Source organism: Nocardia salmonicida NBRC 13393 (assembly GCF_001613085.1).
In the GTDB taxonomy this organism is placed as follows: Bacteria; Actinomycetota; Actinomycetes; order Mycobacteriales; family Mycobacteriaceae; genus Nocardia; species Nocardia salmonicida.
This window is the reverse complement of the sequence record NZ_BDBR01000045.1, coordinates 1-57,363: the sequence shown is the minus strand read 5'-3', so window position 1 is coordinate 57,363 and position 57,363 is coordinate 1. Positions and strand designations below refer to the sequence as shown.

The 57,363-nt window shown below is 67.6% G+C and carries 52 protein-coding genes and 1 pseudogene (1 of these 53 only partly in view); 25 read left to right on the top strand and 28 right to left on the bottom strand.

The genetic code is table 11. From position 1 onward, the window contains the following. The 4 genes from NS1_RS31890 to NS1_RS31875 form a co-directional block, all read left to right on the top strand. Positions 1–385, top strand: the end of a protein-coding gene (locus NS1_RS31890; protein WP_062990518.1) for a hypothetical protein. Its footprint begins 554 nt before the window's first position; 385 of the gene's 939 nt are visible here — the last part of the coding sequence; its start codon lies beyond the left edge, outside the window; the stop codon is at positions 383–385. 271 nt (positions 386–656) lie between these two features. After that, positions 657–2,009: a WS/DGAT/MGAT family O-acyltransferase gene (locus tag NS1_RS31885; RefSeq protein WP_062990516.1), complete on the top strand. Its 1,353-nt coding sequence runs from the start codon at positions 657–659 to the stop codon at positions 2,007–2,009. 44 nt (positions 2,010–2,053) lie between these two features. Beyond that, positions 2,054–3,172: an NAD(P)H-dependent flavin oxidoreductase gene (locus tag NS1_RS31880; protein ID WP_056823967.1), complete on the top strand. Its 1,119-nt coding sequence runs from the start codon at positions 2,054–2,056 to the stop codon at positions 3,170–3,172. 262 nt (positions 3,173–3,434) lie between these two features. Next, entirely contained in the window at positions 3,435–4,871 is a 1,437-nt protein-coding gene (locus NS1_RS31875; protein WP_062990514.1) for a threonine/serine exporter family protein, read from the top strand. Positions 4,872–4,880: 9 nt separating this feature from the next. On the opposite strand, the gene NS1_RS31870 is transcribed toward NS1_RS31875, so the two are convergent. Then, positions 4,881–5,654, bottom strand: a complete 774-nt coding sequence (locus NS1_RS31870) for a GntR family transcriptional regulator (RefSeq protein WP_056823973.1) — start codon at positions 5,652–5,654, stop codon at positions 4,881–4,883. Positions 5,655–5,952: 298 nt separating this feature from the next. Between NS1_RS31870 and NS1_RS40460 the strand changes: the two genes are divergently transcribed. Next, positions 5,953–6,501, top strand: a complete 549-nt coding sequence (locus NS1_RS40460) for a hypothetical protein (RefSeq protein WP_157125501.1) — start codon at positions 5,953–5,955, stop codon at positions 6,499–6,501. Here the strand turns inward: NS1_RS40460 and NS1_RS31855 are convergent. Further along, positions 6,498–8,870, bottom strand: a complete 2,373-nt coding sequence (locus tag NS1_RS31855) for a lysylphosphatidylglycerol synthase transmembrane domain-containing protein (RefSeq protein WP_062990559.1) — start codon at positions 8,868–8,870, stop codon at positions 6,498–6,500. The two genes, NS1_RS40460 and NS1_RS31855, sit on opposite strands and share 4 nt — an antisense overlap. A 162-nt stretch (positions 8,871–9,032) precedes the next feature. On the opposite strand from NS1_RS31855, the gene NS1_RS39535 reads away from it, so the two are divergent. Both NS1_RS39535 and NS1_RS41970 read left to right on the top strand, forming a co-directional pair. After that, entirely contained in the window at positions 9,033–9,467 is a 435-nt protein-coding gene (locus tag NS1_RS39535) for an SDR family oxidoreductase (protein WP_218019992.1), read from the top strand. Further along, the gene (locus NS1_RS41970) at positions 9,464–9,598 is read left to right on the top strand and encodes a hypothetical protein (protein WP_255284765.1); all 135 of its coding nucleotides are present in this window, start codon (positions 9,464–9,466) and stop codon (positions 9,596–9,598) included. The genes NS1_RS39535 and NS1_RS41970 overlap by 4 nt, the downstream gene beginning before the upstream one ends. 36 nt (positions 9,599–9,634) lie before the next feature. Here the strand turns inward: NS1_RS41970 and NS1_RS31840 are convergent, their stop codons facing one another. From NS1_RS31840 to NS1_RS31825, 4 genes are all read right to left on the bottom strand, one after another. After that, a complete protein-coding gene (locus tag NS1_RS31840; RefSeq protein WP_062990504.1) occupies positions 9,635–10,576 on the bottom strand; it encodes an MBL fold metallo-hydrolase in 942 nt (313 codons plus the stop codon). Between the two features lie 91 nt (positions 10,577–10,667). Next, the gene (locus NS1_RS31835; RefSeq protein ID WP_062990501.1) at positions 10,668–11,054 is read right to left on the bottom strand and encodes an RNA-binding S4 domain-containing protein; all 387 of its coding nucleotides are present in this window, start codon (positions 11,052–11,054) and stop codon (positions 10,668–10,670) included. A gap of 3 nt (positions 11,055–11,057) precedes the next feature. Next, positions 11,058–11,624 carry a C40 family peptidase gene (locus NS1_RS31830; protein WP_062990499.1) on the bottom strand — a complete coding sequence of 189 codons (567 nt, stop codon included), beginning with the start codon at positions 11,622–11,624 and terminating at the stop codon, positions 11,058–11,060. A 330-nt stretch (positions 11,625–11,954) separates the two neighbouring features. Next, positions 11,955–12,206, bottom strand: coding sequence for a hypothetical protein (locus NS1_RS31825; protein ID WP_062990497.1), 252 nt, complete (start codon positions 12,204–12,206; stop codon positions 11,955–11,957). A gap of 109 nt (positions 12,207–12,315) precedes the next feature. Between NS1_RS31825 and NS1_RS31820 the strand changes: the two genes are divergently transcribed. The 3 genes from NS1_RS31820 (at position 12,316) to NS1_RS31810 (ending at position 15,195) form a co-directional block, all read left to right on the top strand. Next, entirely contained in the window at positions 12,316–13,497 is a 1,182-nt protein-coding gene (locus NS1_RS31820) for an ATP-binding protein (protein ID WP_062990495.1), read from the top strand. 265 nt (positions 13,498–13,762) lie between these two features. Further along, positions 13,763–14,713, top strand: a complete 951-nt coding sequence (locus NS1_RS31815; protein ID WP_062990493.1) for an alpha/beta fold hydrolase — start codon at positions 13,763–13,765, stop codon at positions 14,711–14,713. 191 nt (positions 14,714–14,904) lie between these two features. Next, complete coding sequence (locus NS1_RS31810) at positions 14,905–15,195, top strand: Rv0250c family protein (protein WP_056824003.1); 291 nt, start codon at positions 14,905–14,907, stop codon at positions 15,193–15,195. A 68-nt stretch (positions 15,196–15,263) separates the two neighbouring features. Here NS1_RS31810 and NS1_RS31805 read toward each other — a convergent pair whose 3' ends face one another. Next, entirely contained in the window at positions 15,264–16,442 is a 1,179-nt protein-coding gene (locus tag NS1_RS31805; RefSeq protein ID WP_084465844.1) for a thiolase family protein, read from the bottom strand. A gap of 248 nt (positions 16,443–16,690) precedes the next feature. On the opposite strand from NS1_RS31805, the gene sdhC reads away from it, so the two are divergent. From sdhC to NS1_RS31790, 3 genes are read left to right on the top strand one after another with little or no spacing between them, the layout of a single operon-like run. After that, positions 16,691–17,530, top strand: a complete 840-nt coding sequence (sdhC, locus tag NS1_RS31800) for a succinate dehydrogenase subunit SdhC (protein WP_200950551.1) — start codon at positions 16,691–16,693, stop codon at positions 17,528–17,530. A gap of 30 nt (positions 17,531–17,560) precedes the next feature. Beyond that, a complete protein-coding gene (locus NS1_RS31795) occupies positions 17,561–19,483 on the top strand; it encodes a fumarate reductase/succinate dehydrogenase flavoprotein subunit (RefSeq protein ID WP_062990491.1) in 1,923 nt (640 codons plus the stop codon). Between the two features lie 2 nt (positions 19,484–19,485). Further along, positions 19,486–20,232 carry a succinate dehydrogenase/fumarate reductase iron-sulfur subunit gene (locus NS1_RS31790; RefSeq protein WP_056824009.1) on the top strand — a complete coding sequence of 249 codons (747 nt, stop codon included), beginning with the start codon at positions 19,486–19,488 and terminating at the stop codon, positions 20,230–20,232. Between the two features lie 45 nt (positions 20,233–20,277). Here NS1_RS31790 and NS1_RS31785 read toward each other — a convergent pair whose 3' ends face one another. The 4 genes from NS1_RS31785 to NS1_RS31770 all read right to left on the bottom strand — a co-directional run bounded on the left by NS1_RS31785 (position 20,278) and on the right by NS1_RS31770 (position 21,862). After that, positions 20,278–20,415 (bottom strand): hypothetical protein, encoded by a 138-nt coding sequence (locus tag NS1_RS31785; protein ID WP_240505140.1) that lies wholly within the window; start codon positions 20,413–20,415, stop codon positions 20,278–20,280. Positions 20,416–20,553: 138 nt separating this feature from the next. Beyond that, complete coding sequence (locus NS1_RS31780; protein ID WP_056824014.1) at positions 20,554–20,763, bottom strand: DUF397 domain-containing protein; 210 nt, start codon at positions 20,761–20,763, stop codon at positions 20,554–20,556. Next, the gene (locus tag NS1_RS31775; RefSeq protein ID WP_056824017.1) at positions 20,760–20,960 is read right to left on the bottom strand and encodes a DUF397 domain-containing protein; all 201 of its coding nucleotides are present in this window, start codon (positions 20,958–20,960) and stop codon (positions 20,760–20,762) included. The genes NS1_RS31780 and NS1_RS31775 overlap by 4 nt, the downstream gene beginning before the upstream one ends. Further along, complete coding sequence (locus NS1_RS31770; protein ID WP_062990489.1) at positions 20,957–21,862, bottom strand: helix-turn-helix domain-containing protein; 906 nt, start codon at positions 21,860–21,862, stop codon at positions 20,957–20,959. Before NS1_RS31770 ends, NS1_RS31775 begins: the two co-directional genes overlap by 4 nt. A 182-nt stretch (positions 21,863–22,044) precedes the next feature. On the opposite strand from NS1_RS31770, the gene NS1_RS39530 reads away from it, so the two are divergent. Further along, complete coding sequence (locus NS1_RS39530; protein ID WP_056824023.1) at positions 22,045–22,251, top strand: hypothetical protein; 207 nt, start codon at positions 22,045–22,047, stop codon at positions 22,249–22,251. A 60-nt stretch (positions 22,252–22,311) separates the two neighbouring features. Here the strand turns inward: NS1_RS39530 and NS1_RS31765 are convergent, their stop codons facing one another. Then, on the bottom strand, positions 22,312–23,259 hold the full coding sequence (locus NS1_RS31765; RefSeq protein ID WP_062990487.1) for a DNA-3-methyladenine glycosylase family protein: 948 nt from the start codon (positions 23,257–23,259) through the stop codon (positions 22,312–22,314). Between the two features lie 27 nt (positions 23,260–23,286). After that, positions 23,287–26,079 carry an FAD-binding and (Fe-S)-binding domain-containing protein gene (locus NS1_RS31760; protein WP_062990555.1) on the bottom strand — a complete coding sequence of 931 codons (2,793 nt, stop codon included), beginning with the start codon at positions 26,077–26,079 and terminating at the stop codon, positions 23,287–23,289. Positions 26,080–26,318: 239 nt separating this feature from the next. On the opposite strand from NS1_RS31760, the gene NS1_RS31755 reads away from it, so the two are divergent. After that, the gene (locus NS1_RS31755; RefSeq protein WP_056824029.1) at positions 26,319–28,202 is read left to right on the top strand and encodes an ABC transporter ATP-binding protein; all 1,884 of its coding nucleotides are present in this window, start codon (positions 26,319–26,321) and stop codon (positions 28,200–28,202) included. Between the two features lie 21 nt (positions 28,203–28,223). On the opposite strand, the gene NS1_RS31750 is transcribed toward NS1_RS31755, so the two are convergent. After that, positions 28,224–29,219 (bottom strand): acrylyl-CoA reductase family protein, encoded by a 996-nt coding sequence (locus tag NS1_RS31750; RefSeq protein ID WP_062990485.1) that lies wholly within the window; start codon positions 29,217–29,219, stop codon positions 28,224–28,226. Between the two features lie 51 nt (positions 29,220–29,270). Then, positions 29,271–30,338, bottom strand: coding sequence for a DNA polymerase IV (locus tag NS1_RS31745; RefSeq protein ID WP_062990553.1), 1,068 nt, complete (start codon positions 30,336–30,338; stop codon positions 29,271–29,273). Positions 30,339–30,442: 104 nt separating this feature from the next. Between NS1_RS31745 and NS1_RS31740 the strand changes: the two are divergent. Beyond that, a pseudogene (locus NS1_RS31740) lies at positions 30,443–30,850 on the top strand (PaaI family thioesterase); the annotation flags it as partial. 243 nt (positions 30,851–31,093) lie between these two features. On the opposite strand, the gene lon reads toward NS1_RS31740, so the two are convergent. Next, the gene (lon, locus tag NS1_RS31735; protein WP_062990482.1) at positions 31,094–33,535 is read right to left on the bottom strand and encodes an endopeptidase La; all 2,442 of its coding nucleotides are present in this window, start codon (positions 33,533–33,535) and stop codon (positions 31,094–31,096) included. Positions 33,536–33,731: 196 nt separating this feature from the next. On the opposite strand from lon, the gene NS1_RS31730 reads away from it, so the two are divergent. Genes NS1_RS31730 through NS1_RS31720 form a run of 3 tightly spaced genes read left to right on the top strand, consistent with a single transcriptional unit; the run spans position 33,732 to position 35,823 of the window. Next, the gene (locus NS1_RS31730; RefSeq protein WP_056824069.1) at positions 33,732–34,229 is read left to right on the top strand and encodes a pyridoxamine 5'-phosphate oxidase family protein; all 498 of its coding nucleotides are present in this window, start codon (positions 33,732–33,734) and stop codon (positions 34,227–34,229) included. Between the two features lie 50 nt (positions 34,230–34,279). After that, a complete protein-coding gene (locus NS1_RS31725) occupies positions 34,280–34,687 on the top strand; it encodes a YciI family protein (protein WP_056824071.1) in 408 nt (135 codons plus the stop codon). After that, positions 34,684–35,823, top strand: a complete 1,140-nt coding sequence (locus NS1_RS31720; protein ID WP_056824074.1) for an RNA polymerase sigma factor — start codon at positions 34,684–34,686, stop codon at positions 35,821–35,823. The genes NS1_RS31725 and NS1_RS31720 overlap by 4 nt, the downstream gene beginning before the upstream one ends. Positions 35,824–35,836: 13 nt before the next feature. Here NS1_RS31720 and NS1_RS31715 read toward each other — a convergent pair whose 3' ends face one another. After that, positions 35,837–36,604 (bottom strand): hypothetical protein, encoded by a 768-nt coding sequence (locus tag NS1_RS31715; RefSeq protein ID WP_062990481.1) that lies wholly within the window; start codon positions 36,602–36,604, stop codon positions 35,837–35,839. After that, on the bottom strand, positions 36,601–37,890 hold the full coding sequence (locus tag NS1_RS31710; protein ID WP_157125500.1) for a hypothetical protein: 1,290 nt from the start codon (positions 37,888–37,890) through the stop codon (positions 36,601–36,603). Before NS1_RS31710 ends, NS1_RS31715 begins: the two co-directional genes overlap by 4 nt. A 169-nt stretch (positions 37,891–38,059) precedes the next feature. On the opposite strand from NS1_RS31710, the gene NS1_RS31705 reads away from it, so the two are divergent. The 3 genes from NS1_RS31705 to NS1_RS31695 are packed head-to-tail and all read left to right on the top strand — an operon-like array spanning position 38,060 to position 40,622. Then, positions 38,060–38,350 carry a DUF6285 domain-containing protein gene (locus NS1_RS31705; protein ID WP_062990552.1) on the top strand — a complete coding sequence of 97 codons (291 nt, stop codon included), beginning with the start codon at positions 38,060–38,062 and terminating at the stop codon, positions 38,348–38,350. Next, on the top strand, positions 38,347–39,351 hold the full coding sequence (locus tag NS1_RS31700) for a phosphotransferase (RefSeq protein ID WP_062990477.1): 1,005 nt from the start codon (positions 38,347–38,349) through the stop codon (positions 39,349–39,351). The genes NS1_RS31705 and NS1_RS31700 overlap by 4 nt, the downstream gene beginning before the upstream one ends. Before the next feature lie 8 nt (positions 39,352–39,359). Then, positions 39,360–40,622, top strand: coding sequence for an acyl-CoA dehydrogenase family protein (locus NS1_RS31695; RefSeq protein WP_062990475.1), 1,263 nt, complete (start codon positions 39,360–39,362; stop codon positions 40,620–40,622). A gap of 70 nt (positions 40,623–40,692) precedes the next feature. On the opposite strand, the gene pgfA is transcribed toward NS1_RS31695, so the two are convergent. The 3 genes from pgfA to NS1_RS31685 are packed head-to-tail and all read right to left on the bottom strand — an operon-like array spanning position 40,693 to position 42,746. Beyond that, positions 40,693–41,769, bottom strand: a complete 1,077-nt coding sequence (gene pgfA, locus NS1_RS31690; protein ID WP_062990473.1) for a cell envelope lipid trafficking protein PgfA — start codon at positions 41,767–41,769, stop codon at positions 40,693–40,695. Continuing rightward, complete coding sequence (locus NS1_RS39525) at positions 41,766–41,936, bottom strand: DUF2613 domain-containing protein (protein WP_082844323.1); 171 nt, start codon at positions 41,934–41,936, stop codon at positions 41,766–41,768. Before NS1_RS39525 ends, pgfA begins: the two co-directional genes overlap by 4 nt. A gap of 30 nt (positions 41,937–41,966) precedes the next feature. Then, positions 41,967–42,746, bottom strand: coding sequence for an Rv1157c family protein (locus tag NS1_RS31685; RefSeq protein ID WP_056824092.1), 780 nt, complete (start codon positions 42,744–42,746; stop codon positions 41,967–41,969). An 83-nt stretch (positions 42,747–42,829) separates the two neighbouring features. Here NS1_RS31685 and NS1_RS31680 point away from each other — a divergent pair, with 83 nt between their 5' ends. Further along, positions 42,830–43,447, top strand: coding sequence for a TetR/AcrR family transcriptional regulator (locus NS1_RS31680; RefSeq protein WP_062990471.1), 618 nt, complete (start codon positions 42,830–42,832; stop codon positions 43,445–43,447). 317 nt (positions 43,448–43,764) lie between these two features. Here NS1_RS31680 and NS1_RS31675 read toward each other — a convergent pair whose 3' ends face one another. The 7 genes from NS1_RS31675 to NS1_RS31650 form a co-directional block, all read right to left on the bottom strand. Further along, positions 43,765–45,537, bottom strand: a complete 1,773-nt coding sequence (locus NS1_RS31675; RefSeq protein WP_062990469.1) for a serine/threonine-protein kinase — start codon at positions 45,535–45,537, stop codon at positions 43,765–43,767. Between the two features lie 19 nt (positions 45,538–45,556). Next, complete coding sequence (locus NS1_RS31670) at positions 45,557–48,391, bottom strand: tetratricopeptide repeat protein (RefSeq protein WP_062990467.1); 2,835 nt, start codon at positions 48,389–48,391, stop codon at positions 45,557–45,559. Further along, positions 48,391–50,187, bottom strand: coding sequence for an HSP90 family protein (locus tag NS1_RS31665; protein WP_062990465.1), 1,797 nt, complete (start codon positions 50,185–50,187; stop codon positions 48,391–48,393). The genes NS1_RS31670 and NS1_RS31665 overlap by 1 nt, the downstream gene beginning before the upstream one ends. A gap of 244 nt (positions 50,188–50,431) precedes the next feature. Beyond that, on the bottom strand, positions 50,432–50,674 hold the full coding sequence (locus NS1_RS41965) for a helix-turn-helix domain-containing protein (protein WP_255284767.1): 243 nt from the start codon (positions 50,672–50,674) through the stop codon (positions 50,432–50,434). 665 nt (positions 50,675–51,339) lie between these two features. Next, a complete protein-coding gene (locus tag NS1_RS41960; protein ID WP_062990463.1) occupies positions 51,340–52,755 on the bottom strand; it encodes an ATP-binding protein in 1,416 nt (471 codons plus the stop codon). Positions 52,756–53,082: 327 nt separating this feature from the next. After that, positions 53,083–53,979 (bottom strand): hypothetical protein, encoded by an 897-nt coding sequence (locus tag NS1_RS31655; protein WP_062990461.1) that lies wholly within the window; start codon positions 53,977–53,979, stop codon positions 53,083–53,085. A gap of 10 nt (positions 53,980–53,989) precedes the next feature. Continuing rightward, positions 53,990–54,859 carry a 3-hydroxyacyl-CoA dehydrogenase family protein gene (locus NS1_RS31650; RefSeq protein WP_062990459.1) on the bottom strand — a complete coding sequence of 290 codons (870 nt, stop codon included), beginning with the start codon at positions 54,857–54,859 and terminating at the stop codon, positions 53,990–53,992. Positions 54,860–55,057: 198 nt separating this feature from the next. Here NS1_RS31650 and NS1_RS31645 point away from each other — a divergent pair, with 198 nt between their 5' ends. Both NS1_RS31645 and NS1_RS31640 read left to right on the top strand, forming a co-directional pair. Continuing rightward, a complete protein-coding gene (locus NS1_RS31645; protein ID WP_056824112.1) occupies positions 55,058–56,413 on the top strand; it encodes a DUF445 domain-containing protein in 1,356 nt (451 codons plus the stop codon). Between the two features lie 106 nt (positions 56,414–56,519). Then, positions 56,520–57,311, top strand: a complete 792-nt coding sequence (locus NS1_RS31640) for a TIGR03084 family metal-binding protein (protein WP_062990457.1) — start codon at positions 56,520–56,522, stop codon at positions 57,309–57,311. The last annotated feature ends 52 nt before the right edge of the window (positions 57,312–57,363 follow it).

Genomic DNA, 57,363 nt, shown 5'->3' with positions numbered 1-57,363 from the left:
GCGGGCGCTGGTCGAGACGACACGCATCGAACTCGGCATCGAGATCGCGTCGAAAGGCACGGGGGTAGAGCCTGTTCCGGCGCCTCAACCCGCGACCACCGAAACCCGTTCGGAAGAAGTCGCCTTCGAGGAAGTCACCGAGGAACGGCCCACCGAACCGGAGCGAACAGCCGAGCCGGAGCAGCCCCTCGAGCCGGAGCAGGTCGTCGAGCCACAGCAGTCGGTCGAGCCACAGCAGTCGGTCGAGCCACAGCAGTCGGTCGAGCCACAGCAGTCAGTCGAGCCACAGCAGTCAGTCGAGCCAGAGCGCGCGAACGAGGCGGCGCGGCAAGATGATTCGCGCGACGCCGTCGACCCGCGGGAAGCACAGACCGTCAAGGTCTGACCTCGACGAACGTAAGCCGGGCCCGGCCGGATTCTCCGCGCCGGGCGGCTCGAACAGCTCGTTTTCGAACAGCTCGAGCATCCAGTAGCGTTCCGCCGAATGAACATCCGGCGAACAGCATAGAGTTCGTGATGGTCTGAGCGTTCAGCTGACGCGACACCATAGGGCCGGGTAGCGTGGATACATGGCACGCAGGGGTGCCATACCCGACAGCGTGGTCGATCGTCTGAAGACTTTTCACCGAACCACTCTCGTCAGGGGGCGATCTCTCATGGATTTCATCGCGCCGTTGGATGCGCTGTTCCTGCTCGCGGAATCTCGTGAGCACCCGATGCACGTCGGATCACTGCAGTTGTTCGAACCGCCGGAAGACGCCGGTCCCGAATATCTGCGCGAGTTCCGCGACACCTTGTTGGCCGACAAGAACGTTCGGCCCACTTTCAGTAAGCGGCCCGCCACCTGGCTGGGCGCACCACAGATGGCATGGACCCAGGACAACCACGTCGACCTGGACTATCACGTGCAGCGCAGCGCCCTGCCCGGACCGGGCAAGATCGACCAGCTGCTCGACCACGCGTCGACCTTGCACAGCGGCCTGCTCGACCGGCACCGGCCGATGTGGGAGGTGCACTTCGTCGAGGGCCTGGCCGACGGACGTTTCGCGCTCTATTGGAAGGTGCATCACGCACTGGTGGACGGGGTTTCGGCCCAGCGCCTCATGCGCCGCACGCTGAGCACCGATCCGTTCGCGACCGAGCTCATGCGGCCGTGGAACCTGCCGCGCAAGGTCGGCCCGGCCCGCCCCGGCAAGTCGCGGCTCGGCGGGCTGATCGACACCGTCACCTCGGCGCGCTCGTCGACCACCGCGTTGATGAAGGCGACCCGCACCGGCCTGCTGCAGCAGCAGCTCACCCTGCCGTTCGAGGCGCCGCGCACGCTGTTCAACGTGCCGATCGGCGGCGCCCGCAAGTGCGCGGTGCGCAGCTGGTCGATGGATCGGGTCAAGCAGGTGAAGAAGGCCACCGGCGCAACGCTCAACGATGTGGTGCTGACGATGTCGGCGGGTGCGTTGCGGGCCTACCTGCTGGAGCGCGACGCTCTTCCGGACAAGCCGATGATCGCACTGGTACCGATGTCGTTGCGCGAGGAAGACGATGTCGACAGCCAAGGCGTGAAGGTCGCGGCGCTGCTGTGCAACCTGGGTACCGATATCGCCGATCCGCTGGAACGACTTCGGGTGGTGAGCGAATCGACGCGTCGCAACAAAGAGGTGTACCGCTCGCTCACGCCGATGCAGACGCTGGCGATGGCCGGAGTGATGTTGAGTCCGCTGGCGGCGATGCTGTTGCCCGGGTTCGCCTCGGTGGCGACGCCGCCGTTCAACATCGTCATCTCGAATGTGCCCGGTTCGAACGAGTCGCTGTACTGGAACGGCTCGCGCCTGGACGCCACGTATCCGCTGTCGATCCCGCTCGACGGGCAGGCCGTGAACATCACCCTCACCTCCAGCGGCAACAACCTCGATTTCGGCCTGGTCGGCTGCCGCCGCACACTGCCCGACCTGCATCGACTGCTCGATCACCTCGAGGATTCCCTGGTCGCGCTGGAGGATGCCGCGCTCTAGAAATTAACCATTTTCGACTAAAATAGAACGTGTTACAGTTCGGTATGCGTACCGAATTCTGCGAACAGCTCGGCATCGAGTTCCCCATCTTCGCCTTCACCCACTGCCGCGACGTCGTAGCGGCGGTGAGCAACGCGGGCGGGTTGGGGGTACTCGGCGCGGTCGGCTTCACCGCTGAACAGCTCGAGGTGGAGCTGGCCTGGCTCGACGAACACGTCACCGGCATCTACGGCGTCGACCTGGTGATCCCGTCGAAATACGAGGGCAAGGGCGTCGACGGGCTCTCCCCCGAGCAGCTGGAAAAGCAGCTGGCGCAGATGGTTCCGCAGGGCCATCGCGACTTCGCCCAGCAGATCCTCACCGACCACAACGTGCCCGCGCTGCCCGACGGTGAGCACCACAACGAGTTGCTCGGCTGGACCGCGACCACCGCCGGTCCGCAGGTCGACGTCATCCTGAACCACCCCAAGGCCAAGCTCGTGGCCAACGCCCTCGGCACCCCGCCCGACGACGTCGTCAAGCGCATCCAGGATTCCGGCCGGGTGATCGGCGCGCTGTGCGGCTCGGTCAAGCACGCGATGAACCACAAGGCAGCCGGCCTCGACTTCGTCGTGTGTCAGGGCACCGAAGGCGGCGGACACTGCGGCGAGGTGTCCTCGCTGGTGCTGTGGCCGCAGGTGATCGATGCGATCGGCGATGTGCCGGTGCTGGCCGCCGGTGGCATCGGCAACGGCGCGCAGGTCGCCGCGGCCCTCGCGATGGGCGCGGCGGGCGCGTGGACCGGGTCGCTGTGGCTCACCGTCGAAGAGGCCAATGTGCCGCCCGCCCAGATGGACACCTACCTCGAGGCAACCAGCCACGACACCATCCGCTCGCGTTCCTGGACCGGCAAGCCTTGCCGCATGCTGCGCAACGACTGGACCGACGCCTGGGAATCCACCGAGACCCCCGACCCGCTGCCCATGCCGCTGCAGATGATGGTCGCCCTCGACGGCGTGAAACGCGGACACCGCTACCCCGAGGCCGCCAAGGACGTGAACTTCAACCCGGTCGGGCAGGTCGTCGGCATGATGAACAAGGTCGAACGCAGCGCCGACGTGGTCAACCGCCTCGTGGAGGAGTACGTCACCGCCTACGACCGCCTCACCCGACTCAACGGCTGAGCTCTTCCGCCTCCCCGCGAACTTCAGCCAAACTCAGGTGCGGGGAAAGCCGACGCCGCGGCAAGCTTCGGAGCCGAGCCGGTCAGCCCGTACCCGATGAGTTATCCATGTGCTTGCGAGATCTCGGGAACCGGCGCGACTCCATCGGTTGCTGGAACCGCTCACTGTCCGGGCCAGCACTACACTCGGCGTATCTCACCTGCGGGGCGGTGTTCAGCACACCGCCCCGCGGCATTGCCCTACGGTTGCGGACGGCGGTGACATGGCTTCGGAGGAGTACACGAGCAAGACCTGGAAAGTGGCCAGGACCCGAGTCACCCACGCCATCGCCAAGATCCGCGAGGAATACGCGAAGGCCACGCCACGGCCCACCGAGCACGAACCCGTCGACCCGCCGGTACCCGCCGATCTGCTGAATCTGCTGTGCCGCATCGGCGTGGCTCTGGTCGGCGCGGGTGAGACCTCCGCACGGGTGCAGGTCATCCTCGACAAGTTGTCGCGACGCTACGGCACCGACAACATCCATTTCATGGTGTTGCCCACCGCGGTCTTCGTCCGGGTACGCACCGACGAAAGCTCCGCGATCGACATGCTCGACGCCCGCGTCGGCACCCTGCCGCTCGACCAGATCGACGGCCTCTACCGGCTCATCGACCGGATCGAGCAGGACGCGCCGCCGCCGAGCCAGGCGTCGACGGATCTCGACAAGATCCTCACCCAGAAGCCCGGCAGTCCGCCGTGGCTGATCCTGCTCGGGCAGGTGGTACTGACCGTCGGCATCGGCATGATGCTCAACCCGGGCGCGCGGGCGCTGGTCGGCTATGTGGTGCTCGGCCTCGTCGTCGGCGCGCTGACCCAGCTCGCCGACAAGGTGCGGCTGCTGTCGATGGCGTTGCCGGTGGTCGCTTCGGCGGTGGCCGCGGCGCTCGCGTACGGCTTTCCCGGTGCGCTCGCCGGTGGGCAACCGCAGCAGTTGCTGATTCCCGCGGTCGCGACGCTGCTACCCGGCGCGATGCTCACCAACGGCACGATCGAGTTGGCGACCGGATCGATGGTGGCCGGTGCCAGCCGGGTCGTCTACGGCATCAACATGCTGTTCCTGCTGGCGCTGGGTTCCTACGTGGGGATCAGTGTGCTCGGACCGCTGTCGGGTCCGCCGGTGAGCACTGCCCAATTGGGTTGGTGGGCACCGCTGCTCGGGGTGCTGCTGATCGGCTACGGGCATTCGTGGCGGTCGAGCGCGCCGCAGAACACGGTGGGCTGGCTGCTGCTTGTCCTCTATGTCACCTACGCGGCCCAGGTCCTCGGCAAGCACGTGTCCGGTCCGCTGACGGGCACATTCCTCGGCGGGCTCGTCGCCGTGAACGCCGCGTATCTGATCCAGAGCCGCAAGCACGCGCCACCGACCCAGGTGGCGTTCCTGCCCGCGTTCTGGATGCTGGTGCCCGGCGGGATCAGTTACACCGGGATCTCCGACCTGGTCACGCATTCCCTATCGGGGGTGTCGAGCGGCGGGCTGGAGGTGCTGGTGTCGGCGCTGCTCTCGGTGATGTCGATCGCGCTCGGCGTGATGGTCGGCTCGGGTCTTGCCACCGCGCACACGCCGCGTGTCAGCACCCTCATCGACACGGTGGTGCCACACCATCTGCCCTGGATACACACCGCGGGCACGTCGAAGAAACCCGACTCAGACAGCTAGCCGTTCGGTTCAAACGGCCGAGCTCAGTGGCACCGTGTGGATCGGCGTCTCGCCGACGAGCTGGCCGAAGCGGGCGATCACCTTCTCGTGGTACAGCGCGAACAGGTCCTCGAACAGCGCGAGTTGCGCCTCGCTCGGCGGGGAGTCGGCGTCCCATACCGCGAGCAGCGCGCGCCAGACGAGTACGTGCAGATCGGGGGCGACCGCGAAATAGGCGGCGATCGCCTCCGGCACTTCCACGACCATATCGGCGATCGAATTCAGCACCGCGCGTTGCATACTCATCTCGAGCACGCCGAGGAGCTTGCGCACCAACGCGATCTCGGCGGCGATGATGCGCGCGTGGTCGGGCACGGCGTGGCGCGCCATCGCCTCCAACTCGTCGACGGCGGCGGCGAGCTCGGCCGGATCGAGCACCTTCTCCCCCGCGGTGTAGGCGAGCAACGCCTCGCCGACGATCCCGCGCTCCACCTCGACGATGTCGGTGAACATCTCGGCGGCGACCGCGGGCGCGGTGATCGAGAACCGGAACAGGTGCCGGTAGACGTCCATGCCGCCCTCCACCCGCACATCGCGGATGGTGAATCCCTTCCCGCGCCTGGCCTCGACGAATCCGTAGGACTCGAGCCTGCCGAGGATGAGCTGGGCGGTGGCGCGGTTCATCCCGAACTCGTCGGCGACCTGACGCACCGACGGCATCAGCTGGCCGGGGCGGTACTCGCCGGTGGCTACCCGGCGCGCCAACTCATCGGCAACGTCGGCGACCACCGTCCGGGATCCCATCGAAACACCTTTCGGTCATCATCCGGCTACGTCCCAGACAGTTTAGGCGCTGGAACCCGACCCCGCACCCACCCGCCTGCGCTGTGGGGGCGGTTCACGTCACCCAGCTGTTCATTGCCTGGAACCGACCGAACAGCTTGTTCGGCAAGCGGTGGGCAACCCGGCCGATACCGAGGCAGGCGATGCCTGAACCGCAGATCGTTCGCCAGGCAACGCACGCCGCTGGATCAGACAGCACTGTGCGACACCGTGATTGAATACGCAGGCAACAGGGCAGCTAAACATCTTGGGAGGAATTGTGAGAACAACTCGGCTCGCCGCGAGCGCGGTTGCCGCACTCGCCGTGATCGCAGGCTTGTCCGGCTGCAGCAAGAACGAGGAGGATCACTCAGCGCACGCGTCGAGCACCACCGCGACGCCGACGACCTCCGCCGCGGCCACCACCGCGACGAAGCTGACCGGTAGCTCGGCCGCCCCGCTGCCACCGCCGAGTCCGACCCATCCACCGCAACCCGCCCCGAGCCCGGTCCGCACGGTCGACCCGGCCATGCCCCCGGTAACGACCACCAGCAGCGTCCCGCCCGTTCCGCCGCCCGTCATCGACGACGTGAACTGCGGACCGGTCACCGACGCGGGCGGCGCCACCCGCACCGTGATCGCGATCGGCACCGCCGACGGCCGTCCCGGTTGCACCGAGGCGATCAACGTGGCCACCACCTACGTCACCACGATCGCCCCGTCCGATTCGGTCGTCGTCGAAGGCTGGCAGTGCAATTCCCAGCCCGATACCCAGGTCCCGCAGGTGTGTTCGAAGGACGGCCTCGTGATCGCGTTGCGCGCGAACTAGATCATGTCCTTCTTGTCGAGCCAACCCATCACCGGCCAGCCCAGACCGACCGGGATCCAGCAGGTCAGTACGCGGTAGAGCAGTACGGCGGGGACCGCGATCTCGGCCGGGACGCCGAAGGCCGCGAGACCACCGATCAGCGCCGCCTCGACCGCGCCGACGCCACCGGGGGTCGGCGCGGCCGAGGCCAGCGTGCCGCCGATCATGGTGACGATGGTGACGGCCACGAAATCCGTGCCACCACCGAAGGCTTCGACGCTCGTCCACAGCGCCAGCGCCTGCCCGAGGGTGATCATGCCGCAGCCGCCGACGATGACCACGAATCGCTTCGGGTCCTTCGCGAGGTCGACGAGTTCGCCGAACACTTCCTTGACCTGCGGGCGCACCGAATGATTCACCCAGCGACGCAGCGTCGGCACGAACATGAACGCGCCGATCAGCCCCACACCCACGCCCGCCGCCAGATACAGCACCGTCGCGTCGGGCACGATGTGGGCCAGGTTGCTCGATGTTCCGGCCACCACGCTGAACACCACGAGCAGCACCAGGTGGGTGAGCACCTGCATCGACTGCTGCATCGCCACCGCGGCCGTAGCCCGCAGCGTGGACATGCCCGCCTTCTGCAGGAACCGCACGCTCAGCGCCAACCCGCCGACACCGGCGGGGGTGGTCGTCGCCACGAAGGTGTTGGCCAGCTGCTCCACGAGCAGGTAGCGCATCTTGATCAGGCCGTCCGCACAGGCACCGAGCGCGGCGGCGGCGCCGACGTAGGTCAACCCCGACACGGCCAGACCCGCGAGCGCCCACCACCAGTTGAGCGTGCGCAGCTGACTGAAGAACGTCGGCACCTGGCTGAAGAACGGATACGCCACGTAGACCAGAGCGACCAGCAGGACGAGCTGGATGAGCTGGTTACGGGAGAAACGGGTGATCTGCTCGGACTGGATGCGGTCGTGACCGGTTTGCCTGCGCACCTCCTCACGGGCGGTGGACATCACTTTGGTCCACTGCGGTACCGACTTTCGGATGCCGATCGACATGGCCGATTTCGTCAGGCGCCGGGCCGCGACGGCGACCTTGTCCTCGCCGAGTGCCTCGATCGCCGCCGAGACCGCCTCGTGTTTGCCGTAGAGCGAGGTGGTGGTCACCAGCAACTGGGCGATGTCGGTCTGACGTTGCGACTCGGCCGAACCGAATTCGGCGGCGGCGAAACCGCCGAACAGGGTGTCGCCCTGGCTGACTCGCACGAAGTCGGGTTGCAGATCGCCGAGGCTGATCTGGTTGTCGTGCAGGCGAAGCAGCGAACGCCACACCCCGGGCAGCACCTGCGCCGACAAGGTCGCGATCGGCGTACCGCGAGGCATGGTGTGCGCGTACAGCATCCAGCCGCGACTCAGGCCCGCCACCACGACCTGATGGCTGTCGGCCATCCCGAGGTCACCGATCGCGATGCCGAGCAGCGCCCGATGTTCCACCGCACGGTGCATCGATCCGTGCAGCGGCGCGGTCTCGCTGGAGCGGAAGGTGATCCAGCGCCACACCTGCCGGATCGCGCCGAAGCTGCGCTGGTTCATGCCGTACAGCTCGACGACGATCTCGTCTTCGGGCCCGTCGACCTCGGTGGCGAGCAGCAACGGTCCGCGCCCGGCCGGCCGGTCCACCCGGAAGGCTTTCACGGTGTGCCCCCGCCCGGCGAGCACCCGGACCGCGGCGTCGAGGGGCACCTCGAGCGCGGGCGTGCCGACCAGCCAGACGATCACCGCGCCGACCAGCCAGCCGACCGCCAAGCCGAGCATCGCCCGCGCGGGCACCACCGAGCTCACCACCAGGTGGATCGGCGCGAACATCAACAGCAGAAACCACATCCAGCGCCGGGGCCGCACCGGCAGCCACGGGCTCGACACGGTGAGCATGGCCGCGAGCATCGCGATCCAGCGTGGATCGTCGAGGAACTGGGAAAGGAAGGTGTCGAAGCGGTCAGGGATCGGCATGTGCCATTTCGGCGTGGAGATGCCCGCGCCGGTGATCGACAGGGCGAGCACCGCGAACAGGCCCGCCGCCCCGTACCCGGCCAGCAGCTTCCACTGCCTGCGCAACACGAGTTCGATGAAGATGGCGAACGGCAGTGCCAGGATGAGCATTCCGTAGATCAGGTAGACCATGGTCGCCTGGTCCTGGCTGAGGAAGTCCACGATCTTGGCGACCGAGCGTTCCAGCGCCAGCCACTCCGGCCGGGTGATCAGCGAGCCCGCGACCACCACGGCTACACCTATCCCCGCCAGCACCACCCGGACGATGTCACTGGTACGCCGGATCAGCGGTTGCAGGAGTTTCCCCGTGACCGGGATCTCCCGACCGTCGACTCGCATGAGCCGCACGATACACACCGACACGCCGCGGACCCGCCGGGACATCACCCAACCAGCACGGTCGTTCCCGCGTGCCGTGAAGCCGATCACAGGCCGTCACAATCACTGGCGTTACCCCGTCCAGGAAGTAGGAAAACCTCCACTCAGCCGGAAGGAACGATCATGCAGGTTCTGCTCGCAGGTGCCACCGGCGCCATCGGCCGTCCCCTGATCCGCGCGCTGACCGCGAACGGGCACAAAGTTTCCGCGCTCGTCCGCACTCCGAACGCGAACCCGCTCGTGCGCGAGCTCGGCGCCGCCCCGATCACCGCCGATGTGCTCGACCGCGAGGCACTCCTGCGCGCTGTCGACGGTCTGCGCGCCGACGCCGTGATCCATCAGGCCACCGCCTTGCGCGATGCGAAGATGCAACTGGCGTCAACACCTGGGTCCATGTCGAGGACGCGGCCGCCGCGACCGTCGCCGCACTCGAACGCGGTGCACCCGGCCGCGCCTACAACATCGCCGACGACAATCCGATCACCTGGCAGGAGTTCTTCGCGGAGGTCGCCCGCAGCCACCGGACTCCGCGCCCGATCCGCTTGCCCGCGTGGATGATCCGACTGGCCGTGCCCTATATCGGCGCGCTCATGTCGGATACCTCGATGCGGATCTCGAGCCGGCTGGCCAACGACGAATTGGGTTGGAGTCCTCGGTATTCCAGCGTTTCCGCCGGTCTCGCCGCCTGACGGATCGATCCACCGCTTCCGGATGCGTTACGCGGGTCAGTGCGGCGCTCTCGCCATGACAGCGGCGCGGTCGTGGCCGGGGATCACTTCGATATCGGCCGGGAGGGCATGCAGTCGATGAATGGTTTCGAAGGCCCGGTCGCGGTTGGCGTCGAGTAGTTCGCCCAGGAGCGGAGCCTTCTCCCGGATGAGGTCGATCTGCAGGGTGCTCCAGACCGCGTCGCCCGCGAGCAGGACGCGGGAGCCGTCGTCCACGGCGAGCAGGATGCCGACACTGCCGGGGGTATGGCCTGCCAGGTCGACGATCAGGACGGAGCCGTCGCCGAACAGGTCGTGACTACGGGCGAAGGTCAGAACCGGCGGCCCGTCGAGTTCGTAGAGGTCGAAGGCGCGCCCGCGCAGCGGCCCTCGGGCGACGCCGAGCGGCACCTGCGCACCGGCCATGGCCCACCGGTACTCGATATCGGGCACGCGGATCGGGACCAGGCCGGGCAGTTCGTACAGCCCCGCGACGTGGTCCCAGTGCAGATGTGTCGGCAGCACGAAGTCGATGTCGTTGCCGGTGAGGTCGTGGGCGGCCAGTACCTCGCTCAGCCCGTGCACCGGGCTGTCGGGGGCGACCAGCAGCGGCACCGGAAAGGGCAACTCGGGAAGCACTCGCTGGTGCACGCCCGCGCAGATCGCCGGGTCGACCAGGAAGGTGGCCTCCGGGTGGCGGATCAGGAACGTCGACATGGTCAGCTGCGTGGACCGCAGGGTCCGCACACCCTCGACGACGATCGCCGTCGGCGCGGACAGCTCCGCCTGCACGAGCGCGGTCAGACCTACGGTGTTGTGCGCGGGAGGGACGGGAACGCACTCCAGCCCGTCGAGAAATGCGGTGTCGGCGCCGCGCGGCCAGAGCAGCCGTGGACCCGTGGTGACGACAGCGACCCAGCAAGCGAGAACAGTCGATAACATCGTCGTGCGCTCACCCATATGTGCCACCGTAGGCGATCGCCCACACCCCGACCACCGGGCCAGGTCGAGCCGCTGTTGTCAGCGGCCGACGCCCGATGACATTCGGCGTCTAGTCGGTGCGGCCCATCAACCGATCTGTTTCGCGTCGTTCACGTTTCGTGGGCCGACCCGCACCACGCTCGCGCTGCGGCAGGGTGGCGAGGACCTCTTTCGGAGGCGGCGGCGGGCTGCGATCGATCAGGCACTGGGCGGCGACGGGCGGACCGACGCGCTTGTGGATGATCCGCTCGACGACGACGATGCGCTCGAGGCCGGCATGACGGACTCTGATCTCGTCACCCGGGCGGACGGTCAGCGCCGGTTTCGCCGTTACCCCATTAACGCGCACATGCCCGGCGCGGCAAGCTTCTGCCGCGGCCGAGCGTGTTTTGAACAGGCGCACTGCCCAGGTCCACGCGTCGACGCGGGCCTGGGTCTCGGAGTGCTGGGGGGTCACCCCTTAGACGATACGGCGAGCCGTGACGACGTCGTCTGCGCTGAGGTGGGTGTAGGACACCGGGGTGCCCGACTGCACGGCGTTGAGGAGCTGACCGTTGCCCGCATAGATACCGACGTGGCCGCCACCGTTGGTGATGACGATGTCACCGGCCTGCAGGTTGTCGAACGAGACGGGAGCGCCGACGTGCGACTGCTCGAAGCTGGTGCGCGGCAGTTCGACACCGGCCTGGCGGTATGCCCACTGCACGAGGCCGGAGCAGTCGAAGCTCTGCGGGCCCGCGGCACCCCAGTTGTACTGGGCGCCCAGCTTGCCGCGAGCGGCGTCGAGGGCGACGTTGCCTGCGGTCTGCTGCTGCGGCTGGGAGAACGGGTTGTCGAAGTTCACGCTGGGGAGCTGCGGTGCGGCCTGGCCCTGAGGGGCGACCATCGCCTGCAGCTGCTTCTCGACCTGCTGCGCCGGCTGCTCGAGCTCTGGCGGCAGATCGAAGTTACCCAGACCGGGGATGTTGATCGTGGCGGCCTGCGAAATCGCGGGCATCGCACCGGTTGTAGCGGCCACCGCGCCCATGACGAGGGCACCCTTGACGGAATTCGGCAGTCGAGAATCCCGCTGCAAGCTGTGTTTACCCACCGAGACGAGTCTCCGATCTTGCTACTCTCCCGCCGCTTCGTCGCGAATCGCTTGGCGATCATGACTATTCGGCGGTGACCCAGTGGCGCCGCTCCTCTGACGAACCGACAGACTCCACTAAGTCACGAGAAGATTACGGCCTGTGATGAGCGCTGTCCAGCGAAGCACGCAAGTTGTTTTCTTCCGACCGGAAAAGCCCAGAACAAGGGCTACGGCACCGGCGTGTCGGCGCGAGTAACGATTTCATCGTCACCGCCGCGCGGCGCGTTACCGATCGCGTAGCGCGCGCTCGAGTTCGTCGATGCGCGTCCTGGCGTCGGCCAGGTCGACCTCCAGCCTGCCCAACATGATCATCAGCGGCCCGATCGCCAGGTCGGCCACCACCTGCGGATCCGGGTCGTCGTAGCCCGCGCCGATCGTTGCCAGCAGGCCGCGCCGGATCGTGTCGGCCAGGTGCGCGCCCTGCGGCAGCGGCCAGCTCGCCACGATCTCCGCGGTGGTCTGAGGTTCGGAGGACATCGGGCTCCATTCCGGTTTCGACGGCAGTTCTCGGTTTCGCTAGCAGTATCTAGGACACAGCCGAGAGTTACCGAGATTCTCCCGTGCCCACGCGCTACGGTTATCCGGCATGGACCCCGTGCGCAATCCGTATGCACCCGGCGCCGGCCAGCGTCCACCCGAATTGGCCGGGCGCGACAAACAACTCGCGGCGTTCGACATCGTGCTCGAGCGCATCGCCCGCGGCCGACCGGAACGCAGCGTGATGCTCACGGGTCTGCGCGGTGTCGGGAAGACCGTGCTGCTCAATCAACTTCGCTCCGCCGCCATCTCGCGCGGCTGGGGTACCGGCAAGATCGAGGCACGGCCCGACCAGGATCTGCGCAGGCCACTGTCCTCGGCCTTGCATATGGCGGTGCGCGCGATCGCGATGTCGCACCGCAATCCCGAGCGCGTCGACGATTTCCTCGGCATCCTCAAGGCCTTCGCGTTGCGCGCCACCGCGGACAAGGGCATGCGCGAACGCTGGCAGCCCGGTATCGATGTGCCCGCCGTGACCGGTCGCGCCGACTCGGGCGATATCGAGATCGATCTGATCGAACTGTTCAAAGAGGCGGCCGCCCTCGCCGCCGATATCGGGGTCGGCATCGGCATTTTCATCGACGAAATGCAAGACCTCGGCCCCGCCGACGTGTCCGCGATCTGCGGCGCGTGCCACGAGCTGAGCCAGGACGGCGCCCCGTTGATCGTCGTCGGCGCGGGCCTGCCCCATCTCCCCGCGGTGCTCTCGGCCTCGAAAAGTTACTCGGAGCGACTCTTCAGCTACCACCGGATCGATCGTCTCGACCGCCAGTCGGCCGACCTCGCCCTCATCGCGCCCGCCGAACGCGAGGAGGTGAAGTTCACCGAAACCGCGCTCGATTCGCTCTATCAAAGAGCTGACGGCTACCCGTATTTCGTCCAGGCCTACGGCAAAGCCGCCTGGGATCAGGCACCCGAGAGCCCGATCACCGCCGAAGACGTCGCGGTGGCTTCCCCCGCGGCCGAAGAGGAACTGGCGGTCGGCTTCTTCGGCTCCCGCTACGAACGCGCGACCCCCGCCGAACGCGAGTACATGCGCGCCATGGCCGACCTGGCGGGCGACGACGCCCCGGTCGCCACGTCGGCGGTGGCCGCCGAGCTCGGCCGCAAGCCCGCCTCGGTCTCCCCCGCGCGTGACGGCCTGATCAAGAAGGGCCTCATCTACTCCGCCGAGCGCGGCACGATCGGCTTCACGGTCCCCCACTTCGGTCGCTATCTCCGGAGCGTATGAGCATCTTCGGATTTCTAGCAAATCACCTAGAGATACGAAGAATTCCCTGCGTAGCCACTCCTCGACAGTCGTCTACAAATTTCTAGTGAAAGTGCTAGATCTCCGAAGATCGTCCTGAGTAACGATGCGCGCCCACCCGGAATCGTTTGCGCATCGAGTGGATAACGCGAGGGTTGACCGGTTAACACGCTGGAAACCTTCTCCGAAACACCAGGCAGGAACGCATATTCCTCAGGGCGTCCCGCCGCAGACGGAGGAGGGCGCAATGTCGAAAACCTTCCCTATCACCGGCACCGGCGGTCGCCGCTGCACTGTCGTCGCCGATGACGGTGTGCCCATCGCGGTCCGCAGCTTCGGCGACAAGGACGCGGCCCTGACCGTCGTTTTCGTCCACGGCCACTGCCTGCACACCGAATCCTGGTCGTTCCTGCGCGACCATCTGCTGCGGGATTGGGCCGCCGACGCCCGGATGGTCTTCTACGACCACCGAGGCCACGGCGAATCCGGGCACGCCCACCACGCCACCTACACGATCGACCAGCTCGCCACCGATCTCGACGCGGTGCTGCGCGCGGTCGCACCGACGGGGCCCGTCGTACTCGTCGGACATTCGATGGGCGCGATGGTGGTGCTGGCCTACGCCCGCCTCTACCCGGCGGCCATCGGTCACCGGATCGCCGGGATCGGCCTGATCGCGGGCGCCGCGGGCGGCATCACCGAGGTCGGCCTCGGCAGACTCCTCAATCGGCACGCTGTGGCCTCGCTGCAGCGCGCGGTCGTGGCCGCGCCCAGGATGATGCAGGCGTCGAAGCGCTTCTCCCGCTGGATCTTCGGACCGCTGATCCGCGAGGCGAGCACGGGCACCCGGCGCCTGAGCCCGCGCGTCGCGGCCATCGCCACCGCGGTGCTCAACGAGACCGCGCTGCTGACCATGTCCGGCTTCCTGAGCTCGCTGCTCGACTTCGACGAGGCGAACACCCTCGCCCGCTTCGGCGATCTGCCCGCTCTCGTCCTGGCGGGCTCGGCCGATCTCATGGTGCCGTTCACCCACTCGGTGGTGCTGGCCTCACAGCTGGCGGGCGCCGAGCTGGTGCGGATCGAAGGCGCCGGTCACAGCGTGATCCTCGAACACGCCGAAGACGTCGCCCACTCGATCACCACGCTGGTCGACCGGGCGAGGATCGACATGCGCACTCGCTACGCCGTCGCTGGGTGAGCACAACAGTTACCGGACGGCAATCCTGTGTTCTCCCACAACTTCGGGCGTAAACCGAAAAGATCCGTTATTGTGGTGGAGATCACGTTGTGTGGTGAGTCACACGGCTCGGTGCAGTGCGGCCCGGGACTTTTCGGGCGTACCCGTGATCCGGCGAGTCGGTATGCCCGCCATATACACAGGAGGTAACGATGACACGCAGCGATATCGCGGAACTGCGCTACGCGGTCGGCCAACTCCGGCAATCGATCGGCGCACTGCGCTCCAACTACGGCGACGCGGCCACCATCCGTCGTCTGGAGAACGACCTCGAGCGGCTCGTCATCGACGCCGAGGACTTCGAGCAGGCACCACCGCCGGAACTCGCCGTCCCACGCCGGTCGGAGCCGATCTACGTCCCCGACAGCAAGTCCGACGAAGCAGCATGGATGGGCGCCCAGGACGAAGGCCTCGGCTTCCACTCCCGCCCCAGAACGAAGTAAGAGCCTGATCACCGGCGCGACGGCCCTGCCATCAGGGTCGTCGCGCCGACCAGTATTTCTGGAGCTGACTACCCGGCTCGGTGCCGGCCCAGTTTGCGGGTTCGGGAGCCGTGGAAGCGGGCGCCGCGTGGGACTTCGGTCGGTTCGTCGGCTTCGGCCGATTCGAACAGAGCCGCGATCCCGTGATCGTGGCCGAGCGCGATGGCCTCCAGTCCGTAACGACCGCCGGTGCGGCCCAGCTCGTGCAGCATGGTCGTCATGATCCGCAGGCCCGTGGCCCCGACCGGGTGCCCGAGCGCGATGTCGGAGCCGTTCACATTGAGCCGGTCGAGTGGGTCGAGTTCCCATTCGGTGGCCAGTGCGAGCACCTCCACCGCGTAGCCCTCGTTGATTTCGAGCAGATCGATCTCGTCCAGCGAGCACCCGGCTCGCCCGAGCAGCTTCGAGACCGCGGGCGCTGCCCCCAGTCCGGGACCCGCGTTGTCACACCCGGCGGCGGCCCAGCCCGCGAGAAACGCCATCGGCGTCACCCCGAGCTCGCCGAGCCGGTCCTCGGCGACGACCAGGCACGCCGACGCCCCGAGCCGATGCGAACTCATGTTTCCGACTGTCACCACGCCCTCGCGCAGCAGCGGGCGCAAACCGGCAAGCGTGTGGGTCGACAGGTCGTCGCGCACGCCCTCGTCACGGGTGATCTGGTGATCGCCGAACCCGGCGGCCACCCCGACGACCTCGGCCGCGAACGCGCCCTGCCGCCAGGCCCGAGCCGCCTTGCGATGACTGGCCACCGCGAACTCGTCGGCGGCATTGCGGTCGATCCCGTAGTAGTGCGCCAGCCGCTCGGCGTTGTGCAATCCCGCGGTCCCACCGGGTAGCCCCGCATGGGTCGTCGCGCATTCCACTCCGCCCGCGACCACCACATCCGCGGCGCCGGTCTGGACCATCATCGCCGCGGTGATCACCGCCTGTAGTCCGCTACCGCCGTGTTTGTCGGTGACGAAACCGGGTACTGCGAAAGGTAATCCGGCACCGCGAGCGGCGAGCGAACCGACCGCGGGCACATCGGAGAGGCCACCATCGATACAGGCCATGGCCACATCGTCGATGCGTAGCGGGTCGATTCCCGAGCGTTCGATCACGGCGGACAACACCGTGGTCGCCAGCCACTCGGCGGGCATCCCCGACAACGCACCGCCCTCCACGCCACTGGGCGTACGGACGGGCGCCACGATCGCGGCTCTTCTCATTGCGCGTCACGCTCCTCTCCCCGGCACGGGGGAATACCTGTCACAGGGCACCACAGGTTTGTTGCGCAGGCATGACGGGTCGCCACGACCTTCACGCCTGTGATCGAGATCACCGCCATGTGTGGTGACCGAGTGCATGAGACCCACCGCGAGCGGCATGAACAGAGGCGTATGGTGCTCCACATCACAATCCATCGCGGTGGGTAATGATCACTGCCGCAGACCCGAAGATCAGCGAGGCATCCACCGTGAGTGCCGCACCGACCGCTTCCCCCGCTTCCCACTCCGCGGGCACCGGCGTCTTCAGCAGAACGCGCGCCCGCATTTCCGCGCGCACCCTTCGCACCGACCGCTGGTGGCTGCCGCCGCTGTTCACCGCGCTCGGACTCGCCGCGTTCGTCACCTACGCGACGATCAGATCCTTTGTGCGGACGGCCTATTGGGTGCCCGAGTTCCACTATCTGACGCCGTTCTACTCGCCGTGTCTGAGCGACTCATGCGTTCCGGGATCGGCGCATTTCGGTACCCCGTTCCCCGAGCTGCCGATGTGGATCCCGCTCGGTTTCGTGGTGCTGCCGTTCCTGCTCGGCTTTCGGCTGACCTGCTACTACTACCGCAAGGCCTACTACCGCTCGGTGTGGTTCTCGCCGCCCGCCTGTGCGGTGGCCGAGCCGCACGCGCGCTACACCGGCGAGTCGCGGCTGCCGTTGATCATCCAGAACGCGCACCGCTACTTCTTCTACGTGGCGCTGGTGGTCTCGCTGATCAACACCTACGACGCGATCACCGCGTTCCACGGCAGCAGTGGCGGTTTCGGTTTCGGCCTCGGCAATATCGTCCTGCTGGTCAACGTGATCCTGCTGTGGGCCTACACCCTGTCGTGCCATTCGTGCAGGCACATCGTGGGCGGACGGCTCAAGAACTTCTCCGCCCATCCGGTGCGGTACTGGTACTGGACCCAGATCTCCAAGCTCAACACCCGCCACATGGCGCTGGCCTGGACCACTCTCGGCACCCTCGTGCTCGCCGACTTCTACGTGATGTTGGTTGCGAGCCAGACCATTTCGGACCTGCGGTTCGTCAACTGAGCCGCGACAACGCGAGGAGCTTGTATTTCAATGCCAGACGTGGAACGGCACGACTACGACGTCGTGGTGATCGGGGCGGGCGGCGCGGGTCTGCGAGCCGTGATCGAGGCACGCGAACAAGGGCTTTCGGTGGCGGTGGTGTGTAAGTCGTTGTTCGGCAAGGCGCATACCGTGATGGCCGAGGGTGGTTGCGCGGCGTCGATGGGCAACGCCAATGAGAAGGACAACTGGCAGACGCACTTCAAAGACACCATGCGCGGCGGCAAGTTCCTCAACAACTGGCGCATGGCCGAACTGCACGCGCAGGAGGCGCCCGACCGGGTGTGGGAGCTGGAAACCTATGGGGCGCTGTTCGACCGCACGGCCGACGGGCGGATCAGTCAGCGCAACTTCGGCGGCCACACCTACCCCCGCCTCGCCCATGTCGGCGACCGGACCGGCCTCGAACTGATCCGCACGATGCAGCAGAAGATCGTCTCGCTGCAGCAGGAGGACTTCGCGGCGACCGGCGACTACGAGGCCAGGATCAAGGTCTTCGCCGAATGCACGATCACCGAATTGCTCACCGACGGCGGGGCGATCGCCGGCGCGTTCGGCTACTGGCGGGAATCGGGCGGCTTCGTGCTGTTCAAGGCGCCCGCGGTCGTGCTGGCCACCGGCGGAATCGGCAAGTCCTACACGGTGACATCGAACTCATGGGAGTACACCGGCGACGGCCACGCGCTGGCACTGCGCTCGGGCGCGACGCTGATCAATATGGAGTTCCTCCAGTTCCATCCCACCGGGATGGTCTGGCCGCCGAGCGTGAAGGGCATCCTCGTCACCGAGGGTGTGCGCGGCGACGGCGGCGTGCTGAAGAACTCCGACGGCAAGCGGTTCATGTTCGACTACATCCCGCCGGTCTTCAAGGGTCAGTACGCCGAAACCGAGGAAGAAGCCGATCAGTGGTTGCGCGACAACGATTCCGCGCGCCGCACTCCCGACCTACTCCCCCGCGACGAGGTCGCCAGGGCGATCAACGAGGAGGTGAAGGCGGGCCGCGGCACCGAACACGGCGGCGTCTACCTCGACATCGCCTCCCGCATGCCCGCCGACGAGATCGTGCGCAGGCTGCCGTCGATGCACCACCAGTTCAAGGAACTGGCCGATGTCGACATCACGGCCGAGCCGATGGAAGTCGGCCCCACCTGCCACTACGTGATGGGCGGGATCGAGGTGAACCCCGATTCCGGTGCGGCGCTCGTCCCCGGATTGTTCGCCGCCGGTGAGTGTTCCGGTGGCATGCACGGCTCGAATCGGCTCGGCGGCAACTCCCTGTCGGACCTGCTGGTGTTCGGCCGCAGGGCAGGGCTGGGCGCGTCGGCCTACGTGCAGCAGCTCGCCGACAAGCCGACGCCCGCCGAAGCCGACATCGAAGCGGCCGCGAACACCGCACTGGCGCCGTTCGATGCGCGCGCGGACGGTTCCGGCGAGAACCCGTACACCCTGCACTCCGAACTCCAGCAGACGATGAACGACCTGGTCGGCATCATCCGCAAGGAACACGAGGTGCGCGCGGCGATCGACAAACTCGCCGAGTTGCGCGCCCGCTACGCCAACGTGGCGGTGCAGGGCAAGCGGCCGTTCAACCCCGGCTGGCATCTGGCCCTCGACCTGGCCAACATGCTGATCGTCAGCGAATGTGTCGCGCAGGCAGCGCTGTTGCGTACCGAGAGTCGTGGCGGCCACACCCGCGACGATCACCCCGGCATGAACCCGGACTGGCGCAACACGTTGCTGGTCTGCGCGGTCGATCCGTCGTCCGATGCCCAGATCCCCGACGTCACCGTCACCCGGGCCGATCAGACGCCGATGCGCGAAGACCTACTCGCCCTGTTCGAACTGAGCGAGCTCGAAAAGTACTACACCGAGCAAGAATTGGCTGAGCACCCGGCAGCCGAGGGAAAGGCGTAACCATGGGATACGACGCCCGGTTCCGGGTCTGGCGCGGCGACATCGAGGGCGGCAGCCTCGAGGACTACACGGTGGCGGTGAACGAGGGCGAGGTGGTGCTCGACATCATCCATCGCCTCCAGGCCACCCAGACTCCCGACCTCGCGGTGCGCTGGAATTGCAAAGCGGGCAAGTGCGGTTCGTGTTCGGCGGAGGTGAACGGGCGCCCGCGTCTGCTTTGTATGACGCGAATGTCGACGTTCACCCAGGACGAGGTCATCACCGTCACGCCGATGCGGACCTTCCCGATCATCAAGGACCTGGTCACCGACGTCTCGTTCAACTACGAGAAGGCACGGGAGATCCCCTCGTTCACTCCGCCGCCCGGTCTCGCGGCGGGTGACTACCGGATGAAGCAGGTCGATGTGGAGCGCTCCCAGGAGTTCCGCAAGTGCATCGAGTGCTTCCTGTGCCAGGACACCTGCCATGTGGTGCGTGATCACGAGGAGAACAAGCCCGCCTTCGCCGGCCCGCGCTACCTGATGCGCATCGCGGAGTTGGAGATGCACCCGCTCGATACCCGCGATCGACGCGAAATGGCCCAGGAGGAAGCAGGTTTGGGCTATTGCAATATCACCAAGTGCTGCACCGACGTGTGCCCCGAGCACATCAAAATCACCGACAACGCCTTGATTCCACTGAAAGAACGGGTCGTAGATCGACAATTCGACCCTATTGTCTGGCTCGGCAATAAATTGTTCAGACGGTAGGTACTGTTGTCGCTGCGGGGTGCGAAGCCCCGCAGCGACGGCTGCCTACAAGACAGCGACAGTCCCTACAGCGACTAATCCGACCAGTAATCCGATGAACAACGCCGACAGCAAAGAGCTGGTGAGAACGTAGATTCCGATCGCCGATACCGCGAACAGCAGGATCACGATCAGGCGTTCCACCCCGTCCTCAGGCGCTAGCCTCCGGTACCGGGGTGGCATTTTCTTCAACCCTCGGTCCATATACCCGGGTTACCCGACCGAGCGCCGCATCAAACCTCGGCCTATGCCGAATATCTATCGTACTGTGATCTAGCGTGATCAAGGACGATCGAACTCACCGTCGTGCACGCCCGCGGTGAAGGCGGTCCATTCACTCGGGGTGAAGATCAGCACCGGACCCTCGGGATTCTTGCTGTCGCGCAGGGCCACGTGCCCCTCTGCCAGCATGGCGACCTCCACGCTCCCGTCACCGGTGCCTGCCCGCAACCAGGTGGCGCCGGTGGTGTCGATGTCGCGCTTGGTGTTCACGCGAACGCGCCGGTGTCGATGCCACGGGTGAAGTCGTCCCAGCTCGCGCCGTCGAACACCAGGGCGGGACCCGCGGGATTCTTGCTGTCGCGCACCCCGACGTGCCCGCCGAACAGGAAAGCTACTTCGACGCAATCCTTGCCTGCACCACTCCGAGTGCTCTTGAACCAGTGTGCGTCAACAAGATCGAAACTCATGCCACATACTCCTTCGCGACCTGCCGTAGCAAGTCTCTACTCGGTGGGATATCCAGCGCATGGCGCTGGAGGCATTCGTGAGCCCGGTCGTACCTTCGAACATCCGCGCGTCGTTCCAGGTAGAGGTCGCCGGTAAAGCCTTCGGCGTACACCACCGGCGGTTCGACCGGTTGCCCCTTGCTGTCGGTACCGAACTCGAGAACCGTGAAAGGTCCGGTCGAGACTCCGAGTGGAACTCCGGCGGCAAACGGCAGGATGCGCAATGCGACATTACTTCGGGAACTCGCGTCGGCGAGGTGTCGCAACTGCGCAGCCATCACCTTCGCATCACCGACGATGGTACGCAATACCGATTCGTGCAGAACCACATCGATCTCGGCGGGTGAATGCTTGCGGGTGATCAACGCCTGACGTTGCATCCGCAGTGCGACCCGGCGATCGAGCTCGTCGACCGAATCCTTGGGAAAGCCGAGATGATTCAGTGCCCGTGCGTATTCCGCCGTCTGTAGCAGACCGGGAACCAGTTCGGATTGATAGGCGCGCAACCGGTGCGCCGATGCCTCCAGACCCACATAGATATCGAAATTCTCGGGAATCAGATCCCCATAGGCGTGCCACCAACTCTTCACGGCGGCCTGCTGCGCGAGACCGGTGAGACCGCTCGCGAGATGGTCGGGAATGCCGTAGATCCGGCACAGTTCGTGGACATCGATGGTGCGGATGCGGTCGGCCTGCCCCTTTTCCAGTCGCTGCAGGGTGCTGGCGCCCCACTCCATCAGCCGGGCGGCCTCGGCGATGGTGAGCCCGGCCTGGGTGCGCCAGTCGCGCAGGTAGCGACCGAGTTGACGACGCGGCAGGGTCGAGGAGACACCTGCCTGCCCGTCTGTTCCGTTCGATGCCACAGCCCCGCTCCTTCTGTGTCGCACGCCGCCATCCGCTCCGAGCCCCGCGGTGACGGTGGAATTCGTCCACTGTGGGGAATCCTGCACTCCCCCTTGGATCTTGTGCTGGGAATTCGTGCTAAATCTAGCCGATCGGGCGTGTACTCACCGTTAGCCGGGTATTTGCGTGCTGTGCTTGGGCCATGCAATTGAGCGAAGTGAACATGCGCGTCGCCACAGCACTGCTGAGTTGCTCCACCGATCCGGGTCCGATGGAGCCCGAACAAGCCCATGCCGCAATGCAATTGCACCTCGACTGCACTGTCGAAGAGTGCCGAGTGCGCAGGCGGGCGCGCAATACCCTCGTCGAAGCCGGCCGCTGCGTACTGGACGCGCGCGCTACGCGCTAGTGGTGGCCCACATCAGGGGTGGCCCGGCTCAGTGTTGACCCAACGCAGCAGAGGCCCAACTCAGTGGTGGCGATGGTCGGTGAGCGGGTCGCGCGGGCCGAACTTCGGTTTGCGTGCCTGCCCGCTCAGTCCCAGCAGTCGCACCGCGCGGTAGCGATGCGGTTGTAGCGGTCGCAGGTATTCGACCATCGCGTCGTCGTCGATCGGGTGGCCGAGCAAGCTCCAGCCGACGACGGCGGCGAGGTGGTAGTCACCGACCGAGAGGGCATCGGCATCGCCGAAGGCGCGTTGCGCGGTCTCGGCCACCGTCCATACCCCGATGCCGGGCAGGCTGCGCAAACGTCGCGCGGCCTCGACCGGGTCGAGGGTGGCGGTGCGTTCGATCGAGTCGGCGACTCTGGCGGCGCGAACGATGGTCTGTGCGCGCTGCGGACCGACATTGGCCCGGTGGTATTTCCACGACGGGATCAGCCGCCAGGTCTCGGCGTCCGGCGCCACCATCAGGCCGGTCGGCGCGGGGCCGGGTGCCTTCGTCCCGAACTCGCGAACCAGGGTGCGCCACGCCGCGAACGAGGACTTCGTGTGCACCTTCTGTTCGAGGACGGCCGGGATCAGCGACTCCATCACCAGGCCGGTCTTCAGCATGCGCAGGCCCGGGACCGTGCGATGGGCTTCCACCAGCTTGGGATGTTCCGGAGTGAAGTCGTCGAGGTCTTCCTCGAGGCAGAGCATGCGGTCGAGGCCGGCCAGGAATTCCTCGGCGCCGGGGCCCCAGGCGCGGGCGGTGGCGCCGTCGCGGCCGTCCTGGGTCAGGCGGTAGGTCACCACACCGGTGGGCAGTCGTGAGGCGTGCCAGTGGGAGCCGTCGGGGCCGACGTGGTGACAGGGGTCGCCGCCCCCGCGGCGCAGTGGTGCCACGGTGATGCCGACGTCGAAGGGCCTGCTCGACCGGACGGTCCTGGACAGCCCGGCCGAAGCCAGGTCCTGGTCCAGGGTCTGATCACGCATCCGACCATTGTGCGCCTGTGATCGGGGTCAACCGATAGCCGGTCCGGTCGAGCAATCGAGCAGGTACCTGGCCAGATGCAGGCCGGGGGTGTGCGCGAGTTGGTCGGCTTGGGTTCGGCACGAGAAGCCGTCGGCCAGGAAGACGGCGTTCGGTGGCGCGTTTCTCAGCGCCGGGAGCAGAGTGTTCTCGGCGACCGCCACCGAGACGTCGTAGTGGCCGTTCTGCATGCCGAAGTTGCCCGCCAGGCCGCAGCACCCGGCCAGTTCCTGGACGGTGACGCCCATCGCGGCCAGGATTCGGCGTTCGGCGTCGAAGCCGCCGACGGCGTGCTGGTGACAGTGCGGTTGGACCACGACGGTGTCCCGCGGCCGCCGGGGTGGTTGCCAGGCGGGGTGCGCGAGGAGGAATTCGGCAAGGGTTCGGACGGCGGCGGCGACCTGTTTCGCTCGTGGATCGTCGGGGAGTAGTTCGGGGAGGTCGGCACGCAGGGTCGCGGTGCAGGAGGGTTCGAGGCCGATGATCAGGCCACCCGCCGCCGCGTGATCGGCCAGTGCGTCGAGGGTGGCGCGCAATCGGGTGCGGGCGCCGTCGAGTTGGCCGGTGCTGATCCAGGTGAGGCCGCAGCACACGCGCGCTTCGGGGATGCGGACGCGGTAGCCGAGTTGTTCGATCAGTTGTCTGGCGGCTATCGCGTTCTCGGGGTCGAAACTGTCGGTGAAGGTGTCGATCCACAGCATGACTTCGGTAGCCGCCGATTCGTCGGCACCGGCGCGTTCCTTGTCGTCGGACCAGCGGCGCCGCAATGACTTCGGGGCGAGTCGTGGCGCTTCTCGCCGGGGATCGATGCCGGCCAGTCGCATGCCCGCACGACGGAGGCGGGGGAGGGCGGCGACAGCATTGGCGAAGCGTGGGAAGTGCTGGGCGATGGCGAGCCAGCGGGGGAGTCGGCCGAGGACATAGTGATCCAGGGGGCGTAGGCGTCCTCGGTAGCGGCGATACAGTGCCTCGGATTTGTAGGTGGCCATGTCGACGCCCGCGGGGCAGTCGGAGGCACAGGCCTTACAGGACAGGCAGAGGTCGAGGGACTCTTCGACTGCCGGTGCGCGCCAGTCGAGTTCGCCGCGGACCACTTCCTGGAGCACTCTGGCCCGCGCCCGCGTGGTGTCCTTCTCGTCAGCGGTGGCCAGATACGAGGGGCACATGAAGCCGCCGGAACCTCCGGTGTCCGCGCGGCACTTGCCGATTCCTACACATCTGTGCACAGCTGTGGATAGATCGCCGGAGTCTGTGGACAGGGCGAAGCCGAGTGCTGGAACCGGCGTGAGCGCGACTACTCGCAGGTCGGCGTCGACGGGTTTCGGGGCGACGAGGACACCGGGGTTGAGGATGTCGTCGGGGTCGAACAGGGACTTGAAGCCCGCGAAGGCCGCGCGGGCGACCGGTGAGTACATGACTTCCAGCAGTTCGGATCTGGCGCGGCCGTCGCCGTGTTCGCCCGACAGCGATCCGCCGTGTCGCACCACGAGTTCGGCGGCGTCGAAGAGGAAGGTCCGGAATCGGCGGGGGGCGTCGGCGATCGGGAAGTCGAGGCGGACGTGGATGCAGCCGTCGCCGATATGTCCATATAGCAGGCCGCTCACGTCGTATTCGGCGGTGAGCGTGGCGAATTCGCGCAGGTATGCGCCTAGATTCTCCGGCGGGACAGCGGCATCCTCCCAACCGGGCCACGCCGGATTCCCCTCGGGAGTTCTCCCGGCCAGACCGGCCCCGTCGGCACGGATACGCCAGAGTGCCGCTGTGGCAGCGGGATCGGTGACGATCCGGTGGTCGTCGGCATTGCTCACCGCGCACAGTCGCTGGGCCGTAGCCAAGGCCTCCGCCGCGCTCGCTCCCGCGGTTTCGACGAACAGCCAGCCGCGACCTCGCGGCAACTCGGGCACCGTCCCCCGATGCGCGCGGACCACATCGACGAGTCCGGCATCGATACCCTCCACCGCGATCGGCGCGCATCCGGTCACCGCGGCGATATCGTCCGCGGCCGAGGCGATATCGGGATAGCCGAGCACGGTGAGCACGGTCGCGGCGGGCACCGGCGTGAGTGCGACCTCCGCTTCCAGGAGTAGTCCACAGGTTCCTTCGGAGCCGACGAACGCCTTCGCCGCCGACGAACCACGTTCCGGCAGCAGATGTTCCAGACCGTAGCCGGATGCCTGACGATCGAACCGTCCCAGTTCGGTGCGCAGCACAGCCAGGTTCGCGGTGGTGAACTTCGCCAAGCCCGGCACCGCCGTCAAGTCCCCGCCTAGCGTTCTTCGCGCCCCCGTGCCATCGAGAATGCGCAGCTCATGCACGGTATCGGAGGTGCGCCCCCAGGCCAGCGCGTGCGGTCCGCAGGCATTGTTGCCGATCATTCCGCCGAGCGTGCAGCGGTCCTGCGTCGACGGATCCGGCCCGAACCGCAACCCGTGCTGCCGCAGCCGTCGTTGCAGATCCGACAGCACCACCCCCGGCTGCACTCTCGCCGTTCGCGCCTCGACGTCGACCGCGCGCACCGCGTTCATGTGCCTGCTGAAATCCAGCACGATGCCGGGTCCGATGGCATTGCCCGCGACCGAGGTGCCCGCGCCGCGAGCGGTAATCGAGAGCCCGTTCTCGCGCGCGAAGTCCACCGCGGCGGCGACGTCGTCCTCGGCGCGCGCGAACACCACCATGACCGGGCGGACGCGGTAGTTCGAGGCGTCGGACGAATACTCGACGCGCCTGCGCACCGACGCGTCGACCGTGCAGTCGACCCGCGTGCGCAGGGCATCGGCCAGCATTTCCGCGCTCCGGTCGTCGTCCACCCGACCAGCCTATTCGGCTCGCCGGGCTGTGGTTCCGTGCTCGGCCGTCGGGGGCGTGACGGGCCGGTTCCAAATGGCCGAGGGGCGATTCGGGGGCCGGTTTCGCTCTGCGCGCAATCCGGCGCCGACGGAAAGTATTTGCTGTCAACCTTTGTTGAGGTTTTAGTGTCAGAGGGCAGGAGTTCAATGGGTGGGGAGCCTCGAGGAGAGTGGCAGTGAGTATCGAATCAGTGGCCTACAGCCAGATGTACCGACGCGTGAACGCGCCGGAGGAAAAGCGCCCGTTCAGCATGGTGACGGCGCGGCGGATCGTGCGGTTCGCTGAGCATCATCGGCGGCGGATCGGCGGGTTCCTGCTGCTCAGCGTGGTGGCCGCGGTGCTCGGGGTGGCTACCCCGGTGCTGGCGGGCCACGTTGTCAACGGGATCGTCGACGGTTCGGCGCCACGAACGGTGGTGCTGCTGGCGCTCGCTATCGCGGGGTTGGCGATCCTCGACGCTGGGCTCGGTATCGCTATCCGCTGGCTGTCGGCCCGGATCGGCGAGGGTCTGATCCTGGATCTGCGTACCGCGGTGTTCGATCACGTGCAGAAGATGCCGGTCGCGTTCTTCACCCGGACCCGTACCGGCGCGCTGGTGAGCCGGCTGAACAGCGATGTGATCGGCGCGCAGCGGGCCTTCAGTGACACCCTCTCCGGCGTCGTCACCAACCTGGTCACCCTGGTGCTCACCCTCGCCGTCATGCTCAGCATCTCCTGGCAGATCACCCTGCTCGCGCTCGTGCTGCTGCCCGTCTTCGTCATCCCGGCCCGGCGCGCCGGCGACAAGCTCGCCGGCATGCAGCGTGAAGCCGCCCAGCTCAACGCCGCCATGAGCACCCAGATGACCGAGCGTTTCTCCGCACCCGGCGCCACCCTGGTGAAGCTGTTCGGCAGGCCGAACCAGGAGTCGTCGGAGTTCGCGGAGCGCGCCACCCGGGTGCGCGACATCGGTGTGCGCACCGCCATGCTGCAGACCACCTTCGTCACCTCGCTCACGCTGGTCTCCGCGCTCGCGCTCGCCCTGGTCTACGGCCTCGGCGGCTGGTACGCGCTGACGGGCAGCCTCGACGCGGGCTCGGTCGTCGCACTCTCGCTGCTGCTCACCCGCCTCTACACCCCGCTCACCGCGCTGGCCAGCGCTCGCCTGGAGATCATGTCGGCGCTGGTGAGTTTCGAGCGCGTCTTCGAGGTGCTCGATCTGAAGCCGCTGATCGAGGACGCCCCGCACGCCACCCCGGTGCCCGACGGCCCGGTCGCGGTGGAACTGGACGCGGTGAACTTCGGTTACCCGTCGGCCGACAAGGTCTCGCTCGCTTCACTGGAAGACGTCGCGACCTTGGACAGCCGTGGCGGCGTCGAGGTGCTGCACGAGGTGTCGCTGCGCGCCGAACCCGGCCAGCTCATCGCCTTGGTCGGCTCCTCCGGCGCGGGCAAATCCACGATCGCCCAGCTGGTTTCACGTCTCTACGATGTCGACTCCGGCGCGGTCCGGCTCAACGGCTCCGACGTGCGCGATCTGACCACCGAATCCATCCAGCGCACCGTCGGCCTGGTCACCCAGGACGGCCACCTCTTCCACGACACCATCCGCGCGAACCTCCTACTCGCCCGGCCGGAAGCCACCGAGGAACAGCTGTGGGACGCCCTCGATCGCGCCCGCCTGCGCGACCTGGTCGACTCACTGTCCGACGGTCTGGACACCGTGGTCGGCGAGCGTGGCTACCGCCTCTCCGGCGGCGAACGCCAACGCCTCACCATCGCCCGCCTGCTCCTCAAGCAACCACGGGTGGTGATCCTCGACGAGGCGACCGCCTCCCTCGACTCCACCTCCGAAGCAGCCGTTCAGGAGGCTCTCACCGAGGCCCTGATCGGCCGCACCGCCCTGGTCATCGCGCACCGTCTCTCCACGATCCGCGCCGCCGACCAGATCCTGGTCCTCGAAGACGGCCGCATCGTCGAACGAGGCACCCACGCCACCCTGCTCAACGCCGACGGCCGCTACGCCGAGCTCTACCGAACCCAGTTCGCCGACGACCCGGTGGCCCCGGCCGTCGTCTGAGCGCGCGGCTGGTCCGAAATCTCAGAACTCGTTGGCTACGCCGATCACGGTGCGGCCGGAGTGGGTACCGTCCTTGATCGACTGCAGGACGGTACCCACTCCGGTGATCGGAGTGAAGGACTCGATCGTCGAAAGGTGCTGCGGGCGAAGCTGTTTGCCCAGCGCGGCCCACAGGGCGCGGCGCTTCTCGATCGGCAACTGGACCGAGTCGATGCCGAGCAGGCTGACACCGCGCAGGATGAAGGGGAGCACGGTGGTGGGAAGTTCGGCGCCGCCGGTGAGACCGCTCGCCGCGACCGCGCCGCCGTAGCCGATGGCGCTGAGAACGTGGGCGAGCGAGGCGCCGCCGACGCTGTCGACCGCCGACGCCCAGTTGGCCTTGTTGAGCGGGCGCGGCTTGGCGTCGGGGTCGAGGGGGAGTCGGCCGATCACCTCGTTGGCGCCGAGTTCGGCGAGCAGGTCGCTCGCGTCGGTCTTGCCGGTGGAGGCGATGACCTCGAAGCCGAGGCCGGAGAGGATGTCGATGGCGACGGTGCCTACACCGCCGGTCGCGCCGGTGACCAGGACGGCGCCGTCGTCGGGAGTGAGTCCGTGGTCGAGCAGGGCCTGCACGCTCATGGCGGCGGTGAAGCCCGCGGTGCCGATGGTGGCGGCGTCACGGGTGTCGAGGCCATCGAGCTTCACCACCCACTCGGCAGGCACCCTGGTGTATTCGGCGAAGCCGCCGTTGCGGGAAACGCCCAGTTCGTAGCCATGCGCGATCACCTGATCGCCGGGGGCGAAGTCATCGGTGTCCGAGGAGACCACCTCGCCGGTGAGGTCGATGCCCGGCACGATCGGATAGTTGCGAACCACCCCGCCGCGCGGCGTGATCGCCAGCAGATCCTTGTAATTCGCGCTCGAGTAATGGACCTTGATCGTCACGTCGCCGACGCCGAGGAAGTCGTCCCCCACCGTTTCGCGGGCGAGCACGATCCCACCGTCGGATTCACGGGCAACCATCGCTGAGAACTCCATCGCCCGAGCATACGAGTTCGCAGCCCCGATATGGAGGGCCCGTGACCGAGGTCAGGGTGGAAGTAGTTCCAGGCGGACGCCGAGGAGGCGGACGGGGCGGTCCAGGTCGAAGCGGGCGATTATGGCGAGGGCGGTGTCGACGATGGTGGGGATGTCGTCGGTGGGGGTGGGGAGTTTTTGTTGTTTGCTGCGGGTGTAGAAGGTTTTGGTGCGGACGGTGACCGAGACTCGGGTGCTCGTTCGGTGGTGTTCGCGCATTTCCTCGGCGACTTCGGTGGCCAGGCGGGCTACCTCGCGGTGGATTTCCTCGGGTTCGGTGAGGTCGTGGGGGAAGGTTTCGGACTTGCTGCGGCCTACCGGGATTCGTGGGGTCGTCGAGAGTTCGGTGTCGCCCTTGCCGTGGCCGAGGACCCAGAGGTAGGGGCCGGTGCTCGGGCCGAATTCGGCGGCCAGGCGGGCGCGGTCGGCGGACATGAGGTCGGCGACCGTGGTGATGTCGAGGTCGGCCATGCGTTTGGCCATGCGGGCGCCGACGCCCCAGAGTGCGTCGGTGGGGCGGTGGCCCATGAGTTCGGTCCAGTTGGCGGCGGTCAGTTCGAAGATGCCCGCAGCGGCGCCCTCGTCGTGTTCGGGTTCGGCGGAGGTCTTGCCGGTGGATTTGGCGAAGCCGGTGGCGAGTTTCGCGGTGAGCTTGTTGTCGCCGATGCCGACCGCGCAGGTGAGTCCGAGTTCGATGATGGCGGTGCGGATTTCGGCGGCGAGCTGCCATGGATCGGCATCGGTGGCGACGAAGGCTTCGTCCATGCCCCAGACCTCGACGGCACCGGCCACCTGGCCGAGTGTCGCCATGATCTCCTCGGAGGCCACCTCGTAGGCGGCCATGTCGACCGGCAGGAAAACGCCCTCGGGGCACTTGCGTTGCGCCATCTTCAGCGCCATCCCAGCACGCACGCCGAAGGCCCTTGCGGAATAGGAAGCGCAGGTCACGACCTTGCGGGGCTGATCTGGATCGCCCTCACCACCGACGATGACGGGCTGACCGCGCAACTCAGGGCGACGCCGGAATTCCACCGCCGCCTGGAATTGGTCGAGATCGACATGCAGGAGCCACCGGGGCACGGTTCTGTCATACCCCATGGCACCGACAATCCGGCGTAACCGGGCGTGGCAATATCCGTAGCGCGCCAACCGATCACGACTGAGCTCGAAGAACGGAACACCCGATGCCGACCGAAGCCACCACCCTCGACCTCGACCTGGCGCGCCAGGTGCTCGCCGCGCAGCCTTTCGCCCGTCTGGTCGGCACCGAGCTCACCGAATTCGGTGATGGCGCGGCCACTCTCGTCATCGATATCCAGCCCGAACACGGTCAGCAGTTCGGCTTCGTGCACGGCGGGGTGCTCGCCTACGCCGCCGACAACGCCCTCACCTTCGCCGCGGGTACCGTCCTGGGCCCCAACGTCCTCACCGGCGGCTTCACCATCACCTACCTGCGCCCCGCCCAGGGCGAACGCCTGCGGGTGCACGCCACCGTCCTCGGCGCCACCCGCCGCCAGGCCGTCACCCACTGCGACGTGTACGCCGAAACCGAGGGTGAGGAACCCATCCTCTGCGCGGTCGCCCAGGGCACCACCCGCCGCGTCGAAAAGGACCTCGCCCCCTCCGCCGAGGAGGACGTCGAATTCGACGACGATGTCGAATTCGACGACGATGTCGAGTTCGACGACGACCAGGACAACTACGACACCGACCAACTGGCAGTGGTCATCGTCGACGGCCCGGTACTGCCGCCGACCGTGAGCCGCTAGTGGGGCTGCGGATACGACGAACGGGCCGCGCGCAGATGACTGCGCACGGCCCGTCGGCGGTTCGGATCAGGCGCTGACGGCGAAGGTCTTGCCGTCGGCGGCAGGTTCGGCGATGGGTTCGATGGCGTAGGCCAGGATGTCTGCCACGTCGGCGACGGGGCGGACGTCGAGTGCGGCCAGGACCTCGGCCGGGACCTCGTCGAGGTCCGGTTCGTTGCGGGCGGGGATGAAGACGGTCTTCAACCCGGCTCGCTGGGCGGCGAGGAGCTTCTGTTTCACGCCGCCGATGGGCAGGACGCTGCCGTTGAGGGTGACCTCGCCGGTCATCCCCACATCGCCGCGGACCGGGCGGCCGAGGGCCAGCGACACCAGGGCGGTGACCATGGTGACGCCCGCCGACGGGCCGTCCTTCGGGACAGCGCCCGCGGGGAAGTGGATGTGGATATTGCGGTCGAGAACCTTGGGTTCGATGCCGATTTCCTCCAGGTGCGAGCGCACGTAGGTGAGGGCGATCTGCGCGGACTCCTTCATGACATCGCCGAGTTGGCCGGTGAGCGTGAGGGAGCGTTCGCCCTCGGCGCCGTTGGCCTCGATGTAGAGCACATCGCCGCCGGCACCGGTCACCGCGAGGCCCGTCGCCACACCGGGGACCGAGGTACGTTCCATCGAATCCGGGGTGAAGCGGGGGCGGCCGAGGTAGTCGGTCAGGTTGTCGATGTCTACGACCAGCGACGTCACCGCTCCCGCCGGCCGCGCACCGGATTCGAGGTCGATGACATTGTCGTAGCCGAGCGTCGGGTCGTAACCGAGCGCGGCTTCGTCCTCGCGACCGGCTGCGTCACCGGTGACGAGGCGAGTCGCCGCCTTGCGCAGGGCTTTTGCCACCAAACGCTCCATCTGACGAACACCTGCCTCGCGGGTGTAGTTCGCCGCGATCTCGCGCAACGCCGCGTCGGTGATCGACACCTCCTGCGCGGTCAGCGCATTGCGCTCCAGCTGGCGGGGGACCAGGAAGTCGCGGGCGATGGCCACCTTGTCGGCCTCGGTGTAACCGTCGACGGTGATGAGCTCCATGCGGTCCAGCAGGGGACCGGGGATGGTGTCCATGACATTGGCCGTCGCGATGAACAGGACATTCGACAGGTCGAGGTCCAGGTCCAGGTAGTGGTCGCGGAAGGTGTGGTTCTGCGCGGGGTCGAGGACCTCGAGCAGGGCCGCCGCCGGATCACCACGGAAGTCGGAGCCGACCTTGTCGATCTCGTCCAGCAGGACAACGGGATTCATCGACCCCGCCTCCTTCACCGCACGCACGATCCGGCCGGGCAGCGCGCCGACGTAGGTGCGGCGGTGGCCACGGATCTCGGCTTCGTCGCGCACGCCGCCGAGGGCGACGCGAACGAACTTGCGGCCGAGAGCCTTTGCGACCGACTCACCCAGCGAGGTCTTACCGACGCCGGGCGGACCGACCAGCACGAGCACCGCGCCGGAGCCACGTCCACCGACGACCTCGAGACCACGAGCGGCCCGCCGCGAACGCACCGCCAGGTACTCGACCATGCGGTCCTTGACCTCTTCGAGGCCGTGGTGATCGGCGTCGAGTACCGCGCGGGCGGCCGAAACATCGGTGCTGTCTTCGGTTTTCACCGTCCACGGCAGTTCGAGCACGGTGTCGAGCCAGGTACGGATCCAGCCCGATTCCGGGCTCTGGTCGCTGGCGCGCTCCAACCGGCCGACCTCGCGCAGCGCCTCGGCGCGCACGTTCTCGGGCAGGTCGGCGTTCTCGACGCGGGTGCGGTAGTCGTCGGCGCCGTCGGGTTCGTCCTCGCCTAGTTCCTTGCGGATGGCGTTGAGCTGCTGGCGCAGCAGGAATTCGCGCTGGCTCTTCTCCATGCCGTCGCGAACGTCTTCGGAGATCTTGTCGGTGACCTCGACCTCGGCGATGTGGTCTCTGATCCAGTCGATCTGCTTGGTCAGCCGCACGGCGACATCGGGGGTCTCGAGCAGCTCGCGCTTCTGGTCATCGGACAGGTACGGCGCGTAGCCCGCGGTGTCGGCGATGGCTTCGGCGTCGGCCAACTGGTTGACGATGTCGATGATCTGCCAGGCCTCACGCCGCTGGAGCACGGCGACTACCAGCTTCTTGTACTCGGCGGCCAGCGCGATGGTGTGCTCGTCGGGCTCGACCGCCTCGACGAGTTCGGCCTCGACCCACAGCGCGGCGCCCGGCCCGGTGACCCCGTGCCCGATCCGCGCCCTGCGCTCGGCCTTCAACACGGCCGCGGGCGCGCCGCCGCGCATCCGGCCGACCTGTTCGATGGTGGCGACGACGCCGTAGGACGCGTACCCCTCGTCCAGACGCGGTGCGACCAGCACCGAGCCGGTTTTTGCGGCCTGCGCCGCGTCGATGGCGGCCTGCGCGGATTCGTCCAGTTCGATGGGCACGACCATGCCCGGCAGCACGATCGGATCGGTCAGGAACAGCACCGGCAGGTTCTGAGCTGAAGTCATGTCGACCCTTCCAAGTTGAGCTTTGCTGACTCAACATGGACCCCCGGTGGTTTGTTCCTGCAGGTGGCGCCGTTCACTCACGGCGAAAAAGTTCTCCGAAATTCTTTCGTCGGGGATGTCGAGAACGCGCGGGCGGCTCCGTCCCAGGGGTACGAGCAGCCGAACGGGCCTCGACGACATCGAAGGAGCGACCGCCATGGAACAGCACGAGATCACCGAGATCCTGAACCGCCCGCACAGCCAGGAACTGCTGGCCCGCGACCTGCTCCGCATGGCCTACGTCGCCAAGGACGGCACGCCGCGCAATGTCCCGGTCGGTTTCGCCTGGAACGGCGCGGAGATCGTCGTCTGCACGTCGACGAACGCACCGAAGCTGCCTTCCCTGCGCCACAACCCCGCGGTCGCGCTGACGATCGACACCGAGGTGCACCCGCCGAAGATGCTGCTGATCCGCGGGCGGGCGGAGTTGGATGTGGTGCACGGCATCCCGGCGGAATACCTGGAGATGAACGGCAGCTACGAGATGACCGCCGAGCAGCGCGTCGTGTGGGAGGCCGAGGTCCATTCGCTCTACGAGGGCATGGTCCGGATCGTCATCACGCCGACCTGGGTCAAGCTCATCGACTTCGAGACCACCCTGCCGTCCGCTGTCGAGGAACTCATCCAGCAGCGGGCCGAACGTCAGAACGCCTGAAACCGACCTGTCCCGGCCAGAATGGGCCGAAACGAATCGAGGAGAACATCATGGCCAAGTACCTGCTGCTCAAGCACTACCGCGGCGCTCCCGCCTCGGTGAACGACGTGCCGATGGATCGGTGGACGCCGGAGGAAGTGACCGCGCACGTGCGATACATGGAGGATTTCGCCGCACGGCTGCGATCGACCGGCGAATACGTCGACAGTCAGGCGCTGACCACGCAGGGCACCTTCGTCCGCTCCGACGGCGAGGGACGCCCGCCGGTCACCGACGGGCCGTTCGCGGAGACCAAGGACCTGATCGCGGGCTGGATGATCATCGACGTCGACACCTATGACCGGGCCCTCGAACTGGCCGGTGAGCTGTCGGCGGCGCCGGGCGCGGGCGGGAAGCCGGTCCAGGAGTGGCTCGAACTGCGGCCGTTCTACGCGGAATTGCCCACGGTGACCGAATGAACGAAGCGCTGGTGCGCGCGCTCGTCCCCGCGGTGATCGGGATCCTCGTCCGACGCGGGGCCGAGTTCGCCGCGGCCGAGGACGCGGTACAGGAGGCGCTGATCCGGGCGCTGGAAACCTGGCCCGACGATCCACCGCGCGATGCGAAAGGCTGGCTCGTCGCCGTCGCATGGCGAAAGTTCATCGATGCGACACGGGCCGAAACATCACGGCGGGGTCGGGAATTCGTGGTGGATGCCGAGCCCGAGGCCGGGCCGGTGCCCGCCACGGACGACACATTGTGGCTGTATTTCCTGTGCGCGCACCCTTCGCTGTCTCCCGGCTCGGCCGTCGCGTTGACCCTGCGCGCGGTCGGCGGCCTGACGACCCGACAGATCGCGACGGCATACCTGGTTCCGGAAGCGACTATGGCGCAACGGATCAGCCGGGCGAAGAAGCGGATCACCGGCTTACCGCTCGACCGTCCCAGCGATCCGGCGACCGTGCTGCGCGTGCTCTACCTCGTCTTCAACGAGGGCTACAGCGGCGACGTCGATCTGGCGGCCGAAGCCATCCGACTCACCCGCCAGCTCGCCGCCTCGACCGACGAACCCGAGGTCTCGGGACTGCTCGCGCTGATGCTGCTGCACCACGCTCGCCGTGCCTCACGCACCGAGGGCGCCCGTCTGGTGCCGCTCGCGGAGCAGAACCGAACACACTGGGACACAAGACTTATCGCCGAAGGGGTGACCATTCTGCAGGCCGCCTTGGCCCGTGACCGGCTGGGCGAATACCAAGCCCAAGCCGCGATCGCCGCTCTGCACGCGGACGCCCCGAGCACCGCCGAAACGGACTGGGTACAGATCGTGGAGTGGTACGACGAACTGCTGCTTCTCACCGACAGCCCGGTGGTGCGCCTGAACCGCGCGGTCGCGCTCGGCGAGGCCGACGGACCCCGAGCGGGCCTGGCCGCACTGGCCGACCTGGACCCAGAACTGCCGCGCTACACCGCATCCCGTGCCTACCTGCTCGAACGGGCGGGCGACCTCGCGCAGGCCGCCACCCTGTATTCCGAGGCCGCACACGCCGCCACCACCGTGCCCGAGCGCGACCACCTCACCCACGAGGCGGCCCGGGTACGGCAGCTGCTGTCCTGAGTCGCCTTCGGCGCTAAGTGGACCGCGGCAGCCGGTCGTCCGCGACCAGATAGGTGATGCCGAGATCGCGCAGGACGATGCCGGGCTCGCTCGCGTGAACCGGACCGAGCGCCTTCACCAGATCCACCGACGTCAGATGATCGGCCGGGTGAACGCCGTCGGCGGGATGGAAATCGACTGTGGCCGTTGCTGTTCCAGCTGCGGTGGTGGTGACCAGGCGATAGCGCAGCGGAACCGCGCCGGTGCCTCGGGTGCGGATCGAACGGTAGGTGATCCGGTCACCCAGGGTGTAGACCGCACCGTTCTGCTCGGGAGTATCGGCGCGCGAGCCGGTGAAGGCGGCGTCTTCCAGTACGCGCAGAGCGGAGAAGTAGTAACCGGGCACCATCTCGTCCGGCACCGTGTTCCACGGATACACGCCCTCGTCGGGTAGCTCGAGCTCCTCGATCAGTTCGATGCTGGTGATCTCCCGCGTCGCCGCGGCGAGCGAGCGGGTGAGCCGGGCCGCCACCGCCGACTGGAAGCCGCCGGTGGCGTGCAGGGTGGACGATCCGGTGCGGCAGGCATCCCGCACCTCGTCCAGGGGGAGGGCTTCGAGGGGCAGTGCGGTCACCACGTCGCGACCCGCGCCGAGCTGGGCGACTACCGCATCGACGTCGGCCGTCAGGTGGATAACCACCGCGGCCGAGGAAGGCGGCGCGACGGAGATATCGGGATGCGCGGCGATCCGGTCGGCGAGCGGCCCGGCGCCGAGCACCGCGACCGGAAGCGGGGAGGTCATGCTGTCTCCAGACGGTATCGGGGGCTCAGATCGAGCGTCGCGACACCGGCCGGCGCCGCGCACAGTTCCGGGATGACGTCGAGCATCGCCTTGACCGAGATGTCGGTGACCGCGGACCAATCGCCCTCGTACGACTCGTCGTCAAGTTCGTTGCGCATCTCGATCCGGGCGGGGCTGCCGTCCAGCGTGATCACGTGCCCGCCGGCGAGGCTGCGCGGATGATCCGGCCCGAGGTGGGCGTTGCCCGGGCCGACGTGCCAGCATTCGGCGTTGGTCATGAACAACCGGTCGCCGAGGTAGCCGCGATAGCTCATGTGGATGGCGCCGACCGTGCCCGGCTCGATCACACTGCCGCCGGCCCGCACCCGGGTCCGCGCAGGCACGGGATAGACGTGCCGTTCCACCCGAACGTCCTCGGCGCGGGCACCGAACAGCGTGTGTGCGACGTTGGCGAGCACCGCGTCGAAGTAGAAGTGCTGCATGAGCGCGATGGCGTGGTCGGAGTCGACCGCGCTCAGCGGCATCCCGAAACCGAGGCTGGCCAGACCGCCCCACATGCCGTCCGGTGCGGCCGAAAGATCGCCGACCTCCAGGAATTTCACCTCGCGCACCTCGTCGAGCAGCCCGGCCAGGCGTAGCAGCAGTTGCTCCACCATGAGTCCGGGGTGCAGGCCCGTGCCGTGCAGCGATACCCCGCCCCGCAGGCAGGCGGCCTGAAGTCGTTCGCCTGTGGCCCGGCGTGGGATCGCCCGGTCCACCACCGGCGCGGCCAGACGCTCCAAGACCGGGCCGGTGAACCGAAGCGGGCCCGAATCCGCCACGCGCATCAGCGCTTTCAGCGCCGACAGCGCCTTGGGCAACTGCGGCCCGAAGGCGCCTCCGGTCACCCGCATCTGCGCGACAGTGCGCAATACCTCCAGCGGCGAACGCGATTCGGACAGCCAGGTGGGCATGGCCGGATTGTGATAGGACGCCGCGGACACCACGTTCTTGCCGGACTCGAGCAGGTCCAGCACATCGGCGTCCGCGCCCTGCACCAGCGACGGTGTCGTCGGCGTGTGCACAACGCAATCCGCTTTCAGCGCAAGGATTTCCGCCTTGGACGTGGTCGCAGTGATGCCCACCGGCGCCAGCCCGACCAGTTCGCCGATGTCCTTGCCGTGCTTGTGCGGGCTGAACACCTTGACCCCGACAACCTCGAAATCGGGGGATTCCAGCGCCGTGCGCAGTGCCCGCCCGCCCATGTCACCGGGGCCCCAGATGATCAGCCGATACGGACGTGTCACAACCGTCTCCTTGCCGTTGGCGGTATTTCTAACACGCCGAGCCGTGAGATATATGGACTTTGATTCTCTTATTGTCTCGTTGCGCGATCTGCCGTAGCTTCCCCTTCGAGTCAATACGCTGATTTCGTTGAAGGTCTCTCACGATGGCGACAGCGCCAGAGGTGTCACTGTGCAGAATCAACCACCCGCAGCCGAGCTGCTGGAGTCCCTGGCCGAACTACTGGAGAGCACACTGCTGCCGGCCTTGCCGCCCGCTCTGCGGCACCGTGCGCGGGTGGGGGCGAATCTGGCCAGGATCGTGCGGCGCGAGATCGATCTCGCGCCTGCGGCGACGCGACATGAACACGAACTGCTGGGCGCGGCCGACGACGAGCGCGCCTTGTGGCAGGCACTTGTCGAGGTGGTGCGCGCCGACCTGGCGATCGCCAAACCCGGTTACGACAGCTGGGAGGGGGAGTGAGCACCGATATCGTCGCAGGTCTGGCCGAGTTCCTGACCCGGACCTCGGCCGCGCCCGTGCGAGTAGACGAGCTGGAGTACCTCTCGGCAGGCGCGCGGCGGCGCAACGTCGGCTTCACCGCGCATGTCGAGGGGGAGCGCGCCCGCAAGCTGGTCGCCACGCTCGTGCCTGCCGCCGTGCAGATCATGTCGGTCGAGGACGAGGCGGCGGTGCGCGAGCTGGCGCGCACGAACGGAGTGGCGGTGCCCGCGGTGGTAGCGGTCTGCGCGGATCCAGTCGTGGTGGGCGAGCCGTTCGTTGTCAGCGAGCATGTGTCCGGGGAGACCGTCCCGCGCAGGGTATTACGCCTCATCGCGGCCGCGGGCAACGCCGAGACGGTGGCCCGCGAGTGGGGCGAGGCGATGGGCAGGCTGCACGCCATCGATCCGGCCGCCGCTCCGCGCACCGTGCCCGCCGCGGGCGCCGATCCGGCCGCCGCCCTTTTCGCCGTGGCCGAGGCGGACGTGCGTGCGCTGCTCGGCGACCGGCCGGTGTTCACGCTGGCGCTGCGCTGGCTCGAACAGCGGCTCCCGGGCCCGCCGCCGCGCACCGCGCTGCTGCATACCGACCTGCGCAACGGCAATATCGTCGTCGCCGCGGACGGTTTGCGGGCCGTGCTGGATTGGGAGGGCGCTCAGCGTTGCGGCGACCCGATGCGTGACGTGGCCTGGCCCGCACTGCGAATGTGGCGCTTCGGTGCGGACGAACGGGAGTTCGGCGGTTTCGCCGACCGCGCGAGCTTCCTGCGCGGCTACCGGGCCGCGGGCGGTGACTTCGATCTCGACAGATTCCGCTGGTGGAAGGTGATGGGCACGCTGGCCTGGGGCGTCGGGCTGGCCGCTCAGGCCGCCGCGCACGTAGACGGCAGTGTGCGCGACATCGTCATGGCCGCCAGCGGACGTCGTGTTTCGGAAATCGAGTGGGACCTGCTCATGCAGATTCGCCCCGAGGCGAAAGTTTAGGAGAGACAGTGGATTTCGAACTTCCCGAAGAACTGGCCGGATATCTGACCGAGCTGGATGCTTTCATCGAGGCCGAGATCGTCCCGCTCGAGCAGCAGGCCGACAACATTCGTTTCTTCGACCACCGCCGTGAGGACGCCCGCACCGACTGGGACCGTGGCGGCCTGCCGACCGCGCAGTGGGAGCAATTACTGGCCGAAGCGCGTCGTCGTGCCGATGCCGCGGGCCACTACCGCTATGCCTTCCCGCGCGAGTTCGGCGGGCGCGACGGCACCAATCTCGGGATGGCCGTGATTCGCGAGCATCTGGCCGGACGGGGGCTCGGTCTGCATTGCGACCTGCAGAACGAGCACGCCATCGTCGCCAACAATGTGGGTCTGCTGCTGATGCTCGAGTACGGCACCCCGGCCCAGCGCGCCGAGTGGGTGGACGGGCTGGCCGCGGGCACCGAGTTCTTCGCCTTCGGCATCACCGAGCCCGATCACGGTTCCGACGCCACCCACATGGCGACCACCGCTGTCCGGGCGGGCGACGACTGGATCATCAACGGGGCCAAGACGTGGAACACCGGAGTCCACATCGCCGACGCCGATCTGATCTTCGCCCGCACTGCGGGGCAACCCGGCGACGGACACGGCATCACCGCGTTCCTGGTGCCGACAGACGCGCCCGGCTTCCGCGTCGAGGAGTACCTCTGGACCTTCAACATGCCCACCGACCACGCGCGCATCTCGCTGACCGAGGTGCGGGTCCCGAGTTCGGCGATCTTCGGGCAGGAGGGTCTCGGACTCGGCGTCGTCCAGCATTTCTTCAACGAGAACCGGATCCGCCAAGCGGCCTCCAGTCTCGGTGCGGCGCAGTACTGCATCGACCAGTCCGTGGCCTACGCCAAGGAGCGCAAGCCTTTCGGCAAGCCGCTGGCAGTGAACCAGGCCATCCAATTCCCACTGGTGGAACTGCACACACAGTGCGAGATGTTGCGCGCGCTCATCCACAAGACCGCCTGGTCCATGGACACCTACGGCACTTTCGCCGCCTCCGAACAGGTTTCGATGTGCAACTACTGGGCCAACCGGCTGTGCTGTGAAGCCGCCGACCGGGCCATGCAGGTGCACGGTGGTCTCGGCTACTCGCGGCACAAGCCGTTCGAGCACATCTATCGGCACCATCGGCGCTACCGGATCACCGAGGGGGCGGAGGAGATTCAGATGCGGCGGGTGGCCGGGTATCTGTTCGGGTTCATGGACCGAACCGCGGTCAAAGGGGTGTGAGTCCGCAGATAACGACCACGGCCTCCCCGGGTTGAGGACCGGGGAGGCCGAGGGCGTTGGGACAGGCGGTCTAGAGGTTCGAGGGACGAATCCGCTCGGTCGGCGGGTCGATCGTGCGGCGGGAGTTGGAGCCGCCGCTGCTGAGGAAGCCGAGGACGGCTCCCGCGATCAGCGCGATGGCGCCGACGATGCCCAGGATGATCGGCAGGGTCTTGCCGAAGAGGTCGAGCTTGTCGAGGCTCTCCTGGGTGACGGCCATCTGGGCCTCGATGGTCTCCTCGTCGAAGACGAGGTGCGACTTCAGCACCGAGACGTCGACCTGGTTGGCGCTACGGCCGTAGTACATGTGGATCTTCTCGCCACCCTTGAGGACCGCACCGGTCCTCGGCTCCACCCACACGTCGCGGGTGTTGGTGTAGAAGCGGGTCATGGTGACCGGCTCGGTGCCCTCGAGGCCCCACTTGGCGGCGGGCAGGGCGAGCTGGTGGGAGGGGTGCTTGACGACGTCCCACATGTTCGTCACCGGGATGTCCTGGCGGAAGTGGTAGACCGGCACGCCGTTGATCTCCGACTCCTCGATGAAATCGATGTCGTAGGTGGCGCGGGCGTTGAGGTCGAAGTACGGGTACGACTTCTTCTCGGTGCCGATCGGGAAGCGGTACTGCAGGCCGCGGCGCTGCTGCTCGACGGGGATCGCGGCGCCCGACTTGGGGTCGGCGGCGACGGCGATGGAACCGTTGGGCGAGGCGTCGATCGGCGCGCCGGTGACGCGGTCGAGGGTGACGCGGTCGACCGAAGCGGTGAGCAGGCCCTCTTTGGGATCCCGGTCGTCACGACGCAGGGTCTGGCCGGCCTGGACGGTCATCTCGTCGGCGTCGGAGGGCTCCTCGACCGTCAGGAAGCGCTGCGAAACGAGCGGCACGTTGGTGTTCACCGTGGCCGCGCCCTCGGTCGCGGTGAGCGACTTCGAGTCCAGCACAAGGCTTTCCTCGCCGGGCACGCTCTTGGCGACCGTGGTGATGCGCAGATCGAGCGGGGTCTTGGCGACCTTGTCGACCGTGTAGGTGGGGATCATGACGGCGGCCGCGAGCAGCAGCGCGCCGAGACCGACGAGGATGCAGGCGATGAGCCTGCGTACGTTGCTCATCGCGAGCCGTACTGCACGTTGCCGAGCAGCGACGAGCCCGGATCACCGGACTCCTCGGGCGCCGGGATCGAATTCTGTTGCGCGCCTGCGGTGATGCCGAGAACGGCAATCACCCCGATGACCGCGCCGGCCAGGCCGCTGACCAGGCCGGGGACGACAAACTTCATAAATCGAACTCCAATTGCGTGGTGCGAGACTCAGCCGACGGAGAAGAAACCGAGGGTCGGGGCGAACGAGCAGGTGCGGTCACCATCGGCGGTGGCCGTGGTGAGCGATCCGGTGATCACTGCCGCGACCCGGCCGGGACCGGTGTCGGCGATAGCGGTGAGAGTGGCCGGGCCGTCGGCGTTGATGCCGGCCTCGGTGGTGAGCGGCTGGGTGCCGGTGCGACGGTTGTCGAGGTTGACCCACTGCACCGTCATCGGCGGATTCTGCACGACCGTGGCGGTTTTCGTGCCGAGTGCGGTGAAGACGAAACCGGTCTGGCCCGCGGCCGGTCCGGGCGGCGGCAGCTCGGCGGGGCCGGGGACGGCCAGCGCGGTGCCGACGGAATCCGACGTCGGGCCGATGCAGCCCTTGCCGATGGTGGGGTACAGGAACTGCGCGATGCGCGGACCCTCCGAAGGCGGCAGTTCGGGACCGCCGCCACCGCTGCCGTCGAGGAAGGTGATGACCTTTTCGAGAGTGGCCTTGACCTGCGCGGGGATACCGGGCGTGGCCAACAGCACGCGGGCCTGGGCCAGAATCGCGGCCTGCCCGCCGTCGGCGATGGGGCCGGGGGCGGAAATCGCGCCTACGATCGTCGGTGCCAGCGCGGCCAAAGTCTCGGAGGGGACGTTCTCCGCGATGGCAGGGACGCTGGGCTGTGTCGCGGCGGATTGCGGGGCAGCCATCGTCGGCGTGGGCGCCACGAGTGCCGCACCCGCCGCTAGTACGAGGGCGGACAATGCGGTCCGCGATGCTCGGGTGCTCAGCACTGGTCGGCCGTCCTTTGTTCGGTGGATAGATGAAGCGACTCGGAAAGGTCAGTGTTATTCCGAGTTTCAGATACTTTGGAGAGGTGACTACAGCGGACAGGCGGTATGGGGGTCGCACGGTCGTCGCACGTAAAGCCGAACGACGAGTGCGATTCCTGGAAGCAGCGACGCGAATTTTCGCGGAACGCGGGTACGCCACGTGCTCGCTCGCCGAGGTGTGCGCGGCGGCCGGGCTGTCCAAGCGGCAGTTCTACGAGGAGTTCGAGACCCGAGAAGACGTGCTGGTGGCGGCCTACGACCGGATCCAGGACGACGCGGCGGCCGCGGTGGGCACCGCGCTGATCGCGCTCGGTTCCACCGATCCGAAGCTCGCGCTGCGGGCCGGTTTCGGCGCGTACCTGGAGTCGCTCGGCTCCGACCCGTATCGCGCGCAGGTGGCGGTGATCGAGGTGGTCGGGGTGAGCGATCGGATGGAGACCCATCGCCGGACCCGCAGGCACGCCTGGTCGGCACTGATCGAGGGGGCGCTGGTCCAGGTCGGCGTGCGACTGCGTGGCGATGCCGAGCTGACCACCGCGTTGATCACGGGCGCGGTCACCGGCGTGGCGCACGAGTGGCTGCTGCGCGAGTCGCGCCCGCCCGTCGACGAGCTGGTCGATCTGCTCACCGGCGCGGCCCTGGCGCTGGTCACTTTCGACTGACATCAGAGCAGCCTTCGGGGTGGTGGCAACCACGCTCACCTGCCGCCTGCTCAATCGACTCCCTTTCCGGACAATGTGAGACCGATCGGCTTCACAGTGTGGGCGAGAGTTTGACATATTAGTGACCCAGATCGCAATGCCAGAATTTCTGAGACCGGTGTCACCTGGGGTGATGCCATGACGGCAGCCATCGCTCAGCAGCCCACACAGGGGCCGACGCGGGCGAGCACTCCTGGACAAATGACCGGCTTTGCCCGCGCAGTGGCAGCCGTGGGCAATCCAGCGGCAACCTGTTCCAGTTCGGTGGGGGTGCATCGTCAGCCTTTGCGGAGGGAGCCGGCGATGGTGCCGCCGAGATAGCCGGGTGTTCGGTAGGCGAGCGTGCCGTCGGATTGCAGGGTGACCGTCGAGGTGGCGCCCTGGTCCATGCATCCGCTCCCCGCGGTGAGCCTGGCGCGGAAGGTGAGACGGTCGGTGGCGGCCTCGGTGAGGGTTTCCGCGCGGGCGCAGCGGTCGTGGGACAGCGTGCCGGTGTTGGCCGAGGTGGCCAGTTCCTGACCGACGGCGCCCTCGGCGATGGTGAGTTCGATGTCGAACTGGACAGGGCCGTCGGCGGCGCGGCCCTTCCAGGTGCCGACGAACTCGGTCGGGACGGTGGTCGCGCCCGATCCGGTGGCGGTCGAACTGGGTGGAGCGGTGGTCGGACTGACGGCGACGGAGGTCTCGGCGAGTGCGGTGCTGGTTCCGGTGCCGCCGGTGGGCTGGGCGTTCAGTTGGCTGCCGATCAGATAGGCGCCGACCGCGACCGCCACCGCGACCGTCGCGGAGGCGGCGATCAGCAGAGTCCGGGTGCGCCGCGACGCGGTAGCGGGCGGTGGGCGGCCGGTGAACGTGTCGGCGGACTTGTGCGCGGCTACAACGGGCCGCGGGGTGAATTCGCTGCTCATCGCCGCGGAATACCGTCCCGGGTGAGTGGCCGGTTGCCGGGGCGCCTCGGCGGAACCCGAGGTGAATCCACCGGACTGGTTATAGGGAGTCGGTGCTGCTCCGCTGGTGGCGGTCGGCCCGTACGGTCTCGACGAGCCGGTCGGCGAGGTATGCGTCGGGTTCGAGGTGGGCAGGTTCGGCACCGAAGTGGCCGTCGACCAGCCCCGTGCGGAGGTCGCGCCGGCGTCGGGATGCGAGGCGCCGGGTAAGTCGGCGGGGCCGTGATCCAGGTCGAGTAGACGGACGGCGGCGGTACTGATGTGCGCGACTACTTGTGGCGGCAGCCAACCGGAGCGTTCAGGGGCGCCGAGGCCGCCCAGCTCCGAAAGGACCTGTTCCGGTGTCGGTCTGGCGGCGGGATCCTTGGCCAAGCAGGACGAGACGAGCGGGCGCAGGGCCGGGGGGAGGGCCTCGATGCGGGGTTCCTCGTAGACGATGCGCCAGAGCATCTGCATCACCTCGGCCGTGCCGAAGGGGCCGTGGCCCGCGGCGGCGAAGGTGAGGACGCCGCCGAGCGCGAAGACATCGCACGCGGGACTGAGGGTTTCGCCGCTCACCTGCTCCGGGCACATGAAACCCGGTGAGCCGAGGAACTTTCCGGTCGTGGTGAGGGCCGAATCCGCGATCACCCTGGCGATGCCGAAATCGATCACCTTGGGTCCGTCGATCGCGAGCATCACGTTCGACGGTTTCAGGTCGCGGTGCACGATGCCCGCCGCGTGCACCGCGACGAGCGCTTCGGCGAGCCCGTGCGCCAGCGCCAGCAGCGCGGGCTCGGCGAACGGCCCGAACTGGCTGACCGCGTCGGTCAACGAGATCCCGGCGACGTAGCCGGTGGCCAGCCACGGCGCCTCGGCGTCGACATCGGCGTCGAGAACCGGTGCGGTGAAGGCGCCGCCGACGCGCTGGGCGGCCGCGACCTCGCGACGGAATCTCGCGCGAAACTCGTGATCGATCAGATCCGGTCGGATCACCTTCACGGCGACGGTGCGCCCACCCGGATTCCGGCCCAGATACACCTTGCCCATGCCCCCGGCACCGAGCACGCCCAGTAGTCGGTAGTCGCCGATCCGCCGAGGATCGTTCGGGTCGAGCGGTTGCATCGCGGGTGGTTCCTTCGAATCAGGTGAGCTGGGCTCGGGTTTCGGCCAATAGCTCCGACAGCATCGGTCTGGCCGCGTGATCCTCGGCTAGTGCGGCGACGGCCTCCGTGAGGATCTTCTCGGCTTCGGTGGAGCGGTTCAGGTCGATCAGGAGCACGGCGCGTTCGTAGTCGGCGCGGGTGGCTTGGTCGGTGGCATCGATGGCGCGGAAGCCGATGGCAGCGGCCTCGGCGCGCGGGAGCGCGTCGGCGCAACGTTCGGCACGGCGCAGGATTCGGGCGGCATTGTGGTTGTGCCGGGCCGTGTGCCAGGTGAGCAGTTCGGTGTCGGGGTGGGCGGTGGCGAGGTGCGCGATCGCCGCGTCGGCTGCCGCGATGGCCGCGACCGCAGCGGCGGAGTCGCCGGTCCAGTGCAGTGACAGCGCAGCGCTGTAGCGGGAGTAGGCGACGCGGATCGGGTCGCCGTGTCGCTCGGCGGTGTCGGCGGCCAGCGCGTAACGCTCGGCGGCCTCGGCGTCGCGATCGAGCGTGTCGAGTAGATCGGCGGTCTCGACGAGAGAATAGGACTCGCCCACGAGATTGCCGGTGGCGCGATCGAATTCGATGATCTCGTCGAGGACGGTGAGTGCTGCTTCGTCCTCGTCCAGCTCGCGATGCAGACCGACCAGCAGAAAGCGGCAGTTCCGGGCTTGCTCGTCGGCCCCTGCCCGCTCCAGCCCGGCAATGGCGTCTTCGGCCTGGTCGGCGGCGTCGAGGAATTGGCCGATGGCGCGGTAGGCGACAGCCAGATCCCACTGCACGTACGGCACTTGCGCACTACCTGCCGCGGTGCCGATCGCGATCGCGGTGAGCAGCTCGCTGACCGCCTCCTCGTGCCTGCCCAGGTGGATGAGCAGGGCGCCGCGCCGCGCGTGTACGACAAGGCGCAAGCTGTCGGGAAGGTCGGCGTCGACCAGAACCACTGCCTCATCGATCATTTCCAGCGCCGCGGCCGCATCGCCTGCGTCACTGAGAATTCCGGAAAGGTATTGGGCCGCATCGGCCACCCGCCACGCCCGACCGGCCCGGCGATACGCCGCGACCGCCGCATGTCCGGCTGTCGCGGCCTCGGCGAGTTCAGCGTTGTTCTGGTGCAGATACATTCGGTGCCTGGCCACATCGCCGAGCAAGCTGTCCTCGGCTGCCTCGGCGGCGTCGACCGCGGCCCGGTCGAGCAAGCTCGGCAGCTCGGCGGCATCGCCACTCGACAGCTCGCCTCGATCGAACAGTGCGAGCAGGCCGCCGGAAAGCCGTAGCGTCGCGGTCGCTCTGATGTGCGGTTCGGACGAGCTCGCCAGGTGAGACAGAGAATCTCGAAGCAGCCCAACGGCTTCCGTCGCGTCGCCGTGCCTACTGAGTAACAAGCCGAGGCGACCCAGATCGGTCTGACGACGGTCTTCCTCACCTGCTGCGGCGAAATGCTCTGCCGCCCGACGCAATAGCGATTCCGCGCCAACCCGATCGGTCGTCTGCAAGAAACCGCCTGCCATCGCGGAGAGGCGTCTGCCTGCCAGGCTCGGCTCGGTCGGCTCGGGCTCGTCTGCCAGCCGCTGTGCCAACGCCCGCAATTCGGCGATGGCGTGCTGCTTGTTCGTCTGCTCGGCGCGTTCGATCAGTTCGATGGTGGTGAGCTGGGGGATCTCGACCGCCGCTGCTGTCGCACCCGGCTCGACCGGCACCCGGTGCGCGGTGGCCGCGGACAACGGCAGGTAGTCGACAATCGGCGTGCTCGCCAGCTTCGCGTGGACCAACGCGGTCTGGTGGTCGGTGCCGTTGCGCCGGTCGAAGCGGGCGGCGATGGCGAGTGCCTCGTCGGTGAGCTCCACTTGCATCGCGCGCGCTGTCGATTCGACGGCGGGCCGGTCGGCGTTGGCTGGGCGGCGCAGCTCGGTGTCACCGTGACCCTTGTCGACGAGGGTGCGCAGGAGCAGTGCCGCGGAAGAGAGGAAGGTGAGCGCGTCTTTCGGACTCGGCGCGCGATCGAGCCAGGAGAAGTGGCGGTCGAGCAGTTCCAGGCCGCGCACCTGATTGCCGGACAGGGCGCAGAACTCGAGGTGGTCACCGATCGCGGCGAGGTCCTGGGGTTTGGTGCGCAGCAGGCGGTAGGAGCGACGATGCGCGCTGCGCGCCTCGTCGAGTTGCCCCGTACGCAGGTAGGGCAGCAGGAGCTCGGTGAGGATCAGCTGCGGTTGCTCGGAACAGCCGAGTTCACCGCCGAGGACCGGGGCGGCCAGCTCCACGGCTTCGACGTCGCGGCCCTGGCTCGCGAGCCAGGCCACGCGGTTGGTCGGATCGCAGCCCTCACAGTCCGAATTCTCGTCGCGCGGTGTGGTGCACCATCTTTCGTACCATTCGGCGGCCGCGGTGAGGTCGCCGATGTGTTCGGCCACCCGGTGCCTGCGGCCGTAGACCGCGTTCAAGCTCTGGCCCTCGACCCGGTAGCGCCGTTCCATCTGATCGAGCGCCGCCAGCGCCCGATCCTTGGGCACCTCGGGGAATTTCGTCATCGCGCCCACCGCGGTCTTGAACTTCCACCGCAGCGACGGCGCCACCCACGACTCGTGGGCGCCGGGGTCGCGATCGTATTCGGCCAGGCAACGGGCGAACGGGACGAACAACTTCGCCGGGCTCATCCCGTGGCCGTACGCGTCGATCATCGCCATCCGCACGTGGAACGCGAGCTGGGTGTGCGAGCCTGCCTCCGCGTGGCGCAGGACCTGTTCCAGCAGCGCGTCTTTGGCGTCGCCGTAGGGCAGGTCGTACGCCTGGAAAAGCAGCCGTTGCAGGTCGTCGGGGGTGTTGGCGGCTTCCGACATCAGAGCTCTCCCCGGGGATCGTGAACCGCCCAGTCGAGCAACCCGACGAATGATTTGTTCAGCAGCGCGGTGTCGACCGGGCGCATCGGATGCTGGCCGAGCAGCAGCGCCTGGCTGTAGAGCGCCTCGACCGCCGTCGTCACCAAGCGAGCGTCCGCGAGCCCGGTGATACGGCGTACCAGTGGGTTCCGGTAGTTGAGGACCAACTGCGGACGGTCGCCCGCCTGCTCGGTGTCGAAGGCGCCGAGGACGTCGGCCCACAGTTCGTCGGCGACCCCGCGGGTGGCGCGCAGTTCGGCGCGGTGCTGGGCATCGCGGTCGAGCAGATACAGCGCGGCCAGCGACGGTGGGTCGAAAGTACGCAGCACCACTTCGCATTCGAGGCGATCGAGCACGCGCTGGGCGGTGGTGAGGAAGGGACGGAGCGCGAGTTCGGTGGCCGGATCGACGAGGTCGAAATGGGTGGCCAGCTCGGCGGGATCCAAACGGAGCACCCGGATTTCGGGATCGATCGCGGGCAGGCGCTCGAGAATATCGGTGATATAGGAGTAGCCGCCGTTCACCAGGCCGATGCCCGCGGCACTCGCCACCGCGGCGAGCTGACGGAACTCCTCCACCGACGGGGTGTAGCGGACGACGCCGAAGCGGCGGCGGAATTCGGCCAGCGGGATCTGGCCCGCGTTGGTCTCCACCGGCAACCAGCGGTCCACCAAGCGCAACATGTCGTCGTCGTGCAGGGCCAGTGCCTTCACACCGAGGTCGTGAATGCGCAGGAAGCGGTGCAGCGCGGCCGGATCGGAGGTGGACAGTTCCACCAGCCAGTCCCTGATGCGGGCGCCGAGCGCTTCCCTTGTGCTCTCGAGCAGGTCGTCCTCGTAGAGGGCTTCGCGGCTCGCGGTCGGGCGCAGTTCGGTGGTGTCGACGACGCAGCGGACGAAGAAGGCCCAGTCGGGCAGCAGCCCGGTGACGCTCTCCGCCAGCAGCATTCGCTTCAGATACACGCGATGCCCGGCCTTGGCCGCCGGGTTCACCGGTTGCGGGAGCACGAAAGCCACACCGGTGACGCCGGATTCGGCACTGGCGAGATCGAAGGTGGCGAAGGGGGTGAACCCGAAGGTGTCCTCGGCATAGGCGGCGAGCGCGTTCGCGCGGTCGGCGGGAGTGGGATGGGTCGCGCGCCACGGCACTTCGGGCTCGGTGATCGACTGCCCGTCGACGGTGACCTCGACGGGCAGCAAACTACCGAACAGCCGTGCCAGCTCGACGACGGTCGTCGGGGTGAGCCACTGCTCGGCGCCGCGGCGGGGCCCGAGGATCACGGTGGTGCCTGGTTCGTCACGCTCCTGCGCGGCGGGCTCGACGCGGTAGCGACCGTCGGCGAAACCGGTCCAGTGCACGGTCTGGCCGCCGCGGGCCGACCGGGTGAGCACCTGGGCCTCGTCGGCGACGAGGAAGCACGACAGCAGACCGATGCCGAACTGGCCGAGGAACTCGTGCCGGGCGAAGCCGAGGTCGTCGCGCTTGCCGCTGCGGCCGATCGTGGCGAGGAAGGTGTGCACCTCGGCCTCGGTCAGGCCGACACCGCTGTCGTGGACGCGAATGGTGCCGTCACCGGTACTCGCGGGCGTCTCGATCCTGACCTGTGCGCGAGCCTGCGGGTCGAGGGCACGGCGGGCGGTGATGGCGTCGACCGCGTTCTGCAGCAACTCGCGGACGTAGACCCGTGGACTGCCGTACAGGTGATGACTGAGCAGGTCGACGATGCCCCGCAAGTCGACCTGAAATACCTGCTCCACCGGGGTTCCCTCCCACAACGCTGACCTTCTGCTCGGTCACTGTAACTGGATCTGCGACGGCTGGCGTCTCAGTTCTCTCTGTCTATTTGCGGCTGGCGCCGCAGTTCTCGGCGCTTGACTCCACCTCTTCCCTCCCTACGGGTACTCCTTCGTCGCACCCTTCGGTCAGTCCATCGGCGGAGGCGCGCCGAGAACACGGAGACCGCTGATCAGGAGTGGCGGAAAGACAGCGACCGGGTTCGGGTCAGCGGGGGCCTCGGGTGATCTCGGTGCGGTTGGTGATGGCGAGTTTGGCGAGGATGTTGCGGACGTGGGTTTCCACCGTGCGTTCGGAAAGGACCAGGTGGGTCGCTATTTCCCGATTGGTCAGGCCGGTGGCGACTAGGTCGTGTACTTCGCGTTCGCGGCGGGTGAGCGGGTCGGCGGTGCGGGTGGCCGTGGTGATTTCGGCGAGCAGGGCGTCGGCGGATCGCAGGCGGTAGGGCATGTCGAGGCGGCGGAAGTCGGCGGCGGCTTGTTCGGCGGCGGTGCGGGCGGCGCGGAGATCGCCGCTGATGAGGAGGGTGCGGGCCAGGCCGAGGTGGCCGAGGGCGATGGCGGGGCGGGCGCCGATCTCGGTGTCCATGGCCAGGCCCTGGCGGTAGTGGTCGACCGCGGCCTCGAGGTGGCCTGCCACGCGGGCGTTGTCGGCGCGGATGCGGGCGATCGAGCCGACGCAGAAGAGCGCGCCGGTGCCGTCGGCGGCGTAGTGGTGTTCGCGTCCGTCGAAGGCGCGGTAGACGCGGTCGGCGGTCTCGGCGTCGTCGAGGAGCTCGGCCACGATGCCCACCGAATACACGGTGCCGGACCAGCGCGGGCCGATCTCGAGGGTGTCGGGCAGCAGGCGGAACGGCGCGAACAGCGCCCTTGCCTCCTCGAGATCGCCCGCCAAGGCGTGCATCATCGGCGCGAACAGCTGGGCGATCGTGATCTTCGGGGCGAAGGCCAGCGAAGCCAGCGCCGCGATGAGCTCCTCGCGGTCGATGTGTCCGACGATCACGGCGTGCATGCCGCGGAAGGCATGGTGCAGACCCGCGAGGGAGTAGTCACCGATGCCGACTGCCAGCTCGTAGGCGGCGGTGTCGAAGTCGAGGGCGGCGGGGAAGTCGCCGGTCAGCGCCGCGCGAGTGGCACGAAGGCGCAGCAGGTGCCAGCGGGCGATCGGCAGGCGGCGGCGATCGGCGAGGAGCTCGATGCGGTCGAGGGCGTCGTCGAAGGCGGACAGGTCACCGCGTTGCAGGGACGCGTCAGTTGTCCACACGTATCCCCAGAGTTGCGCGAGCGGCTGTTCGGCGTCGACCGCGATCTCGATCGCCCGTGCCGCGAGCTCCCTTCGCTCGTCGGGTCGAGCAGGCGTAATGCCTTGCCGCAGAGCAGGTCCAATCGCGTCATCACCGCTGGGGTGGTGACGCCCTGGACGACGAGGCCCGCTTCGGCGAGAAGGTCAGGGCGATCGGCCCGTTCGGCGAGGGCGCCCGCCTCGACACAGTGGTCGAGGCTGGTGGCGACCCAGCCAGCGGCGAATTCGTCGCGAGCCAGTTCGATCAGCAACTGCGCGCGTTCGGCATCGGGCGTGACGGTACTCGCGGCGTCGATTGCCCACTGGCCGAAGCGAATTGCCTCGGCGTAGGCGGCGCTCGCGCGCGCCGACCGCGCGGCGCGACGTGACCAGTGGCGGGCCTGCGGCGAGTCCGCACGGGCACAGGCGTGGCGCCAGTGGGTCGCGATCGCGCCCGCCACTGCCGAATCCGGTCCACCACGCGCGGCCAATGCCTCGGCCGCCGCGCGGTGATAGGCGGCTCGCCGCGAGGGGACGAGATCGGCGTACACGGCATCGCGCACCAAGGCGTGCGTGAAACCCGTTGTCTCGTCGGCGAAGCGACGAACTATCCCTGCCGTGGTCGCCGTATCGAGCGCCTTCGACACCTGATCATCACTGCTCGGGGCGTGCTCCAGCACCGAGGTGTATACCCGCGCCAGTAGATCGGCATCGATACGCTCGCCGAGAACACTGGCCGCACCGAGGATCTCGACCTCGGCAGGGTCGAAGCGGTCGAGCCGCGCGAGGATCAGGCGGCGGATTCCGGGGACCGAGAGCAAGGGGTCGTCTCCGAGATCCGTGCCGGATTCGATGACGAGGCGAACGAGCAGGGGAGTGCCGTCGGTGCGCTCGTGCACGCGCTGTGCGAGATCGGTCGTGCGGCCACGCTGTTCGAGCCAGTAGCGAACCTCGGGCCCACCGCCCGGTTCGGTGACGGTGTCGAGGGCGGCGGCCAGTTCGGGGAGCTCGCGGGCCGCGCGGCGCCACGGCCACAGCGGCGGCATCCCCGCGTCGTCGAAGGAATTGCCGCGGGCTACCCGCAAGCCCGCCTCGATCGCCAGCGTGGCGACACACTCGGCCAACCAGGATTTGCCGATCCCCGCCGGACCGCTGACCAGTACGAACCGGCCCGCACCCGAGGCCGCGGCCACCACCGCGGCGCGCAGGCGGGCGAGCTCCTCATGCCGTCCGACGGCCGGAGTCTGCACGCCTGAGTATCGCGCGCGGACGCGAGATCAGTACTACGAATACGTACCGGCACTGATCCGCGCGCCGCCGATCAGCGCGAGGCTTGATCTGTCCGATTCACCAGTTCAGGAGCTGAAATCATGTACGCACAACTCATTTGGTTCGACCAGCCACGCACGGCCGCCGAACTGGCCGCCGTCGACTTCGCCGATGCCAACCGCATCGAACCCGCCGTCGCCACCGTGCCGCCATCTACGCGGAGGGGGCGATGTCATGAACCTGATGGTGCTGGGTGGCCGGATGCCGGTCGGCCGGTGTGTGGGCCTGGCCGTGCAAGCCGTCCTGCGCTACAGGTCGGCCAGCGCGATGCCCGTGAGCGGGCTGCCGATCCGGACCAGGTCGGTATCGAAGCCGGTGCCGACGTGGACCAGGCGGATCGTGCCGGCGAGATCGCTCACATAGAAGCGGGAATCGAAACCGGTCACGCCGATCGCCTCGTGGTAGCCGGTGGAGATGATCGTCGGGGTCCCCACCTCCGGCTGGACCTTGGCCGCGTAGAGCGCGTTGCCGTGGGGCGCGGCGCCGCGGTCGGTCCAGACGAGATCGCCGACACCGTGGAGTTCGACATCGATCGGCTCCGGCAGGTTCTCCCAGAGCAGTTCGATATCGGTGCGGGCGGCGGGATCCGCGCCGGGCGGCAGGTCCATGGGAACGCGGAAGATCCGGCCGTCGCCAGCTTTGGCCGCGCCCTTCTGGGTCCAGTAGAGCAGGCGGCGGTCGAGGTCGAGACAGATGCCGACGCACCAGTTGCGGGCGATATCGGCGTCGACCTCGCCTTTACCGGTGATCACGAGGGCGTGTAGGTCGTCACCGCGCAGGTCGCAGGTGAGGACCTGCATCCCTTCGCGATCACACCAATACAGCCGTCCCGCTTCGAAATCGGCGGCGAGTTGCTTGCCGGTGGTGAAGGCACCGATGGGGACGATCGTGGTGCGGTTGCCGCCGTCGAGGTCGACCCGCTCGATGGAACCGTTGCGGGAGAATAACTCCGGCTCGACACCGCGCTCGGGTCGCGCGTCGGGCGTGCCCATATTGGTCCAATAGATATGGCCGCGCAGTTTATCGACGACAACACCGTCAGGAAACCGATCGAGGCCGTCGACCACAGTGCGCACCTGTTTACCGTCCAGCGAAATGGCGTGCATAGCACCGGCTTTGAGATCCAATGCCACAATTTCGGTCATGGGCTCAGCCCTACTTCGATTTCGGGTAATCGTCGTAGAAACCGGCACCGGTTTTCACGCCGAGTTTGCCCGCGTCGACATATTTCTTCAGCAGCTCGACCGGACCCTTCGGCAGATTCGGATTCTCCTGCTCGTAGTGCTGCTCGATATCGAGCACCACATCCAGACCCACCTGGTCCATCATCCGGAACGGGCCCGCCTTCGTGCCGAAGTTGCGCGAGAACATCTCGTCGACGTCGTGCGGCGTCGACACACCCTCGTAGACCACCTCGAGCGACTCACGCTTGATGGCGGCCCAGATGCGGTTGAAGATGAAGCCGGTCGACTCCTTGTGCACCAGGAACGGGTGCACGCCGTATTCCGGGAAGGTCTTCAGGACGAAGTCGAGAATTTCCTCGGACGTCTTGCCGTCCGACATCACGTCGAGCACCGTCGACTGCGGCGGCATGTAGAAGTGGGTGTTGAGCATGCGGTCGTTGGTCTTCAAGCCCTCGGTGAACAGCCGGCTCGCGTACGACGAGGAGTTCGAGGCGACGATCGCGTCGGCGTCGGCGTCGGCATCGAGCTGGGCGAAGACCTTCTTCTTCAGATCGAGGTTCTCCGGAACGGCCTCGACCACCAGCCACGCGCCCTTCACGCCGATGGCCTGATCCGGCACGTACTCGGCGGTGCCCGGCTTGCCGTCGGGCACCGTGGCGGCCACCTCGGGCAGCTGCTTCTCCACGAAGGCCACGGCCGCGTTGCCGACCTCGCCGTCGGGATCGATGATGCGGACCTCGCCGCCCCTGGTGGCGAACATCAGGGCGATCCGTCTGCCCAGCGTGCCACCGCCGATCACAGCGACCGGACGCGCGAAATGATTGTTCGGAACAATGCTCACGGCGACTCCCTTTGCACAGGCGACGGGGATGAACTCGGTGACGCATACGACAGCCTTGCCAGCCTAGCGCCGACGGCGGATCACCAGGCTGTGGGACGCACCCGCTTGCGTGACACCCCGTCACCACCGGGCAGAATGTGGTTGCCTTATCCTCACGTTCTTCACGTATTTCGCGCGTCAGCACTAGGGGGCTCTTCGATGACCACACTGGCCTCCGGACTGTTCATCGATTGGGAAGAGCTGACGGGGCAGTCGAAGTTCGTCGTGGAGCTGATCAGTTTTCCGATCTTCAGCGCGCTCGCAGGCTGGCTCACCAACTGGACCGGCGTGCTGATGCTGTTCTGGCCGCTGTACTTCAAGGGCTTCCGGGTCCCGCTGCTGCACGTGCTCTATCCCTACCTACCTCGGCGCGTGCAGGTGTTGCCCACGTTCTCCGGTGACGGGCGCCAGCTCGGCTTCCAGGGCTTCATCCCGGCACGCGCGGAGAAGATGGCGAGCATCTGCGTGGACTCGGCGCTGTTGCGGATCGGCAGCCCGCGCGACTTCATCCACGAACTCGACCTCGACGGGATCGGCGACTATCTCGCCGAACGGGCGCGCGATCAGGTGCAGCCGATCGTCGACGAGATCATGTCCCGGGAGAACCCCGACCTGTGGCGGTCGCTGCCACGACCGGTGAAACAGGCTATCTACCAGCGGATCGACCGGCAGCTGCCCGCGCTGTGCCGGCGCGCGTTCGAGACCCTCGGCGACAATATCGACCAGCTGCTCGACGTGAAGAATTTCGTGATCCGGTATCTGGAGAAGAACCCGGCCATCCTCAAGGACCTGACCACCACCATCGCCGCGCCCGAGCTCAAGTTCATGGCGCGGATCGGCCTGCTCGGCGCGCCGTTCGGCCTGATTCTGGCGCTGTACCTGCACGTGCACTCGAAGATCCCCTACTTCGGCGCGATCCCGGCCTGGGTGATCGTGCTGTTCGCCTCGGCCATGATCGGCGTGACGGTGAACGTGATCGCGATCAAGATGGTGTTCGAACCCGGCGATCCGCAGCCGCGCTACAAGTACCTGTGGCGCCAGGCGCTGCTGGCCAAGCGCCAGCCCCAGGCCGCCACCGACCTCGCGCACATCCTGGCCTACCAGGTGCTGACCGTGGAGAACCTGTCGGTCGAGCTCTTGGAAGGGCCGAACGGGGACAAGACCCGTCAGCTCATCGAACGGGTGGTGTCGGAGGAGATCCACAAGCAGCTCGGTGCGACCGCGTTCGTGGTGCGTGCCGCGCTCGGCAAGAAGCAGTTCGAGAACCTGGCGGTCTCCGGCGCCGGTGCCGGGGTGCTCTCGGCGCGCACGATGATCGAGGACGAACAGTTCGTGCTGGAACAGGCCAAGAAGATCGACGACTTCGCAGCGCGCAAGCTGCGGACTCTGACGCCCGGCGAGTTCATGGAGATGTTCTACGCGTCGGTCGAACAGGACGCGTGGTTGCTGTATCTGCACGGTGGGGCGCTGGGTATCGGTGTCGGCGCACTCCACCTCGTCACCTTCGGTTGGTAGTTCTCAATAACAAGCACGCGTGCTTGCATTTTTTGGCGGTCGCTGCGACTCTTGGTGACGACGGCGCGCCGCTACCGGGTCGCGCCATGATCGGCAAGGGAACTCCATGGCTGACCTCGCAGCGCTGCTCGACGATTTCGCCGCCGAATGCGCGGATCTGGAAAACCTGGTCGCACCACTGACCCCCGAGCAGTGGAAGACGCCGACGCCCGCGCCACGCTGGGACATCGCCACCCAGATCGCCCATCTGACCTGGACCGACGAGGTGTCGGTACTGGCCGCGACCGACGCCGATGCCTTCACCGCGTTCCTCACCGAGGCCGCGTCGCGAGCATTCACCCTCGTCGACGAAGGCGCCGAGGAAATCGCGCAGACACCACCCGCCGAGCTGTTGGTCCGCTGGCGCGCAGGCCGCGAGCAGCTCATCGCCGCACTGGCCGCCGTGCCTCCCGGCACCAAACTGCCGTGGTTCGGCCCGCCGATGAGCGCCGCGTCGATGATCTCGGCCCGCATCATGGAAACCTGGGCCCACGGCCAGGACGTCGCCGACGCCCTCGAGGTAACCCGAGTCCCCACGGCCCGCCTGCGCACCGTCGCCCACATCAGCGTGCGCGCCAGGAACTACGCCTACCTGGTCAACGGCGAATCCGGCCCCACCGAAGAATTCCGCGTAGAACTCACCGCCCCCGACGGCACCCCCTGGACCTGGGGCCCCGAAGACGCCCCCCAGCGCGTCACCGGCCCCGCCCTCGACTTCTGCCTCGTGGCCACCCAACGCCGCCACCGCGAAGACACCGCCCTGATCACCGAAGGCCCCGACGCCGACCACTGGCTCGGCATCGCCCAGGCTTTCGCAGGCCCGCCCGGCCAAGGCCGCGAAGCAGGCCAGTTCGCCTGACCGCCGAACCCCACGTCGGCAAACCCCAAATCCGCCATGACCGCACTCCCAG

Coding starts and splice junctions, on each gene's coding strand:
- NS1_RS31885 (WP_062990516.1), top strand. CDS start 657: ATGGATTTCATCGCGCCGTTGGATGCGCTGTTCCTGCTCGCGGAATCT.
- NS1_RS31880 (WP_056823967.1), top strand. CDS start 2,054: ATGCGTACCGAATTCTGCGAACAGCTCGGCATCGAGTTCCCCATCTTC.
- NS1_RS31875 (WP_062990514.1), top strand. CDS start 3,435: ATGGCTTCGGAGGAGTACACGAGCAAGACCTGGAAAGTGGCCAGGACC.
- NS1_RS31870 (WP_056823973.1), bottom strand. CDS start 5,654: ATGGGATCCCGGACGGTGGTCGCCGACGTTGCCGATGAGTTGGCGCGC.
- NS1_RS31855 (WP_062990559.1), bottom strand. CDS start 8,870: ATGCGAGTCGACGGTCGGGAGATCCCGGTCACGGGGAAACTCCTGCAA.
- NS1_RS39535 (WP_218019992.1), top strand. CDS start 9,033: ATGCAGGTTCTGCTCGCAGGTGCCACCGGCGCCATCGGCCGTCCCCTG.
- NS1_RS41970 (WP_255284765.1), top strand. CDS start 9,464: ATGATCCGACTGGCCGTGCCCTATATCGGCGCGCTCATGTCGGATACC.
- NS1_RS31840 (WP_062990504.1), bottom strand. CDS start 10,576: ATGGGTGAGCGCACGACGATGTTATCGACTGTTCTCGCTTGCTGGGTC.
- NS1_RS31830 (WP_062990499.1), bottom strand. CDS start 11,624: ATGGGCGCGGTGGCCGCTACAACCGGTGCGATGCCCGCGATTTCGCAG.
- NS1_RS31825 (WP_062990497.1), bottom strand. CDS start 12,206: ATGTCCTCCGAACCTCAGACCACCGCGGAGATCGTGGCGAGCTGGCCG.
- NS1_RS31820 (WP_062990495.1), top strand. CDS start 12,316: ATGGACCCCGTGCGCAATCCGTATGCACCCGGCGCCGGCCAGCGTCCA.
- NS1_RS31815 (WP_062990493.1), top strand. CDS start 13,763: ATGTCGAAAACCTTCCCTATCACCGGCACCGGCGGTCGCCGCTGCACT.
- NS1_RS31810 (WP_056824003.1), top strand. CDS start 14,905: ATGACACGCAGCGATATCGCGGAACTGCGCTACGCGGTCGGCCAACTC.
- NS1_RS31805 (WP_084465844.1), bottom strand. CDS start 16,442: ATGAGAAGAGCCGCGATCGTGGCGCCCGTCCGTACGCCCAGTGGCGTG.
- NS1_RS31795 (WP_062990491.1), top strand. CDS start 17,561: ATGCCAGACGTGGAACGGCACGACTACGACGTCGTGGTGATCGGGGCG.
- NS1_RS31790 (WP_056824009.1), top strand. CDS start 19,486: ATGGGATACGACGCCCGGTTCCGGGTCTGGCGCGGCGACATCGAGGGC.
- NS1_RS31775 (WP_056824017.1), bottom strand. CDS start 20,960: ATGAGTTTCGATCTTGTTGACGCACACTGGTTCAAGAGCACTCGGAGT.
- NS1_RS39530 (WP_056824023.1), top strand. CDS start 22,045: ATGCAATTGAGCGAAGTGAACATGCGCGTCGCCACAGCACTGCTGAGT.
- NS1_RS31765 (WP_062990487.1), bottom strand. CDS start 23,259: ATGCGTGATCAGACCCTGGACCAGGACCTGGCTTCGGCCGGGCTGTCC.
- NS1_RS31760 (WP_062990555.1), bottom strand. CDS start 26,079: ATGCTGGCCGATGCCCTGCGCACGCGGGTCGACTGCACGGTCGACGCG.
- NS1_RS31750 (WP_062990485.1), bottom strand. CDS start 29,219: ATGGAGTTCTCAGCGATGGTTGCCCGTGAATCCGACGGTGGGATCGTG.
- lon (WP_062990482.1), bottom strand. CDS start 33,535: ATGACTTCAGCTCAGAACCTGCCGGTGCTGTTCCTGACCGATCCGATC.
- NS1_RS31730 (WP_056824069.1), top strand. CDS start 33,732: ATGGAACAGCACGAGATCACCGAGATCCTGAACCGCCCGCACAGCCAG.
- NS1_RS31725 (WP_056824071.1), top strand. CDS start 34,280: ATGGCCAAGTACCTGCTGCTCAAGCACTACCGCGGCGCTCCCGCCTCG.
- NS1_RS31720 (WP_056824074.1), top strand. CDS start 34,684: ATGAACGAAGCGCTGGTGCGCGCGCTCGTCCCCGCGGTGATCGGGATC.
- NS1_RS31715 (WP_062990481.1), bottom strand. CDS start 36,604: ATGACCTCCCCGCTTCCGGTCGCGGTGCTCGGCGCCGGGCCGCTCGCC.
- pgfA (WP_062990473.1), bottom strand. CDS start 41,769: ATGAGCAACGTACGCAGGCTCATCGCCTGCATCCTCGTCGGTCTCGGC.
- NS1_RS39525 (WP_082844323.1), bottom strand. CDS start 41,936: ATGAAGTTTGTCGTCCCCGGCCTGGTCAGCGGCCTGGCCGGCGCGGTC.
- NS1_RS31675 (WP_062990469.1), bottom strand. CDS start 45,537: ATGCAACCGCTCGACCCGAACGATCCTCGGCGGATCGGCGACTACCGA.
- NS1_RS31670 (WP_062990467.1), bottom strand. CDS start 48,391: ATGTCGGAAGCCGCCAACACCCCCGACGACCTGCAACGGCTGCTTTTC.
- NS1_RS41965 (WP_255284767.1), bottom strand. CDS start 50,674: ATGCCCTACCGCCTGCGATCCGCCGACGCCCTGCTCGCCGAAATCACC.
- NS1_RS31655 (WP_062990461.1), bottom strand. CDS start 53,979: ATGACCGAAATTGTGGCATTGGATCTCAAAGCCGGTGCTATGCACGCC.
- NS1_RS31645 (WP_056824112.1), top strand. CDS start 55,058: ATGACCACACTGGCCTCCGGACTGTTCATCGATTGGGAAGAGCTGACG.
- NS1_RS31640 (WP_062990457.1), top strand. CDS start 56,520: ATGGCTGACCTCGCAGCGCTGCTCGACGATTTCGCCGCCGAATGCGCG.